The organism is Bifidobacterium sp. LH_491, assembly GCF_056356495.1.
The window spans coordinates 1557129-1614799 of the sequence record NZ_JBKEUI010000001.1; the positions used below are offsets into that span (position 1 = coordinate 1557129).

41 protein-coding genes and 2 tRNA genes (2 of these 43 cut by a window edge) are annotated in these 57671 nt (G+C 56.5%); 21 read left to right on the plus strand and 22 right to left on the minus strand.

The window, feature by feature from the left end; translation table 11 throughout:
- From dnaA to AC1AWK_RS06080, 7 genes are all read left to right on the plus strand, one after another.
- Nucleotides 1–266, plus strand: the 3' portion of a protein-coding gene (gene dnaA / locus AC1AWK_RS06050; RefSeq protein WP_476569660.1) for a chromosomal replication initiator protein DnaA. The gene continues 1318 nt to the left of window position 1, outside the view; only the last 266 of its 1584 coding nucleotides appear in the window; its start codon lies beyond the left edge, outside the window; it ends in the stop codon at nucleotides 264–266.
- Nucleotides 267–682: 416 nt separating this feature from the next.
- Nucleotides 683–1804 (plus strand): DNA polymerase III subunit beta, encoded by a 1122-nt coding sequence (dnaN, locus tag AC1AWK_RS06055; protein WP_476568983.1) that lies wholly within the window; start codon nucleotides 683–685, stop codon nucleotides 1802–1804.
- Nucleotides 1805–1813: 9 nt separating this feature from the next.
- Nucleotides 1814–3058, plus strand: coding sequence for a DNA replication/repair protein RecF (gene recF / locus AC1AWK_RS06060; protein ID WP_476568985.1), 1245 nt, complete (start codon nucleotides 1814–1816; stop codon nucleotides 3056–3058).
- Nucleotides 3045–3596 carry a DciA family protein gene (locus tag AC1AWK_RS06065; protein WP_476568987.1) on the plus strand — a complete coding sequence of 184 codons (552 nt, stop codon included), beginning with the start codon at nucleotides 3045–3047 and terminating at the stop codon, nucleotides 3594–3596. The genes recF and AC1AWK_RS06065 overlap by 14 nt, the downstream gene beginning before the upstream one ends.
- A 156-nt stretch (nucleotides 3597–3752) precedes the next feature.
- Entirely contained in the window at nucleotides 3753–5864 is a 2112-nt protein-coding gene (gene gyrB, locus AC1AWK_RS06070; protein WP_476568989.1) for a DNA topoisomerase (ATP-hydrolyzing) subunit B, read from the plus strand.
- A gap of 55 nt (nucleotides 5865–5919) precedes the next feature.
- Complete coding sequence (gyrA, locus tag AC1AWK_RS06075; RefSeq protein WP_476568991.1) at nucleotides 5920–8577, plus strand: DNA gyrase subunit A; 2658 nt, start codon at nucleotides 5920–5922, stop codon at nucleotides 8575–8577.
- A 74-nt stretch (nucleotides 8578–8651) separates the two neighbouring features.
- Nucleotides 8652–9200 carry a DUF3566 domain-containing protein gene (locus tag AC1AWK_RS06080; RefSeq protein ID WP_476568993.1) on the plus strand — a complete coding sequence of 183 codons (549 nt, stop codon included), beginning with the start codon at nucleotides 8652–8654 and terminating at the stop codon, nucleotides 9198–9200.
- 65 nt (nucleotides 9201–9265) lie between these two features.
- Here the strand turns inward: AC1AWK_RS06080 and AC1AWK_RS06085 are convergent, their stop codons facing one another.
- Both AC1AWK_RS06085 and gdhA read right to left on the minus strand, forming a co-directional pair.
- Nucleotides 9266–10213 carry a DMT family transporter gene (locus AC1AWK_RS06085; RefSeq protein ID WP_476568995.1) on the minus strand — a complete coding sequence of 316 codons (948 nt, stop codon included), beginning with the start codon at nucleotides 10211–10213 and terminating at the stop codon, nucleotides 9266–9268.
- 159 nt (nucleotides 10214–10372) lie between these two features.
- Nucleotides 10373–11719, minus strand: a complete 1347-nt coding sequence (gene gdhA / locus AC1AWK_RS06090; RefSeq protein ID WP_476568997.1) for an NADP-specific glutamate dehydrogenase — start codon at nucleotides 11717–11719, stop codon at nucleotides 10373–10375.
- A gap of 226 nt (nucleotides 11720–11945) precedes the next feature.
- Between gdhA and AC1AWK_RS06095 the strand changes: the two genes are divergently transcribed.
- On the plus strand, nucleotides 11946–17354 hold the full coding sequence (locus tag AC1AWK_RS06095; protein ID WP_476568999.1) for an endo-alpha-N-acetylgalactosaminidase family protein: 5409 nt from the start codon (nucleotides 11946–11948) through the stop codon (nucleotides 17352–17354).
- 189 nt (nucleotides 17355–17543) lie between these two features.
- Here AC1AWK_RS06095 and AC1AWK_RS06100 read toward each other — a convergent pair.
- Both AC1AWK_RS06100 and AC1AWK_RS06105 read right to left on the minus strand, forming a co-directional pair.
- A tRNA-Ala gene (locus AC1AWK_RS06100) sits at nucleotides 17544–17616 on the minus strand.
- Between the two features lie 56 nt (nucleotides 17617–17672).
- A tRNA-Ile gene (locus tag AC1AWK_RS06105) sits at nucleotides 17673–17746 on the minus strand.
- 116 nt (nucleotides 17747–17862) lie between these two features.
- Between AC1AWK_RS06105 and AC1AWK_RS06110 the strand changes: the two genes are divergently transcribed.
- Nucleotides 17863–18474: a M48 family metallopeptidase gene (locus AC1AWK_RS06110; protein WP_476569001.1), complete on the plus strand. Its 612-nt coding sequence runs from the start codon at nucleotides 17863–17865 to the stop codon at nucleotides 18472–18474.
- 135 nt (nucleotides 18475–18609) lie between these two features.
- On the opposite strand, the gene AC1AWK_RS06115 is transcribed toward AC1AWK_RS06110, so the two are convergent.
- On the minus strand, nucleotides 18610–19089 hold the full coding sequence (locus AC1AWK_RS06115) for a Dps family protein (RefSeq protein ID WP_476569662.1): 480 nt from the start codon (nucleotides 19087–19089) through the stop codon (nucleotides 18610–18612).
- A gap of 194 nt (nucleotides 19090–19283) precedes the next feature.
- Nucleotides 19284–20588 (minus strand): hemolysin family protein, encoded by a 1305-nt coding sequence (locus AC1AWK_RS06120; protein ID WP_476569003.1) that lies wholly within the window; start codon nucleotides 20586–20588, stop codon nucleotides 19284–19286.
- A gap of 265 nt (nucleotides 20589–20853) precedes the next feature.
- On the opposite strand from AC1AWK_RS06120, the gene ahpC reads away from it, so the two are divergent.
- The 3 genes from ahpC to AC1AWK_RS06135 are packed head-to-tail and all read left to right on the plus strand — an operon-like array spanning nucleotide 20854 to nucleotide 23314.
- Nucleotides 20854–21417, plus strand: a complete 564-nt coding sequence (ahpC, locus tag AC1AWK_RS06125) for an alkyl hydroperoxide reductase subunit C (RefSeq protein ID WP_476569005.1) — start codon at nucleotides 20854–20856, stop codon at nucleotides 21415–21417.
- A gap of 54 nt (nucleotides 21418–21471) precedes the next feature.
- Nucleotides 21472–21597 (plus strand): hypothetical protein, encoded by a 126-nt coding sequence (locus tag AC1AWK_RS06130; RefSeq protein WP_476569007.1) that lies wholly within the window; start codon nucleotides 21472–21474, stop codon nucleotides 21595–21597.
- The gene (locus AC1AWK_RS06135) at nucleotides 21557–23314 is read left to right on the plus strand and encodes an FAD-dependent oxidoreductase (protein ID WP_476569009.1); all 1758 of its coding nucleotides are present in this window, start codon (nucleotides 21557–21559) and stop codon (nucleotides 23312–23314) included. The genes AC1AWK_RS06130 and AC1AWK_RS06135 overlap by 41 nt, the downstream gene beginning before the upstream one ends.
- A gap of 227 nt (nucleotides 23315–23541) precedes the next feature.
- On the opposite strand, the gene AC1AWK_RS06140 is transcribed toward AC1AWK_RS06135, so the two are convergent.
- The 4 genes from AC1AWK_RS06140 to AC1AWK_RS06155 form a co-directional block, all read right to left on the minus strand.
- The gene (locus tag AC1AWK_RS06140) at nucleotides 23542–24150 is read right to left on the minus strand and encodes a carbonic anhydrase (protein ID WP_476569664.1); all 609 of its coding nucleotides are present in this window, start codon (nucleotides 24148–24150) and stop codon (nucleotides 23542–23544) included.
- 216 nt (nucleotides 24151–24366) lie between these two features.
- Nucleotides 24367–26244 (minus strand): ABC transporter ATP-binding protein, encoded by a 1878-nt coding sequence (locus tag AC1AWK_RS06145; RefSeq protein WP_476569011.1) that lies wholly within the window; start codon nucleotides 26242–26244, stop codon nucleotides 24367–24369.
- Complete coding sequence (locus AC1AWK_RS06150; RefSeq protein ID WP_476569013.1) at nucleotides 26241–28046, minus strand: ABC transporter ATP-binding protein; 1806 nt, start codon at nucleotides 28044–28046, stop codon at nucleotides 26241–26243. The genes AC1AWK_RS06145 and AC1AWK_RS06150 overlap by 4 nt, the downstream gene beginning before the upstream one ends.
- 267 nt (nucleotides 28047–28313) lie before the next feature.
- Nucleotides 28314–31058 (minus strand): phosphoenolpyruvate carboxylase, encoded by a 2745-nt coding sequence (locus AC1AWK_RS06155; protein WP_476569015.1) that lies wholly within the window; start codon nucleotides 31056–31058, stop codon nucleotides 28314–28316.
- 306 nt (nucleotides 31059–31364) lie between these two features.
- On the opposite strand from AC1AWK_RS06155, the gene AC1AWK_RS06160 reads away from it, so the two are divergent.
- Nucleotides 31365–32927, plus strand: a complete 1563-nt coding sequence (locus AC1AWK_RS06160; protein WP_476569666.1) for a threonine/serine exporter family protein — start codon at nucleotides 31365–31367, stop codon at nucleotides 32925–32927.
- A 184-nt stretch (nucleotides 32928–33111) separates the two neighbouring features.
- On the opposite strand, the gene trpS is transcribed toward AC1AWK_RS06160, so the two are convergent.
- A complete protein-coding gene (trpS, locus tag AC1AWK_RS06165) occupies nucleotides 33112–34212 on the minus strand; it encodes a tryptophan--tRNA ligase (RefSeq protein ID WP_476569017.1) in 1101 nt (366 codons plus the stop codon).
- Between the two features lie 136 nt (nucleotides 34213–34348).
- Here trpS and AC1AWK_RS06170 point away from each other — a divergent pair, with 136 nt between their 5' ends.
- The gene (locus AC1AWK_RS06170; RefSeq protein ID WP_476569019.1) at nucleotides 34349–34711 is read left to right on the plus strand and encodes a DUF3073 domain-containing protein; all 363 of its coding nucleotides are present in this window, start codon (nucleotides 34349–34351) and stop codon (nucleotides 34709–34711) included.
- Between the two features lie 138 nt (nucleotides 34712–34849).
- On the opposite strand, the gene AC1AWK_RS06175 is transcribed toward AC1AWK_RS06170, so the two are convergent.
- Nucleotides 34850–35263, minus strand: coding sequence for a sterol carrier family protein (locus AC1AWK_RS06175; protein ID WP_476569021.1), 414 nt, complete (start codon nucleotides 35261–35263; stop codon nucleotides 34850–34852).
- A 320-nt stretch (nucleotides 35264–35583) separates the two neighbouring features.
- Between AC1AWK_RS06175 and AC1AWK_RS06180 the strand changes: the two genes are divergently transcribed.
- Nucleotides 35584–38037: a glycogen/starch/alpha-glucan phosphorylase gene (locus tag AC1AWK_RS06180; RefSeq protein ID WP_476569023.1), complete on the plus strand. Its 2454-nt coding sequence runs from the start codon at nucleotides 35584–35586 to the stop codon at nucleotides 38035–38037.
- Between the two features lie 181 nt (nucleotides 38038–38218).
- Here AC1AWK_RS06180 and AC1AWK_RS06185 read toward each other — a convergent pair whose 3' ends face one another.
- A complete protein-coding gene (locus AC1AWK_RS06185) occupies nucleotides 38219–38434 on the minus strand; it encodes a hypothetical protein (protein ID WP_476569024.1) in 216 nt (71 codons plus the stop codon).
- A gap of 127 nt (nucleotides 38435–38561) precedes the next feature.
- Between AC1AWK_RS06185 and AC1AWK_RS06190 the strand changes: the two genes are divergently transcribed.
- Together AC1AWK_RS06190 and AC1AWK_RS06195 are read left to right on the plus strand one after the other, a co-directional pair.
- A complete protein-coding gene (locus AC1AWK_RS06190; protein ID WP_476569026.1) occupies nucleotides 38562–39356 on the plus strand; it encodes a rhomboid family intramembrane serine protease in 795 nt (264 codons plus the stop codon).
- 308 nt (nucleotides 39357–39664) lie between these two features.
- Nucleotides 39665–40918: a THUMP-like domain-containing protein gene (locus AC1AWK_RS06195; protein ID WP_476569028.1), complete on the plus strand. Its 1254-nt coding sequence runs from the start codon at nucleotides 39665–39667 to the stop codon at nucleotides 40916–40918.
- 172 nt (nucleotides 40919–41090) lie between these two features.
- Here the strand turns inward: AC1AWK_RS06195 and crgA are convergent, their stop codons facing one another.
- On the minus strand, nucleotides 41091–41564 hold the full coding sequence (crgA, locus tag AC1AWK_RS06200) for a cell division protein CrgA (RefSeq protein ID WP_476569668.1): 474 nt from the start codon (nucleotides 41562–41564) through the stop codon (nucleotides 41091–41093).
- Nucleotides 41565–41865: 301 nt separating this feature from the next.
- Here crgA and AC1AWK_RS06205 point away from each other — a divergent pair, with 301 nt between their 5' ends.
- Both AC1AWK_RS06205 and AC1AWK_RS06210 read left to right on the plus strand, forming a co-directional pair.
- Complete coding sequence (locus AC1AWK_RS06205; protein WP_476569029.1) at nucleotides 41866–42627, plus strand: DUF881 domain-containing protein; 762 nt, start codon at nucleotides 41866–41868, stop codon at nucleotides 42625–42627.
- Between the two features lie 107 nt (nucleotides 42628–42734).
- Nucleotides 42735–43829 (plus strand): class E sortase, encoded by a 1095-nt coding sequence (locus tag AC1AWK_RS06210; RefSeq protein WP_476569670.1) that lies wholly within the window; start codon nucleotides 42735–42737, stop codon nucleotides 43827–43829.
- A 308-nt stretch (nucleotides 43830–44137) separates the two neighbouring features.
- Here AC1AWK_RS06210 and pknB read toward each other — a convergent pair whose 3' ends face one another.
- From pknB to AC1AWK_RS06245, 7 genes are read right to left on the minus strand one after another with little or no spacing between them, the layout of a single operon-like run.
- A complete protein-coding gene (gene pknB, locus AC1AWK_RS06215) occupies nucleotides 44138–46255 on the minus strand; it encodes a Stk1 family PASTA domain-containing Ser/Thr kinase (protein ID WP_476569031.1) in 2118 nt (705 codons plus the stop codon).
- Nucleotides 46252–47304 (minus strand): serine/threonine-protein kinase, encoded by a 1053-nt coding sequence (locus AC1AWK_RS06220; RefSeq protein WP_476569032.1) that lies wholly within the window; start codon nucleotides 47302–47304, stop codon nucleotides 46252–46254. Before AC1AWK_RS06220 ends, pknB begins: the two co-directional genes overlap by 4 nt.
- Complete coding sequence (locus tag AC1AWK_RS06225) at nucleotides 47301–48761, minus strand: peptidoglycan D,D-transpeptidase FtsI family protein (protein WP_476569034.1); 1461 nt, start codon at nucleotides 48759–48761, stop codon at nucleotides 47301–47303. Before AC1AWK_RS06225 ends, AC1AWK_RS06220 begins: the two co-directional genes overlap by 4 nt.
- Nucleotides 48758–50323 (minus strand): FtsW/RodA/SpoVE family cell cycle protein, encoded by a 1566-nt coding sequence (locus AC1AWK_RS06230; protein WP_476569036.1) that lies wholly within the window; start codon nucleotides 50321–50323, stop codon nucleotides 48758–48760. The genes AC1AWK_RS06225 and AC1AWK_RS06230 overlap by 4 nt, the downstream gene beginning before the upstream one ends.
- Nucleotides 50320–52023, minus strand: a complete 1704-nt coding sequence (locus tag AC1AWK_RS06235; RefSeq protein WP_476569038.1) for a PP2C family protein-serine/threonine phosphatase — start codon at nucleotides 52021–52023, stop codon at nucleotides 50320–50322. The genes AC1AWK_RS06230 and AC1AWK_RS06235 overlap by 4 nt, the downstream gene beginning before the upstream one ends.
- A gap of 5 nt (nucleotides 52024–52028) precedes the next feature.
- On the minus strand, nucleotides 52029–52535 hold the full coding sequence (locus AC1AWK_RS06240; RefSeq protein WP_476569040.1) for an FHA domain-containing protein FhaB/FipA: 507 nt from the start codon (nucleotides 52533–52535) through the stop codon (nucleotides 52029–52031).
- 21 nt (nucleotides 52536–52556) lie between these two features.
- Nucleotides 52557–53258 (minus strand): FhaA domain-containing protein, encoded by a 702-nt coding sequence (locus tag AC1AWK_RS06245; protein ID WP_476569042.1) that lies wholly within the window; start codon nucleotides 53256–53258, stop codon nucleotides 52557–52559.
- Nucleotides 53259–53412: 154 nt separating this feature from the next.
- Here AC1AWK_RS06245 and AC1AWK_RS06250 point away from each other — a divergent pair, with 154 nt between their 5' ends.
- Nucleotides 53413–55737 (plus strand): S9 family peptidase, encoded by a 2325-nt coding sequence (locus AC1AWK_RS06250; protein WP_476569044.1) that lies wholly within the window; start codon nucleotides 53413–53415, stop codon nucleotides 55735–55737.
- A gap of 41 nt (nucleotides 55738–55778) precedes the next feature.
- Nucleotides 55779–56909: an alpha/beta fold hydrolase gene (locus AC1AWK_RS06255; RefSeq protein WP_476569045.1), complete on the plus strand. Its 1131-nt coding sequence runs from the start codon at nucleotides 55779–55781 to the stop codon at nucleotides 56907–56909.
- Here the strand turns inward: AC1AWK_RS06255 and AC1AWK_RS06260 are convergent.
- Nucleotides 56900–57671 carry the 3' portion of a 4-(cytidine 5'-diphospho)-2-C-methyl-D-erythritol kinase gene (locus AC1AWK_RS06260; RefSeq protein ID WP_476569047.1) on the minus strand. The gene runs 146 nt beyond the window's last position, so the window shows 772 of its 918 coding nt (coding positions 147–918); its start codon lies off the right edge, out of view; its stop codon occupies nucleotides 56900–56902. The two genes, AC1AWK_RS06255 and AC1AWK_RS06260, sit on opposite strands and share 10 nt — an antisense overlap.

A 57671-nucleotide genomic window follows, 5' to 3' on the forward strand; every position in this document is an offset into this window, starting at 1 on the left:
AGTATTTTCATTTGTCGTTTGACGATATCGTCGGGCGTTCTCGCCGGCAGAACGTGGTGCTCGCACGACAAATAGCCATGTATTTGGCACGTGAGACCACAAGCATGAGCTTGTTCGATATTGGTCAAGTTTTTGGTGGGAGAGATCACACAACAGTGATGCATGGTTGTACCCGTATTAGCGATGAAATGGGCGAACAACAAGAAATCTACGAGTACGTGATGGAATTGACTACTCGTTTGAAGCAGCACGCCAGCGAGCAATAGCTCAACACGACACGCGGATAAGTGCATATCTTCGAAGAAAGTTATCCACATAGTTATGCACAAATGTGCTTAACTACAGCGAATAACTCTGGTATAAGCCCCGATTTTTCGTGCACAACCTGTGGAATAATCCACTTTTCTTGTGGATAACAAAAACCGCAATCAAAGACGGTGGATAAACGCCTTACTTATCCACCGTCTATTCCGGAATATTCCCCAGTGCGTTATCCACTTCAACTCGCATGTTTACAACGCTTCTCACGCTTTTCCACATTATCCACCGCTCTTATTACTACTTTGATTCTCAAGTTATATTGAAATTTCATCATGAACATCATCACGGGCGAACGCCTGCGCGCAGCACGGAAATAAGCCAGCTAGAATGAAGCACAGGCACTTATGCGAAATGAGGAACTATGAAAGTCGAAATCAATTCCACGGCTTTGGCCGATGCTGTTGCGTGGACAACGCGCGTTATCGCCACTCGCCCGTCGAATCCAATTCTTACCGGTCTAAATTTGGAAGCTATTGATGGCACTTTGCAACTCAGTGCCTTCAACTATGAGATTTCCGCACGTCACCACATTGAAGCAGGTATTGACGAACCCGGCTCTATTTTGGTTCCGGGCAAATTGCTGGCTGACATTACGAAGTCGTTGCCTGCGGAGAAAACCTATCTATCGAGCAATGACACTACATTGACTATTACCTCGGGTAAGTCAACTTTTACCTTGCAGCTCATGCCTCAAGGTGAATACCCTGATCTTCCGGCTATGCCTGCAAAGCTAGGACAAGTCGACGCTTCCACATTCATTCAGGCTGTTTCGCAGGCTTGCGTGTCGGTATCACGAGACGAAGCCCGCTTGGTCCTTACCGGTGTTCGCGTGCAGGTTGAAGGCGACAAAATCGTCATGACCTCCACCGATCGTTATCGTTTGTCACGTGCCAGCTTCTCATGGTCGCCAGAACATCCCGACGCTTCCGTAACCACGCTGATCCGTGGAAGTCTGCTGCGCGATTTGGCCAGGTCGTTCGACGAACATCAGAACGTTATTGTGAATTACGATGTTGACAATGGCACAATGATGGGCTTTGAAAATGCTGGCCGTACCTCCACTTCGCAGCTGATTGATGGCGAATTCCCCTCGGTAGAGCGCCTGTTCGCCGACGAGTATCCCATTCACGCAGTATGTGACCGACAAGCTCTCATTGACGCCATCAAGCGTGTATCTTTGGTGTCGCGTGACGCCCCGATCCGCATGGTGTTCGAGGGCCAGGAAGTCACCTTGAGCGCTGGCGCGGTTGATGACGCTCAGGCTTCGGAAACCTTGGACATCGACAAGGATGGCGAAGATATCACCGTAGCGTTTAACCCCAATTATTTGATTGAAGGTTTGAGCGCGATCGCCGAACCGTTCGTGCGCATGAAGATGACCACCGCTGTCAAGCCGGTGGAATTCAACGGGCAACAGGAATCCGATGGCGACGAATCGATGGATTACCGCTATTTGCTTGTGCCCATGCGTTTCCCGAACTAATAGGTGTCCATGCGCGTTACTCGACTAGCGTTAGACCATTACCGTTCATGGGCGCATTGCATCGTGGACTTTGCCGACGGGGTAAATATCCTCGTCGGCGCCAATGGTCTGGGGAAAACCAATATCGTAGAGGCTTTAGAAGTGCTGTCCACCGGCAGCAGCCACCGCACGTCAAGCTCCTTGCCATTGATTCAGCGAGATTGTCATACGGCAACTATTAGGGCCAACGTGACATCGGATGACGGCGAGCAAACCACTACGTACGAAGTGAGCATTCGCGATCGCGGTGCCAATCGTGCACGTATCAATGGTGGCAATTCCTTGTATATGCGCGAGGTGGTGGGACAGGTTCCTTGTGTGACGTTCGCTCCTGAAGACCAACGTTTGGTCATGGGAGAGCCGGCATATCGGAGAGGTTTTCTTGATCAAACCGCCGCGTTGCTGGTGCCCGGATATGTGGCATTGATGCAGCAATTCACCCATATCGCCAAGCAGCGGGCTACGTTGCTCAAGCAACTGTCACAGCACGAGCATGGCATGCCGGTTGACGCCATGATGAGTGGTTTGGAAGTATGGACTGGACAGTTCGTGCAGGTCGGCATGGAATTAACCCGTTGCCGTTTAGATGTGATACGCCGTTTGGATAAGCCATTTCAAACGTGTTACCGTGATTTGGCCGGTGATACGCAGTGTGCGGGGCTACAGTATGAGCCATCGTTTGAGGAAGTCGTGCAGCGTGAGGATCCGGCACTTGAGATTAGCGCACATTTCCAGCGTTTATATGTGGGAGAAGTGTCCAGCGGCCGTAATCTGATTGGCCCGCACCGCGACGATATTCGTGTGCTGCTACGGGATATGGATGCGCGTGAATTTGCTTCCAATGGCGAGACGTGGACGCTGGCTTTGGCGCTGAAAATGGCGGTGTTTGAGCTTATTCATCGTGAGCGTGGTGTCATGCCGATGATGATATTGGATGATGTGTTCTCTCAGTTGGACGACAATCGGCGTCAGCAGATTCTTCATATGGCGTTGAACCAAGGACAAGTGCTGATTACTGCGGCGTCGGCGCACGATATTCCCGATATTGATGTGGCGGATTCGGCAATGCGGAACGCCCATATTATTGATGTTGCTCAATTCATCGATTGCAGTGGACACAATGATGTATTGGCATTGCCGGTAATGTCGCAAACGTTGTCCTCACCGGCATCGTCCGTTGAGGTGAAACAGGAACATCATCATGGCGAAGAATGAGCAGTCGAGAGAAACGGCGGCGCGGCAGGACGCTACACATCATATGAAACATAGTGCCGAACAACGCGGCAGGCATCGCGATATGCCGGTTTCTGCAATGTTGCATATGGATGAGCGCAAACTGCCGGAATTGCTATTTCGTCGCTTTGCCAAGCGAGGCATTATGCTTGGCGACCGTCAGTGTCGACAGGAACGTAGCTGGCAGAGCTTTGGCAAGCCTGGACGTGATCCGTTGACCGTGGGCGGTGTGATGAACACGTTGGCCGCCACGCGCGGCTGGACCACACAATTGAGTATTGCCGGACTGAGATATCGATGGGATACGGTGGTGGGAGCCGATATTGCTGCACATTCGTATGTCTCATCGTTTCGTGATGGAGTGATGGTGATTTGTGCCGATTCTCCGGCGTGGACCACCCAATTATCGTATATGAAACATCAACTTCAGCATGCAGTCGCAGAGCGTCTGCCAGATATTGAGGTCGTAGATATCGTGGTGACTGGCCCACAACATCAATATCGACGTTTTAAGCGATGAATGCAAAAATGCAATAATTGTATGCCGCGGGCATAGCGCCGCAAAGTCTTTGTAGCCTAGTAAGATATCGGATAGTATGGTTACGTGCCTGTAAGAGCCCTTTACGGGCTTTGTAGGGCATAATGCCCACGCAAATTACCTTCGTGCGCGGGCAAAATGCAGGAAGGAACATCTGTGTCAGACCTGGAAGCAGATTCGCTGAAGGATTCCGTCGAGAACCAGAACGATGACGTTGCCGCAGACCTCGACAATGCTCAATTGGACGATTCCCTGGCTCCCGAACATTACGACGCCAGTGATTTGAAAGTTCTTGAGGGCCTTGAGGCTGTGCGTATTCGCCCCGGCATGTACATTGGTTCGACCGGCCCTCGAGGCTTGCATCACTTGGTGTATGAGATCGTCGACAACTCCGTGGATGAGGCGTTGGCTGGTTTCGCTTCGCATATTGAAGTCACGATTTTGCCGGATAACGGCATTCGTGTGGTCGACGATGGTCGAGGAATCCCCGTTGACGAAGTGCCCGGTGAAGGGGTTTCCGGCGTGGAAACCGTCATGACCAAGCTGCATGCCGGCGGTAAGTTCGGTGGCGGTGGTTATGCGGTGTCCGGTGGTTTGCACGGTGTGGGTATATCCGTAGTGAACGCGTTGTCGACCCGAGTGGACATCGAAGTGCGTCGTCAGGGCTTCTACTGGACACAGACTTACATCAACCAGAAGCCTACCGCACGCTTGCAACAGGGTGCTCCTATGGGTGAAGACGAGTCGACAGGTACATCGGTGACGTTCTGGCCGGATGCGAAGATTTTTGAAACCACTATTTACGATTTTGAAACGTTGCGTTCGCGTTTCCAGCAGATGGCCTTCTTGAACAAGGGTCTGAAGATCTCGCTCACCGATTTGCGTCAGGTCGATCAGGCTGGCGACGAGGTGGCCGGAGACGGAGACAATGTAGTCGAGGAACTGCATCAAAGCGTGACGTACCAGTATGACAATGGCATCAAGGATTACGTCGATTACTTGGTCAAGTCCCGCAAAGCCACGCCGGTTGAACCGGACGTAATTGATTTCGAAGCGGAAGATCTGAAAATCGGCATTTCCGCCGAAATCGCCATGCAGTGGACCACGGCGTATTCCGAAGCCGTGCATACCTTCGCCAACACGATTTCGACCACCGAAGGCGGCACCCACGAAGAGGGCTTCCGTGCGGCGTTGACGTCGCTGGTGAATCGTTACGCCCGTGAGAAGAACATTCTTAAAGACAAGGACGATAACCTTTCCGGCGACGACGTGCGCGAAGGCTTGACCGCAGTGGTGTCGGTGAAGCTTACCACGCCGCAGTTCGAAGGCCAGACCAAGACGAAGCTGGGCAATTCCGAAGCCAAAGCATTCGTACAGCGTGTGATGACCGACCGATTGGGCGATTGGCTGGATTCGCATCCGAACGAAGCGAAGAACATCATCCAGAAGGCCATCGAAGCGTCCCGAGCCCGTATCGCCGCGAAGAAAGCGCGTGAAAACACCCGTCGCAAGTCGATTTTCGAAACCGCAGGCATGCCGGACAAGTTGAAGGACTGCCAGTCCAATGATCCGAGCGAGTGCGAACTGTTCATCGTCGAGGGTGATTCCGCAGGCGGCTCCGCCATTCAGGGTCGCAATCCGATTACGCAAGCGATTTTGCCGTTGCGTGGCAAGATTCTCAATACGGAGCGCGCCTCTATTGACCGCATGATGAAGTCCGACACCATTGAGTCGCTGATTACCGCTGTCGGCGGTGGTTACGGCGAGGACTTCGATATCAGCAAGGTGCGTTATCACAAGGTCATCATCATGGCCGATGCCGACGTGGACGGCGCGCATATCGCTACGCTGAACCTGACGCTGTTCTTCCGCTACATGAGGCCGATGATCACCGCCGGATATGTGTATGTCGCCATGCCTCCGCTGTATCGCCTGAAGTGGACGAAGGGCGCGCATGATTTCGTGTACACCGATGCCGAACGTGACCGTGTGCTCGCCGAAGGCAAGAAGTCTGGACGCCAGTTACCCAAGGGCGAAGGTATACAGCGTTACAAGGGTCTGGGCGAGATGTCCTACCAGGAGTTATGGGAAACCACCATGGATCCCGAGCACCGTATTTTGAAGCAGATTCATATCGAAGATGCGGCGCAGGCCGACGAAACGTTCTCCATGCTAATGGGCGATGAAGTGGAACCGCGGCGACTGTTCATCCAGCGCAATGCTCACGACGCCCGATTCATCGATGCCTGATCGACGGGCAGTAGGAACCCCACGTAACGCTCGATGACGAAAAAGGACTGAAACAGTGGTAGACGAAACAAGCAACAACGAAGAAACCCAGCTGCCGTCCGACGGTTCCATGGAACCGCTGAGCCCGCAGGAAACCGACAAGACGGATTACGGATTGCTTTCCGGACAGCGCATTCAGCCGATGGATCTGCAGCAGGAAATGCGCGAATCATACCTGGCATACGCATTGTCGGTTATTGTTGAGCGTGCGCTTCCCGATGTGCGCGACGGCATGAAGCCGGTGCATCGTCGCGTGGTGTATGCCATGCATGACGGTGGATATCGTCCTGACCGCGGATACAACAAGTGTTCCCGCGTGGTCGGTGACGTTATGGGTAAGTACCATCCTCACGGCGATGCCGCGATTTACGACACCTTAGTTCGTATGGCGCAGCCATGGTCAATGCGTTATCTGTTGGTCGACGGACAGGGTAACTTCGGCTCCCCCGGCGACGATCCCGCGGCAGCCATGCGATACACCGAATGCCGTATGGCCCAGCTGGCCACGGAGATGGTGCGCGACATTGACAAGGACACCGTCGATTTTGTGCCTAACTATGACAGCAAGACACAGGAACCTACGGTGCTTCCTGCCCGGTTCCCGAACTTGCTGGTGAACGGTTCTGCAGGTATCGCCGTTGGTATGGCCACCAATATTCCACCCCATAACATGCGTGAAGTGGCCGATGGCGTGCATTGGGCGCTTGATCATCCCGAAGCATCTCGTGAAGAGCTGCTCGAAGCGTTGATTCAACGCATTAAGGGACCTGATTTCCCCACTGGTGCCACCATCTTGGGCCATAAGGGCATCGAGCAGGCGTATCGCACGGGCCGTGGTCTGATCACCATGCGTGCGGTGGTGAACACCGAGGAAATCAAGGGCCGCATGTGCTTGGTGGTGACTGAGCTGCCGTATCAGGTCAATCCTGACCGTTTGGCCGCCTCCATTCGTGAAGCGGTGCGTGACGGCAAGATCCAGGGCATCGCGGATATGCGCGACGAAACCTCCGGTCGTACCGGTCAGCGTTTGGTGCTGGTGCTCAAACGCGACGCTGTGCCGAAGGTGGTGTTGAACAACCTGTATAAGCACTCGCAGCTACAGCAGACGTTCGGTGCGAACATGCTTGCATTGGTCGATGGCGTGCCGCGTACGTTGAGCCTGGATGCCTTCATCCGTCATTGGGTGCAGCATCAGCTGGAAGTCATTGAACGCCGTACCCGTTATCTCAAGCGTGAGGCCGAAGAACGCGACCATATTTTGCAGGGCTACCTCAAGGCCTTGGATATGATCGACGAGGTTATTGCCTTGATCCGCGGCTCCAAGGATGTGGAAACCGCGCGTACCGGCTTGATGGATCTGCTGGATGTGGACGAAGTGCAGGCCGATGCGATCCTGGCCATGCAGCTGCGTCGTCTGGCCGCGCTGGAACGGCAGAAGATTCTCGACGAGCACGAGGAACTCATGCGCCGCATCGCCGATTACGAGGACATTCTGGCCAAGCCGGAACGTCAGCGCAAGATCGTGGGTGATGAGCTCGATGAAATCGTGGCCAAGTACGGTGATGACCGTCGCACCAAGATTTTGCCGTATTCCGGCGAAATGAACGTCGAAGATCTTATCGCCGAAGAAAACGTCGTGGTGACCGTCACCCATTCCGGGTTCATCAAGCGCACCAAGGCCGATGAGTATCGTGCCCAGCACCGTGGCGGCAAAGGCATCAAGGGTGCGAAGCTGCGCGAGGATGATGTGGTCGACCACTTCTTCCTGACCTCGACGCACAATTGGCTGCTGTTCTTCACGAACAAGGGTCGCGTGTATCGCATCAAGGCCTATGAGCTCCCCGAGGGATCTCGTGATTCCAAGGGACAGCATGTGGCAAACCTGCTGCAGTTCGGGCCGGACGAGACGATTCAAACCGTGCTGTCCATTCATGACTACGAAGTCGCCAAGTATCTCGTGCTGGCCACACGTACCGGCAAGGTCAAGAAAACCGCACTGGCGGAATATGATTCGCCGCGACAGGGTGGTTTGATTGCCGTACGCCTTATGACCGACGATCGTACCGGTGAGACGGTTGACGAGCTGATCGGCGCCGCACTGTGCAACGCTGAGGATGACATTATCCTGGTGTCGAAGCAGGGCATGAGCCTGAAGTTCCGCGCCGACGATGGACAGTTGCGTCCGATGGGACGCCAGACCGCCGGTGTGCAGGGCATGAAATTCCGTGATGGCGACGAGTTGCTGGCCATGGACGTGGTGCCCGCTGACAGCGAGCAGGATCTGCTGGTCGTGACCAACGAAGGCTTCGCCAAGCGTACGGCGTTGAGCGAGTATCGTCTGCAGGGCCGCAACGGCTTCGGTATCAAGGCGTTGCAGCTGGCGGAAGGCCGTGGCATGTTGGTCGGTGCGCTCGTGGTGAACGAAGATGACCAGGTCATGGCGATTATGAAGTCCGGCAAGGTGATTCGTTCCGACGTGAGTGAGGTCAAGCGCACTGGCCGCACCACGCAAGGCGTGACCCTGGCCAAGCCCGACAAGAACGATGAGATCATTTCCATCGCCCGCAATGAGGAACGCGATGAGGAAGAAGCTGAGGCCGTATCCGCAGAAGGACAACCTTCTGGCGAAGCAGCGGTTCAAGCTTCCGAGACAAGTGTTGAATCAGCGCAATAATCCGGTTGGCATCGTCAAGGAACGCTGATAATCTCGACATTTAACGGGTATGGACGAAACACCAAGGAGTAATGATGAACGACAATCTAATGGATGGTGTTCAGCACGGTGTAGTGCCGCCGACGATCGATAATGGTCGCGCGGCACGCTCGGTGGCTGGTAATGCCACACATTCCTCCGCTGGTTTTGACACTGTGGTACGTGTTCCTGCCGATGATGCGGCGTCCCGTCAGGTACGCTCCGCTCGCCGTGGTACGCCGCGTGCTCGTCGCATGAGTCTGTCACTCATCCATTTGGATGTGTGGTCGGTGTCCAAGGTGACGTTCCTGCTGGCGGTTGCCGGCGGTATCATCCAGGTTGTTGCCGCAGCCTTGGTCTGGACGCTGCTGAATGTGGCCGGCGTATTCGACCGGATTACGCAAATCTTCTCCTCCACTGGTTTGGACACTGGAGGACTAGACCTGACCAACATCCTGTCCTTGGGGACTGTGGTGAGCGCCGTGACCATTTTCTCCATTGTGGAGGCGGTGTTGGTGACACTGTTGGTTGCCATTGTGACGTTGTTGTATAACGTGGTGAGCAATCTGGTAGGCGGCATTCATATGACCTTGGGCGACGACTAAACAATCCGACATGCGTGAGGGGGCGGCACATCCAACATGTGCCGCCCCCTCACGCATGAGTGTCGTTATTGTGATATCGCCGTTTTGCGCTGTGGCAAACGGAATTCGCTGAGAATAATAGACGCGAAAATCAATATAAAGCCAATTGCCATCATTGCCGTAACCTGTTCGCCGGTGATAAATACGGAGAACAGCACACCAAACAAGCTTTCGGTGCATAGAATCAGTGATCCTTGTGCGGAAGGCACACAAGCAAACGCCACGTTTTGGAATGACTGGCCAACAATGGTGGACAGCACAACCAAATATAGCAAACTCCATGTAACGGTCGGCGTGAACCAATTGGCTTGTGGCATCGGTTCAAACAACAAGGCGCCGCCAATGAACAACACTGCGGAAATGGCAAATTCGTAGAACGTCAACGTCATGGCGTCATACACTTTGGCCAACATGCCGCTGAGTGCAATATTGATGCCGAACAAGACACCGCCGGCCAAAGACACCAAATCGCCCGCATTGAATGCCAATGACGAACCACCATTGAGGGACACGAATCCAACGCCAACTAGACAGACCGTGGCAGCAACAAGATTTTGCGCCGTCGGACGTTTATGCAACATCACCCAAATCACAAATGGCACCACCACGCAGTACGTGGCGGTAAGGAAGGAATTGCGGCCCGGTGCGGTAAGTTCCAGACCTTTCATTTGCACCAAATATGCCGCCCAATAGGTGATGCCTAGGAGCAGGGCGGGAATGAGAATCTGCGACACCGGTATGCGGCGAATGCGGCGCATGGTAATCAAGCCCACGGCAATCGCTCCAAAGGTAAGGCGAATCGCCATCACCCACTGCAACGACATGGTGTCCATCGCCAAATCGGCAAACGTATATCCGCCACCCCACACGGCGGATGTGATTATCAGCATGATGTAACCCATCCATACCGGCACGCGAATATGGCCATTGGTGTGCCCTACAGGTTCTAGATGCTTCTTGCTTACAATACTCACAGATTGTATGGTAAGACCTTTTTGCGCATCATTCCACTTCGTGGTGAGTAAATATAGAAAAACCACCCGCATGTTTGTTGATGCGGGTGGCAAAAACCTAGTAAATGTTGGTTTTGTGATGTCGTAACGTAATAAAGTTTCCGACACGCGGCATAGTATCTACAGAATGCCTTGGGCGACCATCGCGTCGGCAACCTTGACAAAGCCAGCGGCGTTGGCGCCGAGCATCAGATCGCCCTCATGACCATATTCCTTGGCGGCGGCCAGCGAATTGGCGACGATGTTCTCCATGATGCTCTTCAGCTTGGCGTCGGTTTCTTCGAACGTCCACGAGAGACGATACGAGTTTTGGCTCATCTCCAAGCCGGAGACGGCGACTCCGCCGGCGTTCGCAGCCTTGGCTGGGCCATACAGCACGTTGTTGTTCTGATAGACGGCGATGGCTTCCGGTGTGGAAGGCATGTTCGCGCCTTCGCACACCACGGTGCAGCCATTGGCTACCAGCGTCTTGGCGCTGTTCTCGTCAATTTCGTTTTGCGTGGCGCATGGCAGCGCAATGTCACAGGGTACGGTCCATACGCCGGAGCAACCCTCGTGGTATTCAGAGCCGGGCACGCGATCCGCGTACTCCTTGATGCGGCCACGGTGGGAGAGCTTGATATCTTTGACGACATCGAGTTGAATACCGTTCGGGTCGTAAATGTAACCGTTGGAATCGGACGCCGTCACCACCTTGGCGCCCAGTTGCTGTGCCTTTTCCGTGGCAAAGATCGCCACGTTGCCCGAACCGGAAATCGCCACCGTCTTGCCTTCGAAGGAATCGTTGCGTAGGACGCGTAGTGCTTCGGCGGTGTAGTAGCAAAGGCCATAGCCGGTGGCCTCGGTGCGAGCCAGCGAACCGCCGAATTCCAAGCCCTTGCCGGTGAGCACACCGGAATACTCGTCGCGGATACGCTTGTACTGGCCGAACAAGTAGCCGATTTCACGGCCACCAACGTTGATATCGCCAGCCGGAACATCCGTAAACTGGCCGATGTGACGGCACAGTTCCGTCATGAAGGCCTGGCAGAAGCGCATGACCTCGGCGTCGGACTTGCCCTTCGGGTCGAAGTCGGATCCGCCCTTACCGCCACCCATTGGCAAGCTGGTGAGGGAGTTCTTCAGAATCTGCTCGAAGCCAAGGAACTTCACCACGCCTTCCGTGACGGTCGGGTGGAAACGCAGACCGCCCTTATATGGGCCGATGGCGGAGTTGAACTGGATGCGGTATCCGCGGTTTACCTGTACCTTACCGGCGTCGTCAGTCCAAGCGACACGGAATTTGACCACGCGTTCCGGTTCTACGATGCGTTCCAGTACGCCGTTGGCCTCATACTCAGGGTGCTTGTCGACAACGGGTTCGAGGGTTTCAAACACTTCGCGCACAGCCTGCAGGAATTCGGGCTGATCGCCGTCGCGCTCCTCGACTTGGGCATACACACGCTTGATATATTCATTGGTGAACATAATCGCTCCTTAAGCTCCAGTTCCAACAAACGCGTTCATTCTATGGGGCGTATGTTTCGACATCCCAAACAGTGTTCATTATTCGATATTTGGTGTGAGAATGTTGGTGTGTCTGATGGCTATTATTAGTTAAGAGTATTAATATTTTATTTGGGGTGATGCAATGGGGCTATCACATCCATTGTGGACTCTGTTCTCAACGTCGAGAGTTTAAGGAGTTATCTCTATGAGATATCAACGTGTGGCATCGGTAGCATTAGCTACGGCTTTGGCTCTTGCGCCATTAAGCGCGGGAAGCATGGTTTGGGCGATGCCGGTACTTGCTGACACAACACCAACAACACAGGCAGCGGATGCGGTGCCATATGTTGCCGTCAATGGCTGGATGCTGGACTCCACCTATGCCAAAGGCGGAGAAACGTTGGAAGCTGCGGACGGCTGGACGCATTTCAAAGCCGGCGCCAACAATGGCAACGGCACTGGAGACAACAATGCGCCTGCATTGGCGGTGTCCGATCAAAGCTTTGATTTTTCTCAAGCCGGATCCATGCATGTGGTGCTGAAGTCAGCACAGGAAAAAGCCAAAACCCGGTTCGGTTTCTACCTTGGCTATAAAGGTCCGGGTGACGGTCTATTCGTCGGATATGACGCTGGTGGCTGGTTCTACCAGCTGTATCAAGGGGGCGACGGCAAATATCAGTCCTACGGTGCGGCGATACCGACAGCCAACACACCCGCAAAAATCCTTATTTCCTGGACCGCCGACCATAAAGTGTCGCTGACTGTCGACGGACAACAAGTATTTTCGGGGATTGATTTTTCCAGTATTGCCGGCAACCTGTCCGATAAGATAGCCATGAAGGCCGGATATTGGAGTAATGACGGCGCTGCTACGGACGTGTATATTCGCAACTTTGGCGCCGGAGATTTCGCATCGTATCAAGTGACGGGCAAAGTGCAGGGCTCGGATGGCCCGGTGGCTGGGGCTCGAGTTCGTCTTGATGGAACCATGACGGCAACCTCACAAAATGACGGGTCGTTTACCTTTGATGACATCGAAGAAGGTACGCACACGCTGACAATTGCAGTGGACGGGTATGACACCGTCTCCCAGAATATTACGGTTTCTGGAGGGGCTCTCAATGTGGGTACTATCCAATTGAATGCCGTCGCGCCTGTGGCAACGGAAATACTGAAAACCGAACAAATGAAGGTTGCCGTCAAACAAAACTTTCCGTCGGTATTGCAATACACCATGACCGCGCTTGACAACAAAGTCATGTATGGTCAGAGCAACGATGTGCGCATGGTTGCCATCAACGACACCAATATTACATTGGGTGACGACGATGTGACGTTTGAAAAGAACAGCGACACGAAGGCCACGTACACACTGCATGTTGTCGATGCCGCTAAGAACATTGATGCCACCATTACCGTGGTCATCAGCGTGGAAAAGAACATACTGCACTTCAACGTGACCAAGATCGTGAATAACGCGGACAAGAGTGGCCAAGGCGAACAGGAACAGAACCCGATCCAAACCCTGTCGTTTCCCAACCAGTCCCTAATATCTGTGCGCAGCACACAAGACGGTGCTCAGTTCACCGGAGCGTTGATGTCGTCAGACACGAATAAGAATGGCGACACAAATATTAATGTCACGGAGCAAACCTCGTATGCCGATGCTGATTTCATGTATGGATTTGTGTCGGGAGGTTCGCTGAGTGCAGGATTGTGGAGCAACTCCGAACATAATGGCCGTGCGGTTGCCACACCTGCTGCGGGCGGCAGCCAAAATACGCGCGTATATGCGACCACCGAACAGGTGGGTACGTCTAACTCGCTGGGCTTGGCCAGCGCCCCCTGGTATTACCATCGTGTAGTCACCGATTCCAAGAAACGCACCTATGTTGTTAACGAGACGGCAATGCCGAAGATATCCGTGGCTATCGCCGGTGACGACAACGCGGACGGTAAGGTCAACTGGGAGGATGGCGCGATTGCCTATCGCGACATCATGAATAATCCCTACAAGTCCGCAGAAGTGCCCGAACTGGTTGCATATCGCATTGCCATGAACTTTGGCGGACAGGCACAAAATCCGTTCCTCACCACGTTGGACAACGTGAAGAAAGTTGCGTTGAACACGGATGGTTTGGGTCAATCTGTGTTGCTGAAGGGTTATGCGAACGAAGGTCATGATTCTGGTCACCCCGACTATGGAGACATCGGACAGCGCATTGGCGGCGCCAAGGATATGAACATACTGATGGAAGAAGGCAAGGCATATGGTGCCCGTTTTGGCGTACATGTCAATGCCAGCGAAATGTATCCGGAAGCGAAGGCTTTCAACGAAGACATGGTGCGTACCAACACGTCCGGCGGGCTTCGTTACGGATGGAATTGGCTGGATCAAGGCATTGCCATTGACGGTATCTATGACCTGGCCTCAGGGGCGCGTGCCCAGCGGTTCTCCGATCTGAAAAAGCAAGTCGGAGACAACCTTGACTTCATCTACTTGGACGTTTGGGGCAACCAGACGTCAGGTTCTGAAGATTCGTGGGAAACCCGCAAGATTTCGCAGACTATCAACGACAATGGCTGGCGTATGTCCAACGAATGGGGTTCTGCCAATGAGTACGACTCGACATTCCAGCATTGGGCTGCAGACCTTACTTATGGTGGGTCGACCTCCAAGGGCGAAAATTCCCAGGTGATGCGGTTTCTGCGCAACCATCAAAAGGACAGTTGGGTCGGTGATTATCCTTCATATGGCGGAGCTGCCAACGCTCCCCTGTTGGGTGGCTACAACATGAAGGATTTTGAAGGCTGGCAAGGTCGCAACGATTATGCCGCGTACATCACCAACCTGTATCGTCACGACGTATCGACGAAGTTCCTGCAGCATTTCAAGGTCACCAACTGGGTGAATAGCCCGTTGGATGCAACTTCTGTACAGGATGCCACCCTGAACAACGGCAATGAGCAGATCACCTTGAAGGACGACAATGGCAATGTCGTAATCGTCTCTCGGGGTTCCAACGACACGTCGAACGCTGCATACCGTCAACGGACCATCACCTTCAACGGTGTGGAAGTTTCCCATGGCGCGGTTACCGCAGGTGACAGCACCATTGAGGGCGACGAATCCTACTTGCTGCCGTGGCTGTGGAATGCACAAACCGGCAAGATGCTCGATGCTTCCCAACAGAAGCTGTACCACTGGAACACCAATGGAGGCACGACCACGTGGACACTGCCCCAGCAATGGCAAGGATTGTCTTCTGTGAAGGTGTACCAGCTCACCGACCAAGGCAAGACCAATGAACGTACGGTTGCCGTGTCAAACGGTCAGATCGCGCTGGAAGCCGAGGCGGAAACTCCGTATGTCATTTACCAAGGTGAGCAAAGCCAAATTGCCGTGCAGTGGAGCCAGGGCATGCATGTCGTGGACGCCGGATTCAACGGCGGCCAGAATACCCTCACCACCAATTGGCAGGTGTCCGGCAAGGGCACTGCTGCGGTGGAAGGATCCAACAATCCCATGCTGCAACTCACTGGCAACGTTTCGGTCAGCCAGAAAATGAACGATTTGAAGGCGGGGCAGCGATACGCCGTGTATGTTGGCGTAGACAATCGAACGGCCGGCAACGCTTCGTTGAAGATAACCGTGGACGGCAAGGTGGTCGCCACCAACACCACGGGTACCAGCATCGCCAAGAATTACGTCAAGGCATATGGTCACAACACCAACAGCAACACGGAACATGGCAGCAGCTACTTCCAAAATATGTATGTATGGTTTGTGGCACCCACTGACGGTGACGCGACGGTGACGATGGCGCTGCAAAGCAAGGATCAAGACCATGCATATTTCGACGACGTTCGCATCGTGGAAAACAACTACGACGGTCTTGCATCGCAAAACGACGGTACGCTGCAGAAACTCACCAACGACTTTGAAAACAACGCGCAAGGCCTGTGGCCGTTTGTGGTGTCCGGGTCGGAAGGTGTTGAAGACAATCGTGTGCATCTTTCCGAACTGCACGCTCCCTACACGCAAGCAGGCTGGGACGTCAAGAAGATGGACGATGTGCTCGACGGTAAGTGGTCAGTGAAAATCAACGGCCTTGTGCAGAAGAACACGCTGGTGATGCAGACGATTCCGCAGAACGTGTGTTTCAAGCCAGGTGAAACCTACCGAGTGTCGTTCAACTACCAAAGCGGCTCGGACGGCATTTATGCAGTGGCTGTTGGACAAGGCCAATTTTCCAATGGTTCAGTCAAGCTAAGAAACCTGCCGAAGGCCTTGGGCGCTGACGGGCACGAGGAATTTGAAATTACCGGCGGTATTGACGGAGATTCGTGGTTTGGCATATATTCCACGAGCACTGCTCCCGATTTGCAAGGTACCACCGGCAGCGCTGCGGCGTTTGGCGGTTACCAAGACTTCGTATTGGATAACCTGACCATTGAACATGTGGAGTCTACCACGCGCACCAAGGCCGAAGTACAAGCCAAGTTCAATGAAATCAGCGCGAAGTATGATGCGGCGAATTTCAGCGAAGACGCGTGGCTGAAATTCCAGAACATGCTGGTAGGCATTAAGGTGCTCATCAACAAGGATGGTGCCACAGAACAGGATTACACCAGCGCATATAACCTGCTGATGGCCTTGGACGACTACATGTCTACCGCGCCTGGCTCTGAAGCTTCCGACCGGTACGATGTGGCGAACGACGCCTATACGGTGAGCGCTGGCAGTGCCCAGTCCGGCAACGCCACCGAAGGCGAAGCTAGCTACGCCCAGGACGGCAAGGACAACACGTGGTGGCATACGCAGTATGGCGCCGATTCCGTGTCTACTGGCAAGGCCTGGTATCAGTTCGATCTCAAGCAGCCTACAACCATCAATGGGTTGCGATATCTGCCGCGCAACATCGGCATGAATGGTCGCATCAAGGATTATGAGATTACGCTGACTACCTCCGACGGTACGACACGCACGGTGAGCGCTGGATCCCGTGATGTCCGCGCACAATCCACCATTACCGGAACCTTCTCAACCAATGCCGTATGGCAGAAGACGAGCTTCGATCCGGTGAACAATGTGATATCAGTGCGATTGACCGTAAAGAGTTCCGCAGGTTCCACCGACGGCGAAGCCAACCATTATGCGTCTGCGGCGGAGTTGCGTCTGACTACGAACCGTGACGTTGTACCGGTGGAGCCGACTGTGGATAGGGATTCCTTGCAGGAAGCCATAGCGCAGGCGGAAAGCTTGCGTGCGGGCGATTACACGGCCGACAGCTGGGCGCGTTTGCAAACCGCACTGGCCGCAGCTCGCGCCGTACAGGCCGATACCAATGCGGATGCCTATACGGTTGCCCTGACCACCGCAAACCTCACCAGCGCCATTCAATCGTTGGTGCCGAACACCACCTCGGGGAACGGGCCAACCGAAGGTGTCGGAAACATTGATACGGCCCAGCCTGGGCCTAGCGAGCCTGGCAAGGGCACGCCAAACGGGAAGCCTAGCGACACCGGTTCCTCCGTGGGTACGGTTGTCCTAACCGCCGGACTACTGCTTGCGGCCGGCATTGCTGTTGTGGTGAGCCGTCGTCGCAGTTAGTGCGATATCGGTGATTCTGCCCCTACTTGTGTAGGGATGAGTCATGGGCTTGAATAAGTGGGCGGAGCATCCACGTGGATGCGCCGCCCACTTGTGTTTCATATATTGTGTTCGCCGTCAAATGTATGAATGAGAGAATGTGAGAATAATAAAGCCCTTGAAATCTCCAAGATTTCAAGGGCTTGGTTGTGGAGCTAGCCGGGTTCGAACCGGCGACCCTCTGCTTGCAAAGCAGATGCGCTACCAGCTGCGCCATAGCCCCGCATCATCTTATTGATGATAGAAAAAAAGAGCGGCACAAGCCGCTTGTTTTTCCTGTGGGCCCGGGAGGACTTGAACCTCCGACCTCATCCTTATCAGGGATGCGCTCTAACCACCTGAGCTACGGGCCCAATCTTGCACGCTTAAAAGCGCACGAATAGATAGAATACCAGTGCTCGTGGATAAGTCAATCTGAATGTTCGGCGTGTCGCGTCATCTTTGGTGGCGGCGTGCCACAATGGTGGCTATGTTGTGTTCCCGTGCCGCCCGTAGCGCCGCTGAGCCGTATGTGATTGTTGTGGATGGCGAAACCGTCTGTGTGGTGCGCAAGCCTATCAAAAACCTCTATGTACGCCTGCTGCCGCCGGATGGGCGTATCCAGGTTTCCGCGCCTGTGCGGACCGGCGAACGCCGTATTGTGGCTGTGGTGCGCGACCATGCGGCATGGATTGCGCGGCAGCGATCCAAGATGCGTCGGATGAGAGAGTTCGGCGAACGGCAGGTTGATCGCGGGTTGATTGAATGGGACGAATCGACTCAGCGTAAGGCCCGTGCAGCCATCGAAGCGCAGCTGCCGGAATTGCTTGAACGTTGGGAGCCTCGCATAGGCAAGCGTCCCACGCGCATCGCCATACGACTGATGACCACGAGGTGGGGTTCGTGTACACCGGCAACCGGGCGGATTCGTCTGAATCTACGACTCGGTCTTATGGATCCGCGCTTTTTGGAATACGTGTTGGTGCATGAACTCATGCATCTCTGGGTTAGCGGACATGGCGACGAATTTCGCCGGCGGATGGATGTCGCATTGCCGCAGTGGAGGCGGTTGAGGCGCGAGCTGAACGCGAGCGGAGGCTGATGCTGATGCTGTGGAGCGATTGCGGAGTCTTCGGAGCGATGGGTATGACGCAGTTGCAGTAACGCGCAGGGGCGTTGGTATGCGGAAATGATGCTCCGAATACCAACGCCCCTATCAACGTGTATGCCAAGTGCGTTAGGCCATATGGCTACGCATGAACCACTGGAACTTTTCCATCTCCTGCGTGTGGTCCTGCAGAATATTTGAGCTAACCAGATCCAGGCCATCGAGTTCGGCAATAGCATTGCGCGTATCGGCAATCATCACGTCGTAATACTCGATGAGTGCCTGCAAATACTGCTGGGTGGACTGGCGCCCTTCCAAATCGAGCGTCTTCCAGGACCGGTTGCGCAGCACGGCATCCGGGCGGCCGTCAGGGCTGCCACCCATGGTGGCGATGCGCTCGGCAATTTCGTCCGCCTGGGCAAGCAGGGCATCCACCTGAGGGTCAAGCATTTCGTGAACGGCGATAAAATTAGGGCCGGTCACATTCCAATGCGCGTGCTTCAACACCAAAGCGGCTTCCTGTGCCTGGCTGAGACGGTTTTGCAAAATAGCAATGGCCTTCTCGGATGCGGCTTCGTCCAGTCCCGGGACGGTAAACATCAACGTCATGACACCACCAAACCTTTCGTAAACATGTGGTATTTTCAATTTTAGAGGTGAAATCACCATTGCGCTGATAGATACCCATATTTTTTGTGATATAGGCGACGTTTGCGTGCATGGTTTACCGAGATGGCGGTTTGGTAGCGCTACTTCTGTAGCATGGGGCCGCGTCGATGTCGCCGCATGCCTGTCTGGACCGCCTATGCTTGTTCGCCGTCGCGCTTACGTACTTCGATGGTCTCAATCCGTCGTCCGTCTACTTGCATAATGGACATGTCGTAGCCGTCGTCGGAGTGGAGGATGTCGCCCACCTCTCCCATTTTCCCGGTGTGCGCGAGGAAATATCCGGCAACGGTTTCATATGGCCCGTCCTCGAGTTCAATACCGGTGACGTCGGCAAAGTCTTCGATGGTCATGCCGCCATCCACGGTGGCCACGCCGTTGACAAACGTGCGTTGCGGCTCCTGAGCGGTTGGTGAATCGTCGGGCAGGTCGTATTCGTCGCGAATGTCCCCCACCAGTTCTTCGGTCATGTCTTCTAAGGTGACAATGCCATCCGTACCGCCATATTCATCGATGACCACGGCAAGATGGATGCCGCGTTTGCGTAGCAGTGCAAGGCTGGGTAGCAACTTGGAGGTGCCGGGCAAGGATATGCCTTCGCGGGTGACATCGCTGACCAGCTTCGCATCCGGATCGCGCACATCAAGCAAATCGCGCACATGCACAAATCCCAACACGTCGTCAAAATCTTTGCCGGTTACGGGGTACCGCGAATATGGCATTTCGCGCACGTAGGCGGCGGCGTCTTCGATGGTTTGGTCACCGTCAAGGAACACCACGTCGGCACGGGGGCGCATGACTTCGGCCACGATGGTTTCTGATGCGTCGAACACGTCATCCAAAATAGTGCGTTCATCCTTGCTTAGCGACGTGTTGCTGTTGACCAGTACACGCAGCTCCTCATCGGATACTTCGCTTTCCGTCTCGTTGGGATCGAAGCCCAGCAGTCGCACGATGCCGTTCGTATTTTTGCCGATAAGCCAAATGATCGGCTTGCAGATTTTGGCGAAGGCATCGATGGCGGGGACCACCGCTCGTGAGATTTGCTCAGCTTTCTGCATGGCGATGCGCTTGGGTACCATCTCGGAGATGACGATGGAGCAGTAGGAAATTACCAGTGTGAGTACTACGGTGGTCAGCGGTGACGCCACATGTGCAGGCACTCCCCAGCGTTCGACAACCGGAACAATAAAAGGGGAAATCGAGGATTCTCCAAAGGAAGCGGAAAGGAAACCGGAGAGCGTCACGCCGATTTGCACAGTCGAGAGAAACGTGTTGGGGTCGCGGGCGATTTTGGCCACGCGTGCGCCGCGGGCATCCTCCATTTCCATTTGGTCGATTTGCGAACTGCGCAGGCTGACCAGTGCCAATTCGGTGCCAGCAAATATCGATCCGAGCAAGAGAAATATGAAAATGAGAAGGATGTTCAAACCAAGTGACATAGCTCCACACTACGGCACATGATGGGTGTCGCGCACGGTTTTGTTCCAGTGTTTTGTAAGAGAACTGTTGAATCCATCCATATATAGATGTCAGATTGACTTTTTTCATCAACTCCGTGAAGCAACTGTGTATAAGTGAGGAACACCACAGTTCGGCTACTTGTGTTGATATAAGTACGCGGATACGCTCAAATCATGGCTGTGTTCCAAACTGTGAGCCAGCCACCAGGACGATGCGGCCCAGCAACATGAAAGGAATCCAATTATGACGATGTTGCAGCATGAAATTACCGATTTCACCACTACAGCGTACGTGGACGGCGAGTTCAAAGAAGTCTCTAAGTCCGACCTTATCGGCAAGTGGTCCGTGTTCTTCTTCTACCCGGCTGACTTCACCTTCGTGTGTCCCACCGAGCTCGAGGACCTCGCGGAATCCTATGCGAAGTTCCAAGAGATTGGCTGCGAGATCTACTCCGTGTCTTGCGATACGCACTTCGTGCACAAGGCTTGGCATGATGCCAACGAGAAGATCGCCAAGATCACCTATCCGATGCTGGCCGATCCGACCGCCACGCTGGCCAAGGATCTCGACACCTACAACGAGGAAGCCGGTCTGGCCGAGCGCGGCACCTTCATCCTCAACCCCGAAGGCAAGGTTGTGGCTTACGAAGTGATCTCCTCCAACGTTGGCCGTAACGCCGACGAGCTGCTGCGCCGCGTGCAGGCTTCGCAGTTCGTGTACGAGCACGGCGACCAGGTCTGCCCCGCCAAGTGGCAGCCGGGCGAGGAGACCATCGAGCCGAGCCTCGACCTGGTTGGTCAGCTCTGATCATTGCTTACGCACATGGGTACGGTTGGCGAACGTTGACCGTACCCATGTCCTATGAGCACACTGTTTTCACTCATTACCATCATTGCGTATAACGCGCATCAATTCCCCATATTGCGGGGACGACTCGGCGTCGATGATGACGGCGGACGCAGCAAGGAGCATATTCGTGGATACTAAGAATCTCTATGATGCCGTGGTGATTGGCGCCGGCCCTGCAGGACTTACCGCCGGTCTGTACCTGGCTCGCGCGCGTTATCGCGTGCTTATTGTGGAAAAGGGCGATATCGGCGGCCAAATCACCATCACCGAAGAAGTGGTGAACTATCCCGGCGTAGGCAAGACGTCCGGCAAGGCGCTTACCGCAACCATGCGCCAGCAGGCCTTGGGCTTCGGCGCTGAATTCATGAGCGCGGAAGTGACCGGTCTTGATTTGGACGGCGACGTGAAAACCGTGCATACCACGCGTGGGGACTTACAAACCTTCGGCATCATCCTCGCCACTGGCGCCAACCCGCGCAAGCTGGGCTTTGAAGGTGAGGAAGAGTTTGCCGGACGCGGCGTTGCCTACTGCGCTACCTGCGACGGCGAGTTCTTCACCGGCAAGGAAGTGGTGGTCATCGGCGGCGGTTTTGCGGCTGCGGAGGAATCCGTGTTCCTCACCAAGTACGCCACCAAGGTCACCATGCTGATTCGCGAGGAAGATTTCACCTGTGACAAGTCTGTGGCCGATGAGGCGCGTAACCACCCGAAGATCGAAGTGCATTACGGGGTTGAGGTCGACAAGGTTGTCGGCGGGCAAGGTGGACTGCAGCAAGCAGTGATTCACGATGTGGAAACCGGCGACCAGCGTACGTGGGCACCTGCGGACGGTGGCACCTTCGGCCTGTTCGTATTTGCCGGTTACGTACCCGCCACCGGTTTGGTGCGTGGCTTGGTGGAATTGGACCGCCAAGGTTACGTGGTCACCCACGATTATTTGGAAACGTCCGTGCCGGGCGTCTACGCGGCTGGTGATTTGCGCGTCAAGAACCTGCGCCAGGTCGTGACCGCCACGGCCGATGGCGCCACTGCCGCCGTGGAAATGGAACGCTACGCTTCGGCCATGAGCGAGAAAACCGGCCTAGTGCCTCCTCGCCCGGGTTCTGAAGGCGGCACCAAGCCTGCTGCCGCACCCGCATCCCAAGAGACGACGGCACCGGCGAAAGCCACCACTACCGACGGCATGTTCTCCGAAGACATTCAACGTCAACTGGCCATGGTGTTCGGCAAGATGGCCCGTCCGGTGACATTGCGTCTGGAATTGGACGATACCGCGGTGTCCCGTGAGTTGGAAGGCTTCATTGGTGAAATGGTGAAGTTGAGCGATGGCAAGTTGGTGAGCGAAATCGCCGCTGCCGGTGACCAGGACGGCGACGGCCGCGCCACCTTCGGTGTGGACGATGCCCTGCCGTTGGCACGCCCATGCGTGCGCGTGTGCGCCGCCGACGACAATGGCGACGTGGTGCCGACCGGCTTGGCGTTCCACGGTGTGCCGAGCGGCCACGAGTTCAACTCCTTCGTACTGGGCTTGTACAATGCGGCAGGCCCCGGCCAGCCGCTGGATGAGGCCACAAAGAATGCCATCGCCGCCATCGACAAGCCGGTAGACGTGATGCTGATGGTATCACTGACCTGCACGATGTGCCCCGAAACCGTGTTGTCCGCGCAGCGTATTGCTGCCGACAATCCGAACGTTACCGCGGAAGCCTATGATATTTCGCACTTCCCCGAGCTCAAGGATCACTATGGTGTCATGAGCGTGCCCTGCATCGTCATCAACCACGCCGACGGCACGAAGAAGGTGGAATTCGGCAAGAAGAACATCGCTAACATGATTGACCTAATCACCCAGTAGGCGAAGTGACGGGTTTACTGTCTTACACTCGCCGTAAGCCCGATAACTCAATCATGCGTGTGCCCCGGTTTTCCAACGAAAGCCGGGGCACACGCATAAGGTGGCCGCATGCGCATCCGCAAGGGTCTGTCAGCTAACAGGGTTTCCGGTTAGAGCAGTTGGACAGATAGCCTGGTTAAGAAGATTAGAGAGTTGAAAGGCTGGGGAAGGGTTGGAGGGTTGAGCGGTCAGAACGACAGCACTTCCACCTTGCCGGACGACAGCTGGTACCGTGCGCCGACAATCATTGCACGCTCCTGCGCCAATGCCTCCTGCACGACGGAGGACTCCGTGACCAACGCTTCGATGGTGCGTGCGATATGTACGCGTTCGATATCGTCGGTGTCCTCCACCTCGGCCTGACCGGCCTGCCATACCGACATGCCGACGCTGCGCAGCACCACGGAATCGGCGGATTGTAGATACTCCTCCACGCTTTCGGCGCTACCGTCGCCACACGACATGCTGTCGCATAGCTTCTGAACTTCTTGGCAGGCCAACGCCACCGCGCCGCACCCCTCGTGTCCCATCACCACAATAAGGCTTACGCCCAGCGTGTTAACCGCATATTCCACGGAGGCAATCACCGCTTCGTCAATCATATGACCGGCAGTGCGCACGGTGAACATGTCCCCCAGACCTTGGTCGAAGATGATTTCCGGAGGTACCCGCGAATCACCACAGCTCAACACCACGGCATCGGGATGCTGACCATCCACCAAGGATTCGCGCGTTGCCGCATCCTGCCATGGGTGTTCCGGCTTGCCCTCGGCAAAGCGCCTATTGCCGGCGAGCATGCGGCTCCATGTGGCACTAGCCGTTGATTCGCGGACTATTCCGGCATCAGCGTTCGCTGTGTCGATATCGTTGGCGTTCTCGAACATGGATGCGGACATGTCAGTCATATCAACCTTCTTTGCTTGGTGGCGGTAGACAACTCGGTGGCAGGCGCCGTGGTGCATCAACCACTACGGGCGACGATACTCCAATCGCGATCGATGTGCCACCGACAATCACGCGAACTGCGAGTTATACAGGCGCGCATAAGCGCCTTCGGCCTCCAGAAGTTGCCGGTGCGTGCCCTGCTCGATGATATTGCCATGATCCATGACCAGAATCAGGTCGGCATCGACGATAGTGGACAGACGGTGCGCGATGACGAAGCTGGTGCGACCCTGCATAACGCTGTCCATGGCTTTGCCGATGGCATGTTCGGTATGGGTATCCACCGAGCTGGTTGCCTCGTCAAGAATCAGGATTTCCGGATTGCACAGCATGACACGGGCGATGGTCAACAATTGACGTTGGCCTTGGCTGATGTTTTCCGCGCCTTCGGTTAATCGAGTGTCGTACCCGTCGGGCATGGTGCGCACGAAGTAATCGACATGTGCCATCTTGGCTGCCTGAATGATTTCTTCGCGAGTGGCGTCGGGGCGCCCGTAGGCGATGTTCTCCGCAATGGTACCGTCGAATAGCCAAGCGTCCTGCAGCACCATGCCGAAATGGCTGCGCAACTGCGCTCGGGATATCGTCCTTGTGTCCACGCCGTCAAGACGAATATGGCCGCCGTCAATCTCGTAGAATCGCATGAGCAGGTTAATCAGGGTGGTTTTGCCAGCGCCGGTGCTACCAACAATGGCGGTGCGATGACCCGGCTGAGCGGTAAAACACACATCGCGCATTAAGGGTTGCTGCGGATCGTATCCAAAGGCGACGTGCTCGAAATCTACCTGCCCGCGCAACGGTTCGGTCATAGTGGCGGGCGTTGCGGGATCCGGCTCGATTTCCTTCTCGTCCAGCATGTCGAACACGCGCTCCACCGATGCCAACGCCGATTGCAGGCTGTTAATGGTGAATGCCATTTGCGTCAACGGTTCAGAAGCTTGATTGATGTATTGGAACAGAGCTTGGAATGTGCCGATGGTCAGATTGCCGGCCACTAGGAAAAATCCACCGAGCACGGCGATGAACACTTGTCCGAAGCGCACGATGCAACGAATCGCGGGATTGATGGCATTGGTGATGAAGTCCGCGCGGCGCGTGGCATCGGCCAAATCTTGTGTCGCCTGATGAATGCGTGTGCTGCTGGCCTGCTCCTGATTGAAGGCGCGGATGATGCTGCGTCCGGAATACGCCTCTTCGACATGCCCCGTTAGGATGCTGACGTTTCGTTGGCGTTCGGCTGCCAAAACGAGGGTTTTGCGTGCCACAAGTTTGGTGGCAATGAGGGAGATCGCCGCGAATGCGAGGAAAATCATTGTCAGCCAGATGTTGATAACGGCCATCATGATCACCGCTCCGGTAACGTTGCCGATGGCAGTGAGCAGGCGCAGCAAGCCAGTTTGCAGTACTTCGCTGGTCTTGTCCAAATCGTTGGTGACACGGCTGATGATACGGCCTGGCTGGTGCGCATCATAATACTTCAACGGCAGCACGGTGAGTTTGCTGGCCACTTGATTGCGCAGCTTGAGGTTCAACCGTTCGGCGAAGCTGGCCATGGTGAAGGTCTGCGCCGAATAGAACCCCCACTGCACGGTGTAGAGCGCGAGCAGGCCCAATGTTTGGATGCCGCCGTCCCACCAGGTGATGGTGAAGGTGGCGCCGTCACGGAACGCATGTTGGATTTTCGCCCATAGCAAGTCCAGCAACCAGGCGGTGTACATGGGGCCGGACAGCGTGACAATGACATACAACACGATGGAGACGCTCACTACGGCGATACGCCAGTGCTGTTCGCGAGAGGCTTGCCACATGCGTCGTATCGTGGCCTTGAGGTCGCGGGGAACCTCCAACTCGTCGTCTTCGTTGGGGGCGAGATTAGCTTGGATGATGGGATCGTCAGGAGTGTCCGTGGCCGATCCGTCGAGATTGTCGATGGTGGTATCGCTCATCGGGCGTCCTCCTTTGTCGATGGGGTATCGTCAATGCGCATTTGGGATTGTGCAATGCTGCGGTAGGTGTCGCAGGTTGTCATGAGATAGTCGTGGGTGCCGCGGCCTTGCAAATGCCCGTCCTCCAGCACCAATATTTGGTCGGCGTGCACAATCGTGCTGACGCGCTGTGCGATGATCAGCATGGCTGCATCCGTTAACTCACGGGACAGCGACTTGCGCAACGCGGCGTCCGTGGCGAAGTCCAATGCGGAAAAACTATCGTCGAAAATGTACAGGTCGGCGGTTTTGGTAAGTGCGCGGGCGATGGCAAGACGCTGTCGCTGGCCGCCTGAGAAATTCGTGCCGCCTTGTGCCACTTTGGTGTTCAGGCCAAGCGGCAATTCGCGGACGAAACCCGCTTGGGCGACATCCAGCGCATGCCAGAGTTCCTCGTCGGTGGCGTGGGGATTGCCGTAGCGCAAATTGTCGGCGATGGTTCCCGAAAACAGCCAGGCCTTTTGCGGCACATAGGCGATATGGTCGCGTAGGTCGTGCTGGCGCATGACGGTCACATCCTCGCCGTGCAGGAGGATATGTCCCTCGCTGGCATCCAGCAGCCGCAGCATCAGGCGTGCGATGGTGGATTTGCCCGAGCCTGTCGGGCCGATAATAGCCGTGGTCTGCCTGCGCCGGCAGGAGAACGTCAAGTTATGCAGGGTATCTTCCTGGGCGTCGGCGAAACGGAACGACATATGGTCGAAGCAGGCGATTTTCTCCGGAAGTCCATCTGTGGTTATTGTGACGGTGCTGGAGCTTGTGGTATCGCTTGTGTCGGTATCGATGTGGCCATCGTCAGAGACCTGCGTGTCGCGGATCGTGGGCACATAGTCCACGACTTCGCGGGCTCGTCCCAGGCAGATAATCGCACGTGGCACCATCAGCGCCACGAACTGCGCCATCATAATGTAGAACAAAATCAGAATCGAATACTCGATAAGCGCCGTGATATCGCCGATTTGCATGGCATGCTCGCCCACGCGGTCGCCGCCCGCCCAAATAACCAGCACAATGGCGATATTCATGAGGAAAAAGGTGAAACTATCCAAACCGGCAAACAGATAGTTGACACGAATGGCATTGTCGGCATAGTCGGAAAATGCGGTGCTCATCCGCTTGATTTCATGCCGGTCGCGTCCGAAAGCGCGGATGACGCGCACGCCGGTAATGGTTTCGCGTAGGACGACGTTCATGCGGTCGATGAAACTTTGCAGCTTTTCAAAAATGCCGGCTGCTTTCCATACGATGATGACGGCGAGTATCACCACGATAATCACGGTAATGAGCATCAGCCAGCCCATTTCCACATCAAGTGCAAAGGACAGGCCGACGCCCATCACGCACATAATGGGCACGGGTAGCAGGATCTGCAAGCCCAGCATGATGGCCTGTTGAATGACATTGATGTCATTGAGCGTGCGCGTAATCATTGACCCCGTACCGAAGTTTTTGAAATCGCCGTCGGAGAACGCCAGCGAGGCGTCATAAATGGCGTTGCGGATATCCCGTCCGATGTTCGCACACAGTTTGGCGCACAGGTAGCTTCCCACCAGAGAACCCAGGCCAGAGACGATAGTGACGGCCAGCATGATGCCGCCGATGCCGATGATGTGCTCGATGCCGCCGTCCGTGGCTCCGATATTAATCATCTGTGCCAGAATCGTAGGGATAAAGAGTGCTCCCGCCACGTCAAGCAATAAGGCGGTGACCGTGGCTGCGGTAAGAGCCTTGTAGGGGCGGAAGAAGCGGAGCAGAAAAGCCATGTGCCAGAGTTCCTTCTGTGCGTTGCGCCGAAGCCGTGTTGCGTAGCGCAGTGGATGGAGCGTTGTGCGGGTGCTGGGTGGTCAGTACAGCGTATACGTCAACGATCGTATCGTACGATATGACGATTTCGAGCGGTTTGCAGGGTGTGTTCCGTGGTACGAAACAAGAAATATGGTTGGGGGATCCCGCGGCACCTACTACGGCGAACGCCCGCACCATCCACAAGGGGCGGTGCGGGCGTTCGCGCAACATGGTGTGGTGGTCGATCAGCCCGTGTTCTGCAGACCTGCAGCCACGCCAGACACGGTGCACAGAATCAGGTAGATGAACCCAGCTTGCTGGCTTTGGCTCAACTCTTCCTTATCTACCTTGCGACGCAGTGACTTCAAGGCCAATACTTGGGTGAGCGAGAGGGCATCCACATACGGTGAACGAATCCGTACAGCCTGCCCCAACACATGGCGATGCTGCAGTGGCCACTCATCGCCCACGATACGCAGCACCCACTTGCGGGTCAGTTCCATCTCGTCGAGCACTTTGGCGCTCAAATCATCGCGATCGCCCAACGACAGATACATCTTGGCGATGCGCTCATCCGTTTTGGCAATGGACATTTCGATATTGTCGATGAACGTGCTGAACAATGGCCATTCGCGGTACGCCTCGCGCAGGGTCTCCAGATCGCCGAACTGTTCGCATGCCGTGCCCAAGCCATACCAGGCGGCAAGGTTGATGCGGGCCTGCGCCCAGGAGAACACCCACGGAATCGTACGCAAATCGTCCAGTGACTTGGCTCCCAGACCACGCTTGGCGGGACGCGAGCCAATCGGCAGCAAGCCAATCTCGCTCAACGGTGTGACTGTAGAGAACCACGGCGCGAAATCTTCAGAATTGAGCAAGTCCAAGAAGCGTTCATGCGCCGCCTCGTCGAGCTTTGCCGCCATGTCCGCGTACTTGTGCGTCATGTCCGTATTCGTCTTTTCCATGCTGGGCGACGATTGCAGCAGCGTGGCCGCAGCCACGGATTCGACGTGGCGGATGGCCAGCACCGGATTGCCGTAGCGGGCGAAAATCACCTCGCCCTGTTCGGTGAGCTTGAATCGGCAGTTCACCGAACCGACGGGCTGCGCAAGCACGGCACGGTTCGCCGGGCCGCCGCCGCGTCCCACCGCGCCGCCGCGGCCGTGGAACAGCGTCAGGTCGATGTCGTGGCTCTGCGCCCACTGGGCGATGCGCTCCTGCGCGGAGTGCAATGCCAGCGTGGCGGATGTCGGGCCGGCATCCTTTGAGGAATCCGAATATCCGAGCATCACTTCCATTTTGCCGCCGGTCGCCTTGAGGCGGGCCTGCACTTCGGGAATCTTGATGATGTCTTCCAGCACATCCACCGAATGCTGCAGATCCTCCAGCTGCTCGAACAACGGAATCACGTCGATAACCGGCACGTCCTTGGGGTCGGAGAAGGCCAGACGGTTCAGCTCGAACACGTCGCGCACATTCTGTGCCGACTTGGTGAAAGAGATGATGTAACGTCGCGCGGCTTTGACGCCATTGCGCTTTTGGATGGCACCCAATGCGCGGAAGGTGTCGAGCACCTCATGGGTCATCGGCTGCAATTGGCCGCGTTCGCCATGCAAACCATGCTCACGGATGTCCTCCAAGGCGCGGCTATGTACGACCGAATGTTGGCGGAACTCCATTTCCACCATATGGAAACCGAAGGTTTGCGCCTGCCAGATCAGATCCTGCAACGAGCCGTAAGCCGCGCGACGCGCACCGCCTGCGGCGAGGGAACGCTGCACGATTTTGAGGTCGTCAATGAAATCCTCGCAGCTGCGATACATAAGATCGGCGTCGCGTTCGATGGTGTAATGCAGGCGGTCGGCCATCACTAGCACCACCGCGCGATGCGGTTCCTTGGCGGAAATCAGCTGTGCCTTGTCGGTCAGCCGTTCGCTCATCTCCTTTTGGCGGTTCCACAGGCTCATCAGCTCTTCGCTGGCGGGTGTGGTGTCCGATTCCATGGTGAGGTTGCGGCCCACATTACGTGTCGATTCTTCCAGCGCGGCCAAGACATGGTCGCTGAACTTGCGGGCCACTAGACGGCTGACTTTGGCGGTGACGTTGGGGTTGCCGTCGCGATCCGAGCCGATCCAACTGCCGGGTTGGAAGAATGGTGGACACTGCGGCTCTTCCAACCCGGCCTTGTCCCCCAGAATCCAATCGTCAAAACGGCGATAAATCATTGGTACGGTATGGAACAGCGTATTGTCGAAAATATCAAGAATGGTGTTGGCTTCCTCCACGGGAGTCGGCTTTTGCAGCGCGATGGGCGAGGTGCGGAACAAGGCGTCGATTTCGCTGTACAGACGGCGGTAGTTTTCCTTTTTGTCCGAGCCGCCAAGCAGGTGGTTGGCGCTGAGCAACTGTGCGATACGGCGGATTTTACCTTCGACTGCCTTGCGTCGTGCTTCCGTCGGGTGTGCGGTGAACACAGGGTGGAATTCGAGTTTTTCCAGTAATTCCTTGGCTTTTGCTGGTCCCATTTCCGCAATGAGCTGATGGTAGGCGCCGGTCATTTTATTCACTGGATCAGTGGGCTGCTTGTCGTCCACTTCCGATTCTCGCTGATGTAGCACGGCCACGCGATAGTTTTCCTCGGACAGATTGGCGAGGTGGAAATAGGTGGTGAATGCGCGGGCCAGCAATTGCGCGTCATGCAGGCTCATATTGTCGATGATATCCACGGCTTTGTTTAGGCCGCTGTCATCATCATCGGCGGTGCCGGCGAAGTGTTCGTCGCTGGCTTGCACCGCGTATCCCAGAAGGGTATCGAATGTGCTGAGTAGCTCCGCATCAAATTCCCCAAGTACTTCGCGTAGGATCTGCAGACACAGATCCATGTCTTGCTTCAGGCCTTCGGGTAAATCGCGTTCCTCCGTGGCACTGGTCGGTACGGTGACCGCCATGAATGCCTCGGTGGGAGTGAGCTGTTGATCATGTATTGTCATCAGACCTCCTTGCGTCAAACGTCAGGTTGTTCGGTCTGTCGGTCATCCACGGCTCCTCCGTGGTTGTGTTGGCCAACCGTTGCGAACCCAGAGCCCTAGTTCGACTTGTTTCGCGCCCCATTGTAGTCCGCGGGGTCGCCCCGCGTGTTACGGGACGATCCGCATGTCGGACGGCTACGCCCTGCGCTAATACTATGTAGTGTGATCGAGCATCATGAGGGACATCAGTCGGAGTCTCACGAGACTCCCCAAGAACACAGCGTAAGCGCCGTACGGCAGTATCATACCCATTCGATTCCTTTGGATATGGAAGATATCGAACGTGACTGGAACAAGCCGGTTACCGAGGCCGGCATTGCCGCCAAGGCGAGCGTTATCGTGCGGGTAGGCATGCTGGATTTGGGGGCCGGTACGGGAAGTTTCCGTGTGCGGGAAATGATGCATCGCATCGCTTACCCGCTGGGTGTGCACGTTCGTGCCGATGTGAACCTCACCGATATCGAAGCGGCCTGCACTGATGGCAAAGACCGCATCACCGAGGTCATTGACCTGCCGACTACCGGTGTGAACACCGAACGTATTTGGCTGCTGGAACATTTTGCGGATTGGTTCAATGTCAATCTTGGCAAGGGGTCGATGTATCACGCGCAATCCGAAGTGTCTGAAGAGCTGGTCGAGCATTTGGACGATCCGCAGGCCCGGTCCTCGATGATGCACGCCGTTCATCAGAACCATACGACACATCATCACGACAGCCATCGCGACCACACCCGTAACCATGTTCGTCTCCACGACCAGATGCCCACCGGAGCATATGCCGACCATTTCGACGGCAAATGCTCCATGGCAGCGAAAGCGGGATTGGATGAGATTCAGCAAGGCGGCGTTACTGTCCGCCAGGCGCATGAGCGTTTGGATCTGATCGAGCATCGCAAGCCCTTGTATGCTCCGTGGCTGTCTGGATTGGCGGCGGCTTTCGCCTGCGCCGCGTTCGTGTTCCTCCTCGGCGGCGGCCCGTATGACATGATCGGTGCGTTTGTGGGAGCCGGGTTGGGTCAGTTCCTGCGCCGAAGGTTGTTCGCACATCACCTTAACCAATTCTTCGTGACTTTTGTCTGTGTGGCGTTGGCGGGGTTTGCGTGCACGGGAACGCTACGACTTATCGGCTTATTCGACCCTGTGGCCTTGCAGCACGATACTGCGTACATCGGTGCCATGCTCTTTGTCATTCCAGGTTTTCCGCTGATTACCGGCGGGTTGGATATCGCCAAGATTGATTTCCCGTCAGGCATTCAGCGATTGTGCTACACGTTGGCCATTATTCTGATGGCAACATTGGGCGGTTGGATGGTGGCATCCATCGTTCACCTGCATCCGCAAGGCTTTGAGCCGTTGGGACTAGATCCGTGGTTGAACGCGGTATTGCGCATGATTGCCGCGTTTGTTGGCGTATGGGGATTCTCCATCTTGTTCAATTCCCCGCAACGCATGTGTTTCGTGGCCGGCGTGATTGGCGCGATTACCGATACTCTGCGTCTGACCTTGGTTGATTTCGGCGTTCCCGTGGAAGCCGGAGCTTTTATTGGCGCGCTGCTGGCCGGTTTGCTGGCATCGTTGTGGCGCATGTTGGTGCGCAAGGGCGCGCTGCCTTCGCATCTAGGGTATCCGCGTATTTGCTTGACTGTTCCAGCTATTGTCATCATGGTGCCTGGTTTGTATATGTATCAGGCGATGTTCCATTTGGCAGAATTCAATACACAGATGGCGTTGGACTGGGCATTCCGTGCGTTCATGGTGATTATCTGTTTGCCGATCGGATTGGCGATGGCGCGGGTGATTACCGATAAGTCCTGGCGGTATGACATCTAGGCGGAACGGCCTTCAGCGGTACGGCTTTTTCGGCGGTACGGTGTGTGGCGAAATATTCTCACTGGTACGGTCTGCGTCGGCACAGCTTCTCACAAAACGGCCGCCTTGCCGGGTTTCGGCAAGGCGGCCGCCTCATATGCAGGACTGCAATCAGTCTTCCAATTGGCCCTGCGTCAGTACTTCATCAGTACTTCATGCCCATGGCGCTGCGCACCTCATCCAGCGTCTCTTCGGCAATGGCGTTCGCGCGACGGTTGCCTTCATGCAGAATGTCGCGGATAGTGTCCATATCCTTGGCCAGCTCGGCGCGACGCTCGCGATGCGGTGCCAGGAACGTGTTCACCGATTCGATGACGTAGGCTTTCAGCGCACCCGCGCCGGCGTCGCCGATTTCTTCGGCGATATCCTGCGGATTACGTCCGGTGGCCAACCCTGCGGTGGTCAGCAGCGCCGAAACCTGCGGGCGGTTCGTCGGATCGAACGTGATGCGGCGTTCGGAATCGGTAGGGCTCTTCTTAATCAACTTGGCTGTTTCCTCGGCCGTGGCTCCCAACATAATGGAGTTGCCGTAGGATTTGCTCATCTTACGGCCGTCCAGTCCGGGAATTTCCGGTGCTTCCGACAGAATCGCCGCCGGCTCCGGGAACACATGGTTTTTCTTGGCGTAACGCTCGTTGAATCGGCGGGCGATGGTGCGCGTAATCTCCACGTGCGGCAGATTGTCCTTGCCGATCGGCACGACATTCGCCTTGCAGAACAGGATGTCACAAGCCTGGTGCACTGGATAGGTGAGCAGCAAGCCAGTCAGAGCGTGTCCGCTGGATTCCATTTCCGACTTTACGGTGGGGTTGCGGTGGAGCTCAGCCTCGGTCACCAACGATAGGAACGGCAGCATCAGCTGGTTTGCCGCCGGCACTGCCGAATGGGTGAAGATCATGGTTTTCGTCGGGTCGATGCCGGCCGCCAAATAGTCGAGCACCAGGTTGAGCACGTTGTCTTCCATATGCTCGGTGGTGTCGCGGTCGGTGATGACCTGATAGTCGGCGATGATGATATTGGTGTTCACGCCGCGTTCCTGCATGGCGACACGCTCGCGGATGGAACCGAAGTAGTGGCCCAGATGCAAACGTCCGGTGGGTCGGTCGCCGGTAAGCATGGTGAATTTCTGCGGATTTTCGATAAGTTTCTCCAGCGTGGCATCGGAGCGTTTCTTCGCTGCCAGAAAACTGGCGCTCATCTCATTGCCGGCCGCGGTGAGTTGCTGTTCAGTGGCTTCTTCGGTCATGATATGCGTCCTTGTCGTGCCGTAAATAATGGTTTTTATCGTAAAAGTGTGAGCAGACAACGAAACATCACAGAATAAGTGGTACGCTCGTATGTTGATGGATTGATAGCACACCAGCATATACTCAGGGGGTCAGATGGGCCGCGGACGTCAGAAAGCCAAACAGCAGAAAATAGCCCGAAAGCTCAAGTACCTGACCACCGATACCGATTACGATGAGCTGGCCAAGGAATTAAGTTCCCAGGAGCCGGGGTCGGGTTCGGTTGATCCGTTTGCTGATTTGCCGGAATATGAAGATCCGGATTATCAGGATGAGGTCGGTGAGCAGGACGCTTCTTCGACTGATGACATGGACGATGATTTGGACGAGTACGCTAAGTGGGCTGCCGAAGCGGCGGCCAAGGCGACTAGCGGGGAGTTCCCCGCCGCCAAACAGGCTGTACCGCATAAGCCAATCCCCATGCCGATGCCGAGCGCATTGAAGTCGAAGAAGGATTGAGCGCATTGCGATTGGGCGGTCTCCCACCATGTGATGATGGGCGACCGCCCATTGTCATAAGTGAAGGCGCTGGCCATGCTTACGCGTGCAGCATGACGCGTGTCGGCAGTGCTGGGTGTGGTGTCTCCGTGTGGGTGACTATGCGATTAGGGGCAGCCATGCACTCAAATCGTCGCGCTCCCCTACCGCCGTAATGTGGCCTGCATCGTATTCCTCGTGCCAAGTGGTGATACCGGTGGCCAGGCGCAGCCATACGTCCGGCTCCAGTTCGATGACGTCGGGCGGCGTGAGGTTATGCGGGTCGGAGGCTGGCCCGTCGAGGATTTTGATGGCGCCCCATGGGGCGACGCGCACTTCGACGCCTTCGCCGGGTACGGTACGTTCCAGCAGGAACAGTGCGTAGCGTACCGCCATGGCCCAGGTGGGGCGCGGCAGATTCGGGTTGATGCTGAACTCGGGCTCGCCATTGGCTGCCAATTCGTGTGCCGCGGCGTTCCAGTCCAGGAACGCCTGACGCGCTTGGCTGATATCACGGTCTTTCAATACGGGCATACAGGTATTGTCTCGCCGTTGCGCGACCGGATCAGTATGTCGTGTTGTGTCGCGTACTGTCTCATAATATTCATCTCAGGATGCATACGTTTTGTTATACGTGTGCGACGAGGTCATAATACTGATGAAGTATTGGTGAACAAAGGTTGACTCTATGCCGGCAGTTGATGGTTCTTTGTCGGAAAATCGCGTATGATTAATACCAGAATGAAAACGTATGCAATGCGTTTTCTGGCGTATAGCCATGAGCCTTGCGCGCAGCCGCGCTTGAACGGGCATAATGAACTATAGGCCCATTATTGCGACCAAGGGAGCGAACTATGAATCCAACCACCGCGCCGAAATCATCGGTTACCACCGCGCAATTCGCTGACGAAATTCGCGAGCATCTGCAGTACACGCAGGGTGTGACGCCGCAGCAGGCCACCGCCGCCGATGTGTATGTGGCGGCCGCCACCGCCGTGCGCCGTCATCTCATGGATGCCTGGATGCGCACGCAGCAGGACATGGTGTCCGGCAACACCAAGGCCGTGGGCTATTTGAGCGCCGAATTTTTGATGGGCAAGCAGCTGAGCAATGCGTTGCTCAATGCCGGTCTGACCGAACAGTTCCGTGAGGCCGTCGCCGCATTGGGCTTCGATCCGCAGGCGATTATCGATGCGGAAACCGAGCCAGGTCTGGGCAACGGCGGTTTGGGCCGCCTCGCCGCCTGCTTCATCGATTCGCTGGCATCGCTGGGTGTGCCGGCTTTCGGGTACGGCATCCAGTATCGCTATGGTATCTTCAAGCAGGAGTTTGACGCCGACGGCAAGCAGGTGGAGCGTCCTGACTACTGGCTCACCGACGAGGAACCGTGGGGTCATGTTGACTATCAGCGTGCGCAGCGCGTGAACTTCGGCGGCAGCGTCGTGGAACGTGACGGCAAGCGTGTATGGCAGCCGGATTGGGCGGTGCGCGCCGTGCCGGTCGACTACATGGTGCCCGGGTATCAGTCCGGCCGTGTGAACACGCTGCGACTGTGGACGGCCCGCAGTTACGACGAGTTCGATTTGCTCACCTTCAACAAGTCGGAGTATCTCGATGCGGTCAAGCCGCAGGTCGAGGCAGAAACCATCACCAAGATTCTGTATCCGGAGGATTCCACGCCGCAAGGCAAGCGTTTGCGTCTGCAGCAGCAGTATTTCTTCGTGGCGGCATCGATTCATGATGCGATCCGCGTGTTCTATCCGGGGCAGGAACAGCCCGATTTGACGACATTCCCCAAGAAGATCTGCTTCCAGCTCAACGACACGCATCCGGTGATCGGCATCCCCGAACTCATGCGCGTGCTGATGGACGAGTATGGCTACGATTGGCAGACGGCTTGGGATATTACGACCAAGACGTTCAACTACACGTGCCACACGTTGCTGCCGGAAGCGTTGGAAGTGTGGCCGGCCGATCTGATCGCCGAACTGCTGCCCCGCCATTGGGAGATCATTCAGCAGATCGACAAGCATTTTGTCGCCGAGCTGCAATCCAAGACCGACGATGCGGAGAAGATTGAGCGCATGCGTATCGTGACGGATGGCGAGCATCCGCAGGTGCGCATGGCCTATTTGGCGGTGGCCGGCGGCTCCTATGTCAACGGTGTGGCCGAGCTGCATTCGCAGTTGCTCAAGGACGTGACCTTACGCGATTTCTCGGATCTGTATGGCGACAAGTTCACCAATGTGACCAATGGCGTGACGCCTCGTCGTTTCGTCAAGCTCGCCAACCCGCGCTTGAGTGATTTGATCACCGAAGGATTGGGTTCCGATGCCTGGCTGTCCGATTTGGAGCAGCTGCAAGGGTTGGTGCCGTTGGCTCAGGATGATGAGTTCGTGCGTAAGTTCGCCGAGGTCAAGCAGGCCAACAAGCGTGATTTCGTGGCGTTTGCCGAGCATAAGTATGGCGTGAGCATCAGTTCCGACACCATGGTCAACACCATGGTGAAGCGTCTGCACGAATACAAGCGTCAGAGTCTGAAGATTCTTGCGGTTATCGCCACGTACGCCGACATCAAGGCCGGCAAGGTGAATGTGGACGAGATGCTGCCGCGCACCGTCGTGTTCGGCGCGAAGGCCGCTCCGGGCTACTATCTGGCGAAGATGACGATTCAGCTTATCAACAATGTGGCTCGCGTGGTGAACAACGACCCGGATGTGCAGGGCAAGCTGGCTGTGCATTTCCTGCCGAACTACAACATCGAGATGGCCGAGCATCTGATTCCCGCCACCGATCTGGATGAGCAGATCTCCCAGGCCGGCAAGGAAGCGTCGGGCACCGGCAATATGAAGTTCGCCCTGAACGGAGCACTGACGGTCGGTACGTTGGACGGCGCGAATGTGGAGATTCGTGAGCGCGTGGGTGCGGATAACTTCTTCCTCTTCGGTATGACGGTGGAGGAAGTGGACGCCCTGTACGCCAATGGCTACGATGCCGCGTCGTATTACGAGGCCGATCCGCGCCTGAAGAGCGCCATCGATATGGTGGCCGGTGGCACGTTCTCGAACGGCGACCGCAATACGTACGCGCCGCTGGTCGCCGACTGGCTGACCAAGGATTGGTTCATGACCTTGGCGGACTTCACCGCGTACTGCGCGATTCAGTCCGATATCGAGGCGCTGTATCGTCAGCCGCTGGAATGGAACCGTCGTGCGTTGCTGAACGTGGCCAACTCGGGATACTTCAGCTCCGACCGGTCCATCGAGGATTATCTGGAGCGCATCTGGCACACCGGCCCGATGGCGTGAGTGCGCTGACGGCATAGGCCGGTATCACGCACGGTACCGGCGAAGTCGTGCGCAACGGGCGGTTATGCGGACAATGGCATAGCCGCCCGTTTGCTATGCGCATATGCATAAGGGTCGATGCCACAACGGCATCGACCCTCGTCATACGTAGTGTGATTGACTGCCCAAGCAGTCTGGATAATCAGTCTTCGTCGGCCTCTTCGTCTTCGTCGTCCGACTCTTCGTCATCCTTGGCGAAACCCAGGTCAACAGGTGACGAACTGTTCTCCCAAGGCTCCTCCCACGGATCATAATCCGGGTTGTGCTGCTTGTACACATACAGACCGATGACACCGGCGAGCAATGCGCCGAAGAGCAGGGCGAAGAACTTCCAACCGTTAGAAGATTTGTGCTCCATGACGGCTCCTTATCTCGATTAGTCGAAGTGTATTGGCCTGACCATTCAGGCCAATGCCTATGACACCATCATAGTGCTTTGATTGTAACGATTGAGTGGAAAGTAGGGCGGTTGGTACAGTGGCGGTATGGCTTATGGACATTTTTCTCTGTTCCCGAACACTCCTTCGTGGAAGTCGATGTTGTCTTCTCGCGCAATACGCTACTACTGGCGTGACGGCGGACCGGTGATCACCGCTGGCATCGTGGTGGTTTGTGTGGCGCTGTGGCTGGTGGAATTGCTGCTTGCGCTGCTTGTTCCCTCTGCGCTGAATATTGTGGTGGCGTATGGGGCGTTTAGTCCGATGTTTGTGGTGTCGCATCCGTGGACGTTGATTACCTCCATGTTCCTGCATCAGCCCACGTCCATCCTGCATATTTTGTTCAATATGCTCACGCTATGGGCGTTGGGTCCGATGCTCGAGCGCATGATGGGCCATTGGCCGTTCCTGGCGTTGTATCTGATTTCCGGACTTGGTGGCGACGCAGGCATGATGGTGTGGGCGGTGGTGAGCCCGCAGGGCGCGGGCTGGTTTGGTTCGGCATATGGCGCTTCCGGTGCCTTGTTCGGCTTGTTTGCTGCCGAACTCGTGGTGTCTCGCCGGGTGGGCATGGATATGCGTCCGATGCTAGTTTGGCTGGTGATTAACTGCTTGATGCCGGTCGTGATGCCGAACATCGCATGGCAGGCGCATGTGGGCGGTTTCGTTGTGGGCGCTGCATTTACGGGACTGTTGGTGTCGGGAGTGCATGCGTTGCGTGGCAAGAGTTTGGCCTATCGTTCTGTGGTGTATGGCGTGACTGTGGTGGTCGTGTTGGCGGTGGTTATGACGGTGTGCTGGATGAATAATCCCTTGAGGGACTTGGCCTTGTTGGGGCTGTAATCTGCATCGGATAGTGCCGGTTCGTGAAGAATCACACCCATGTAGTTTTCCACAAATGTGGAAAGCCGTGTGGATAAGTCGGGGATAGTATGCGGATAAGTGGCCGATAACTTGCTAAGTTATCCACAGAGTTATCCACAAATGTTGATATTTCAACGGTGTGTTGCTGTGGAGAATGTGGAGGATAAATTATCCACAATTGTGGGGGGACTTATCCTCCATCGTGGATAACTCATGCAACACGGATACTTTTCTTCACAAAACGTCAACTATTACATTGCTGGAGCATACCTTTTACAATGACAACCATGAGCATCAATGCCGCAACGTGGGATTTCATTCGCGTACATCGCGCCGAGCCGGCGCATGACGTTGCGCTCCACGCCAAAACATCCGACAACGTGGATATGCGCCAAGCATTGGACTGCATTGCCGGATGGCAGATCGCACGCGCCAAAATTCCCGATTGGGCTCAGCGTGACACCATCATGTACCCGCCGCATCTGTCGATGGAACAATGTTCCTCGCAACACACCGCCCTACACAAGGCGGCGCTGGCGGGAACAATCCTGACGCTCATTGACAGTGACGAACCACGCCGGTTGGTAGACCTTACCGGCGGTTTCGGCGTGGACTGCTTCTTCATGGCGCCGAACTTCGACGATGTCGTTTATGTGGAGCGCAACGAAACATTATGCGAGATAGCCGAACATAACGTCACCGTGTTGCGCTTGCCACAGGTTACGGTAGTGCACGGCGAAGCCGAAGACTATCTGGACTCCATGCAACAGGCCAGCCTCATCGCCATCGACCCGGCACGGCGCGACGCCAACGGCAGCCGTACCTACGCCATCGCCGACTGCACGCCGGATGTGCTGGCGTTGAAGGAGCAGCTGTTTGCCCATGCGCCGCACGTACTGGTCAAACTCTCGCCCATGCTTGATTGGCGAGCCACGGTGGAGGAATTCCACGGAGCCGTGCGCGAAGTCCACATCGTGGCGGTAGGCAACGAATGCAAGGAATTGTTGCTGTGGCTGGATCGGCAATATCCCGGATTGCAACGTGTGGTGTGCATCAACGACGATAATCAGGTCGCATACACGCCTCAGGAGGCCCAACAAGCGACGCTTGGTGCGGCAACACGGGCATATCCCACGCTGGAGGAGATCGCCGCAAGCCAATACTGCTACGAATGGAATGTGTCGTTGATGAAAGCAGGCTGTTTTCCACTGCTGGCAAGCCGATACGGCGTGCGCGACATCGCGGCCAATAGCCATATCAGCATTGCAGATACGCTTATTGCGAACGCTCCAGCTCGTATATTTGCGATACGCGCTGTGGCTCGCCTAGGTAAAAAAGAGATCAAACGAGCTCTGAATGGTATTGTGCAAGCAAACGTATCCGTGCGGAATTTCCCGCTAAGCGCGGCTCAGTTGCGAGCCAAACTCCGGGTCAAAGACGGCGGCAACACCATGATTATCGGCACGACTTTGCACGATGGCAGCCATGTCATCATAGTCACTGAACGCATCGATGCGGCGTCAGTGCCAACAGCGGCCTGACGTCTCTGGTGGGTTGATCAAGAAGCATGTGGGTGACGACCTGCAGTGGTGGTCTGGCGGTCGGTTGATGGCACCAGTTGATTGGCGTCGAATACGCCGACGGGCCGGCGCCAAGGCCGACCCGTCAGGAACCACATCGCAGTGCGATGCACCATCTCATGCGCGGGAATGTTTAATGCCACGCCATCGTCATCAGGAAGCCAATCAGCAGGAACGCCACGGCAATGGCCAGATTCCAGGCACCAATACCCGGAATCGGGTAATTGCCGGTAATGTAGTACACCACAGCCCAAATCAAGCCAATAACCATGAGGATGCAGAACAGCGGCACCAGCCAGCGCGGGTTGGACTTGGTGTCCTTGATGGTCTCCTCCACGCGCTTGGTGTTCTCCGCCTGACGCTGCATCATGCGGCGCATCTGCGGGGTAAGCGCGGACTTATCGGCGGTGGCGTTGAGGATATCGTTGATACGATCCATCGGCAGATTCAGATCGTCCTCGTCGTCCTCGGTATCTTCATCTTCGGTGGCCGTATCGGTGGTATCTTCGGCGGCGACTTCGGCATCGCCGTCAGCTTCGAACTTGGTATCGACTTCGTTCTCGGTTTCGGCGGTTTCGTCGGTATCCTGCGACTCGGCGTCGGCCACATAGGCGGTTGTCTCGGTGTTTCCCGAAGCAGCGGTTTCCTCGGCGTCTACCTCGGTGTTTTCCTCGGCAACCTGCGTTTCCGCGGCGGAATCAGTCGTCACTTCGCCCGCAATATCGGTCGTCGTGTCCATATTTTCAGTGGCTTCCACCGTGGTCTGGGCCACGGCATCGTCGCCTTGCGCGTTGGTTTCGTGCAGTTCTTGGTCAGCCATCAGCAAGTCTCCATTTCCATAGGCTAAAAGTCATAATAGTGGCTACACTCGAATACTGGCGGTCATTACCGAAAAACGTGGAGGAACCATGTCGCGACATACGGGCAAACACGGCGCACGACGCTCATGGCTGGGTAGCGTCAGCGTGCTCGTAGTGTTGGCGTTAAGCGGTTTTCTCCTAGCCACCAATCTGCGCGTCAACCGCACCGCCGTCGTCACCTCCGACACCGCCGATTTGGTGGAACAACGTGTCGCGCACGTGAATCGGCTGCGCAAAGACGTATCTGAATTAAGTTCACAAATCAACACGTTTGGTGAAATCGCCGCTGGAACATCCTCGAATACCAACGACCAAGTGGACAACGCCGGAAGTGGTACGCTGCTGCCCGCTATCGAAGGGCCGGGCATCACCATCACCTTGGATGATTCGCCGTTGTGGGAAAACATGGTCGATAGTTCTGGATCCTCCGCGAATATCAACGATTACGTGGTGCATCAGCAAGACATCGAAGCCGTAGTTAACGCATTGTGGGCAGGTGGGGCGGAAGCCATGATGATTCAAGACCAGCGTGTGCTATCCAATTCGGCAATGATATGTGCCGGCAACGTACTGCTGTTGCAAGGAAAAAAATATTCGCCACCGTATACCATCTCCGCCATCGGCCCTATAGACAGCATGCAGAAAGCCCTGAACGACTCCGAATCGGTGCGCATTTACCGACAATACGTGAGCGCATTCGGCCTTGGATGGGATATCGACACGAAAGACAATATACGTTTCCCCGAAACGCCAGCGCTGCTGCAACCGTTGCGGTATGCGACCGTCAAGAAAGGTGACAGTGAACAATGAGCCAATCCAATGAGCGCGATGAGCTCACTGACAACACGACCGGATATGTACTTTCCGACTTTGCGGAAGAGCCGGACGAGTTGGACGGTGGCTATGAAACGCGAGCCATGCGTCGCCAGCGCATGCACAACAGCAACAAACGCAGCGCGTTGTGGACGGTACTGGGACTAGTGGCGGAGCTACTGTTCACCTGCGCCGCCATCTGCGCCCTGTACGTCGTCTGGCAGATGTGGTGGACCGGCGTGCAGGCCGAGCATGTGCAGCAGCAGACGCGACAATCTGTGCAGTGGAGCGACCCTGGTAAGCAAGAGACAGTGAACATCGCGCAGGCCCAGGCCGGCGACCCGCCTGTACAACCGGAAACCGCGAGTACCGACGAACTTATCGCGCAAATTTACGTGCCGCGATTCGGCGACCAGTGGGTACGCAATATCGTGCAAGGCGCGGAATTGCAGCAAATCAACGAACATGGTTTGGGGCATTATCCCGAAACGCAGATGCCGGGTGAGTTGGGTAACTTCGCCATCGCCGGACACCGGAACGGCTACGGCCAGCCCCTGGCGAATGTGGACAAGCTACAGCCAGGCGACTCCATCATCATCCGCACTAAGGATTACTGGTATGTGTACGAGTACACCAGTTACAAGATCGTGCTGCCCAGCCAAGGTGAGGTGCTTGACCCTAATCCTGAGAATCCCGGCGCTACGCCCACCAAGCGCATGATTACGTTGACGACCTGCGAGCCGAAGTATACGACGGCGACACATCGTTGGATTAGCTTCGGTGAACTGAAATACTGGGCAAAGGTTTCGGATGGCGTGCCTGAGGAACTGGCCACCAAGGACACCTCCGGCAAGGTGAAGTTTGTCAACAACGAGACGACGTCCATTGTGAGTAGGCTGGACTCCTTGGTTCCCGTGATCTTGTGGGCACTGCTGGCATACGTGGTGATTTTCCTGGCAGCTGCGGTGGCGTGGCGTTGGCCGGTGCTGCGTCAGATTCGTTCTGGTGAGCGCAAGCGTCCGGAAATCAGTGTGTACGGATGGCTGATGCGCCATCAACCGGGTGTCATGGTGATTCGCCTCGTGCTGATGCTGATTTTGCTGTTGGTGATTGCGGCTGCCTTGTTCGAGTGGGGTTTCCCATGGGCGGCGTCGCATATTCCGATGCTGCAGGCTATGTCCAACTATGTGACGGTGTGATGTTCGTAGGCACGCTGCCGTTCATACGGTGACAGGGGGCGCGGTTCACAAGAGCCGCGCCTTTTTGTATGTGTGTATGCAGGTGTACGTCCTATCGTGTGTATCGTGGGCGAATGATTCGTCTGGCGGTGTCGGGGAGCGTGGCGCCGGTTCGTGCCTGGTTATGTGCTGCGAGGTGAATGCCGTTGTGACAATGCCTCTGTGAGCATGTGGTGCTGACCAGTCACGCCGCAATGCAGCACTGGGGGCTCGCATATACCAAAAAGAGGGCTGGCATCATACCAGCCCTCCTAATACACGTAGTATTGTTACGGATTGGTGGTGGAACCGCTGCCGCCACCCGTGGAGCCACCCGAATTATCCGATCCACCGCTGCCGCCACCCGTGGAGCCGCCAGTGGAGCCGCCGGTCGACCCGCCGTTCGAGCCACTTCCGGTGCTTGGAACTTGGGTGGTAATCGTAATGGTCGATCCCTTATCGATGGTCTGACCGGCCGAGGAGACTTCAACAACTGTGGCGTTACTGCTGGAGCTACCGGAGATCTGTACCACGAAGCCCAATGCTTCGAGCTGCTGCTGTGCGGAAGCCAGCGTAGCGCCCTTCAAATTGCTCGGCACAGTAACCTGTTCCTTGCCGCTGGAGATGTAGATGGTAATCGAACCACGCTGCTCAATCGGCGTGCCGGAACCGGGATCAACGCGCGTCACCGAATCCTTGGCAACGGTATCGGAGGTTTCCGTCAGCACTGTGGTATTGAACTTACGATCCTGCAATAGCTTGAGCACGGCGTCCTTGGGCTGGCCGACAAGATTGTCCGGCACGGTGGTCATACCTGTGGAAACGTACAGCAAGATGGTCGAACCCTTGGAAGAATACGCGCCGGAAGCCGGATCGGTGTGCGTGACATGATCCTTCTCCACATCATCGCTATTTTCCGACTGCACGTTGGTGGACACGTCGAACCCGGCCTTCTCCAACAGTTTGCGGGCTTCCTCCTGCGTCTTGCCCTTGACGTCCGGCACGCGAATCGACTGCGGGCCGGTGGAGAACCAAATCGACACCTTGGAACCCTGTTCCGCTTTGCTGCCACCCTTGGGGCTCTGCTTGGTGAACGTACCCTCCGGCTCGCCGGAGCTGGTGTCCTGGCGAACCACAGGCACCAAACCGGCCTTTTCGATAACGCTTTCCGCCTGGGCCTGCGTCATCGAACTGGTGATGGTCGGCACCACCACCGTATCGTTGTTAGGACTTGGCTTCAGCATCAGCCACAGGCCGATAACGAACGCCAACACCACCAGTGAGCCGATAATCGAGCCAATGATAATCTGCTTGCGACGTTTTTCTTTGGCGGCTTCCGCGCGCTGCTCGGCACGGGTCTTCAACGCCGTGTCGCCTTGACCGGGAACAACCTGGTCAAACTGTCCGGTCAGTGGATTAAACGCCTGCGTAGCCGCCGCTTGCGTGGGATTCATGGCCACGGTGGCGGCATCCTGCTCCGCTTGACGACGTGCCTTCATATTCGTCAAATCGGTCAGCGGATTGAACGCGGCGGCAACCGGCACGCCTCCGTTCATAAACGTCAACAAGTCGTTCTTGAACTCGGCGGCCGTAGCATAACGATTCTGGCGATCCTTGGCCATAGCCTTGGCGCAAATCGAGTCCCACATCGGTGGCAAGCCGGGCACCACCGTGCTCGGCGGAGTCGCCACCTCGGAGACATGCTGGTAGGCGATGGCTACCGCTGAATCGCCGGTGAACGGCGGTCGGCCGGTCAGCATCTCATACAGCACGCAACCGGCGGAATACAAGTCGGAGCGCATATCTACGGTTTCGCCGCGAGCCTGTTCAGGAGATAAATACTGCGCCGTGCCGACCACACCCTGCGACTGGGTCATGGTGGCGGCGGAATCATCGAGCGCACGCGCAATGCCGAAATCCATGACCTTGACGACACCCTGCTCGCTAATCATGATGTTGCCGGGCTTGATGTCACGGTGAATCACGCCCATGCGATGCGAATATTCCAGTGCATTGAGCACACCCAGCATCACCTGTTCGGCGTCACGCTGGCTCAGCGCACCATTGGCACGCAGAATATCGCGCAGTGTCTGTCCCTTGACATATTCCATAACGAGATACGGCAGCCGTTCGACCTGGCCGTTCTCGCCGACAACTTCCTCTTCGCCCGAATCATAGATATTGACGATATTCGGGTTGTTCATTTGTGCAACGGAGTGGGCCTCACGGCGGAACCGCGACAGGAAAATCTCGTCGTTCGCCAATTCCGCACGCATGATTTTCACCGCCACCATGCGACCCAGACGGGCATCGGTGGCGACATGGACCTCCGCCATGCCGCCGCGTCCGATGAGTTGCCCCAATTGGTATCGGCCATTAGCCAAAGAATTCGGCATCGTGGTACTCATTGTTGCTCCTTTTCCCTGTGATCAAGCTCAGCGGCGTCGAAAATCTCGACGGAATAATCGCCGTTCAGATTGGCGTGATGAGTCTTGTGTACCGCGGGTGCGGTATGTGCCATGGTGTTGGCGGCGTGCAGCATGTGGAACCCGGCATGGGGTGCGCTCATCACGCGGCGAGGAATACGATGTCCCGGCGTGACGGTGGTCACTTCCGACAAAGCGGTCTGCTGATCGAGCAGACGCCGTTCGATGCGCGCCAGCGTGCGAGATACCACTAAAGCATCCGCCGGGCGGTCAAGCGGGTCCTTGGCCAACATCGACATGACGAATTCGCGCAATTGCACGTCAACCGAATCCGGCAACGGTGGTACGGGATTATTGACGTGCGCGGCGGCGATATCCACCGGAGTGGCCCCTGTAAAGGGGCGATGCCCGCACAATCCCTCATAGGCGACCACGCCCAGCGAATAGATATCGGACTGTGGGGAGGCCTGCTGGCCTTGTGCCTGTTCGGGAGAAATATATTGCGCTGTGCCTACCACCATGCCGTCTTGCGTGATTTGCTCCTGGTTGGTGGAGTAGGAAACGCCGAAATCGGTGATTTTCACCTCGCCGGTAGAGGACACCATAATGTTCGCGGGCTTGACGTCACGATGAATCACACCATGCGAGTGTGCAACAAACAATCCGCGTGCGGTTTGAATGAGAATCGGCAGGAGTTCGATGGGATCAACCGTTCCCTTGGCGCGGTAGACATCGGCCAATGAATCACTGGGCACATATTCCATAATAAGGAAGCCGATGCCGTCATGCTCGTAGTATTCAAACAGTGCCGCAATATTCGGATGCGCCAAATTCGCCGAGTTGTGCGCCTCAGTGCGTAGGCGGCGTAATTTGGCCTCTACATTGCTGACATCGCCGCGGAGGGCCTTGATGGCAACGGGACGACCAAGTTGTATGTCGTAGCCTTTCCACACCTCGCCCATGCCACCTTGCGCGAGTCGGCTATCCAACCGATATCGTCGGTGGATGAGCTGTCCTTCGATGAGTCTCATTGGCGCAGGGCCTCCTCCAACAAAGCTTTCATAATCGGCCCGGCCACCGCCGCGCCATACGTATTTACATTGTGCACCACGACCGAGATAGCGATCTTTGGGTTATCGGCGGGAGCGAAGCCTATCACCCAAGCATCGTTAGCTTCGTTACTTGCTCCGATTTGTGCGGTGCCTGTTTTTGCGGCTACGCTGACGCCGGAAATCTGCAGATTCGTGGCATCTTTGGTGACCACTGCCTGCATCATCTGCGTAAGCTTGTCCGCCGTATCCTTGCTGAATGCTTCGGACATGAGCGTGGGCTGTGTCTGCGCCACCTCGGTGAGGTCGCTGCTGCGCACACGATCGACTAGCGTGGGGTACATCAATCGTCCACCGTTGGCGATGGCGGAGGCCACCATTGCATTTTGCAGCGGAGTGGACAGTGTATCACCTTGACCGATGGAGGCCAAGGCCAGTTTGTCTGCGCTTTGTCCGGTGGGGAATTGTGAAGCGACAGCGCGCATAGCGGAACTGCCCGTGCCGTCAATGGTAATGGGGGCGTCGTATCCGAGCTTCTTGGCCTGTTCGCTGATGGCCTCGTCGCCAAGAGTGACGCCAAGTTGGGCGAAAGCCGTATTCGACGAGTATGCGATGGCGTTTTCCAACGAAATCTGATTGTCGGTGCCGTCACCGGCCGGTTCGGCGTTGGTCAGATTAGTTGACGTACCCGGCAGCGTGTAGGAAGCGCCGGCAGGAATCATGGTGTCCGGCTGGTAATTGCCAGATTCGCAAGCGGCGGCAGCCACCACCATCTTGAATGTTGAGCCGGGTGGAAACAGCTGTGACGTGGCGCGGTCCAACATAGGATTGGACGCGTCATTTACCAAGGATTGATAGGCTTCGTTCGCTTTGGCGGTGTCATGCGTGGCAAGTTGGCTGGGATCGTAGCTTGGCGTGCTCACCATTGCTAGAATACGGCCCGTGCTGGGTTCCATGGCCACAACCGAACCCTCATTGTTGCCCAAGAGACTGTATGCCAGTTGTTGCAGTTTGGGATTGATGGATGTTTCGATAGAAGCGCCTTTGGTGGTTGAGCCAGTAAGCAGCGACTTCATACGCTGCCAGAACAGTGCGTCGGATTCGCCGCTGAGCAGTGCGTTGCTGGAGGCTTCCAGCCCGCGATCGGCTTTCTGCACCACAGAAAAATAGCCGGTTATCGGCGCATACACAGCACCGTCATGGTAGGTGCGTTGGTAGCCGAATGCATCATTGGTGGGTGTGGATTCAGCGATGATGCTGCCATCAGATGCGAGGATCGCCCCGCGTGCCGATCCCAGTTCGTGATACAAGGCGCGGGTATTACGCGAATCATTATTCAATTCATTGGCGCGAATAGCGGTGAATACTGTGCTCGACAGTCCCAAAATAACAAACAGCACTACTACGGCGGTAAAAAGCTGGCGTAAATATCGATTCATTGCGCACCTCCCGATAAGGGGGCGTTTTGTGTGCCGACATCATGAGTGTCGGTGTTGCCGGCATCGGCCTGATGCTCGGCGTCGAAGCTGCCGGTAGAAGGATCGTTGCCGTCGATGGAGTCGTGTGTGACGTCGGCTTCGGTAGCGCGCGCATCGGCTGAACTCGAAGCAGTACGAGCAGCGGCATCCTGCCGGTGCAGTAGCTCGCGCTCGCGTAACGCAGCTAGGGCCTCATGCTGGAACGTGGCGGATTGGGTTTCGGGCTCGGGTTTATTGGCTGCATTGGAAATCACCAACAGCAGTGCCGCCAGCAGATAATTGGCGATAAGTGACGAACCACCTGCCGCCATATAGGGCATGGTCAAACCGGTGAGTGGAATTACGAGCGTAATGCCACCCACCACGGTAAACACTTGGAACGCCATCGTGAACACCAAGCCGGAAGCCAGCAATTTGCCGAATCCATCCTTGATTTTCATCGCGGTAATCAACCCGGAAGCAATGATGATTACGTAGCACAACAACACGGCCATCAAGCCGACCAACCCCAGCTCCTCGCCTACCGAAGCGTAAATGAAATCGGAGTTTGCCAAAGGTGTCAACGCCGGATGTCCCTGGCCCAAACCTGTACCCAACATGCCGCCCGAAGCCATACCGAACAAGCCCTTGACCAGCTGTTCGGAACCGCCGGGATACCGGTTATAAATAGCGTTATCAAAAGGATGCAGCCACACATCCACGCGGTACCATACATGGGAGAATACCTTCGCCGCGACCACACATCCGGCGGCGAACGCGATGCCGCCGATGGCCAGCCAACTGCCGCGCCCAGTGGACACATAGAGCATCGAAATGAACATGGCGAAGAACATCAACGATGTGCCCAAATCATGCTGAAGTACCAGTACTCCCATCGAAGCCACCCAGACGATGATAATGGGGCCAAGGTCTTGGATTCGGGGAAGTTGCAAGCCAAGGAACTTTTTACCACCTACCGCCAGCTGGTCGCGGTGATCGAACAAATAAGCAGCGAAGAAGAACGCGAGAAACAGCTTGGCGAATTCACCCGGCTGCAATGTGCCCAAACCGGCGATGCCAATCCAAATGCGTGCGCCGCCGATTTCGCGGCCTAAACCAGGAATCATGGGTGAGAGCAGCAGGGCCAAACCGACCACCATGCTCACATAGGAGAACCGTCGCAGCACGCGATAATCGCGCAATGCCACAATCAGTGCACCGGAAAGTACCAATGCCAAGGCCAACCACAATAACTGACGCAATCCTACGGCCGTGCCGTTTTCCTGATCGATGCGGGCAATCAGCACCGTGCCGATGGTGGTAAGCACGATCAAGCATGGCACAATCACTTGGCTGGCATATGGCTGGAAGCGCAAAGTCAGCGCCCACACCGCGAAGAACAATACCGCATCGATGCCGAGCATGATGGCATATTGCGAAGGGAAACCGCCCGTGGTACGGGCAAACATTTGGAAGAACGCCAAGGCGCTTAGCAACATGGCGAACACCATCATGGAGGCTTGTCGAACGCGAGTGGCGATCATGCGTCACCGCCCGAAGGTTGCGTGGCCGCGGCATCGGCAGCAACGGTGTCGTTGGCAGCGCTGTTATTGGTATTGCCTGTAGTATCAGAGGTATTGCCTTCGGCATCTGCGCCGGTGTCACTGGGGTTGTTCGTGGTATTGGCGGCATCGCCAGCTGCTCCGATACGTTGGTCTGCCGACTGATCGCCACCATCCTGTGTGTTTTGCTTCAGCTGGTGCATTTCCTTGGTGATCAGTGCTACGTGCTGCACCGCTTCATCATAGCTGTGCACGGTAATGCCTTCGCGCAGCTGGTCGCGCCATGATTGCGGCAACTGCGCCACCTTCAGCGAGGTGGCGTGAACCGGTCGTGACAGTTGCAAGCCAAACACGTCCGTGGGCACCCCTTGATAAATGGCCACGGTATTGCCGTCAATGCCCACATAATATTGTTCCTGGCTCCAACGGTACGCGCCCCAGCCAGCGACCGCGCCCGCCAGCAACGCCACCACCGTGCAACAGACGATGACTACGCGAAGCCATCGACGCTTGGTGCGTGAGGCCTTGCGGCGCTCCATATGCTCATGGCGAATTGCCTTGGCCACGTCAGGATCGTTGGGGTCGGCGCTCAGACGCCCATCCGGCTTAGTGACCACAGGAATTTCTCCGGTATCCATATTGATGCGGTCGCCGGTTTCCTCGCGCACTACTGAAGGCTGCGCCACGCGCTGCGGTTCGTCATCGCCATCGGCAAGATTGCCGCGATCGGCCGCCGATTCCTCATCATGAGTCTCATGTACATCTTGCGCCAAGGCGGCGGCGCGCTGTGCCGGGGAGCTTTTCCCGGCGGACAATGCCGGTGCCGCGGCCACTGGTTCGTTAACGATATCGGCGATGGGCTCAAGGCTGGCACTGGCGGCTCCACCTACCAGCGGAGTTTGATGCGGCAGATCAAAGGCATCGATATCCAAGGCGAGTGTCGCGTCCGCAATTACCGCGGTGACATTATCGGTGCTGCCGGCGTTGAGCGACATCGCTACCAGCCGTTGGGCGCATTCCTGCTGGTCGGTCAGCATCGACATCGTGTGTTCGATGGTGGAATCCTCCAGCACGCCGCATAAGCCGTCGGAGCACAGTAGCCAGCGATCTGCTGGGCGTGCCGCGCAAATCGCAATGTCAGGTTGTGGGTCAATGTCAAAGTCGCCCAGCACGCGCATAACCACATTGCGTTGAGGGTGGTTACGAGCTTCCGACTCGGTGATACGGCCGGTGTTGATCAGATGCTGCACATAGCTGTGGTCCTGTGTCATGCGCGTCAGGCGACCATCGCGCAGCAAGTAGGCACGAGAGTCACCGATATGCGCCACCACCCAGTATCCGCCTACCAGGGCGACGGCGGTAACGGTCGTACCCATACCCGCAAGCCGACGTTCGCGTTTTGCCTTGCCGACGATGGCATCGTGCGCGGCCATAACCGAGGTTTCCATCATGGATGCCACAGTTTGCACGTCACCGTTATGATCGTCGTGTTCGATATGCGCCAGCGAACGGATGGCGATGGTCGATGCGGTGTCGCCGCCCGCGTGGCCGCCCATGCCATCGCAAATCGCGGCAAGATGTTCGCCCGCAAAGGAAGAGTCCTGATTGTTGCTCCGCACCGTGCCAACATCAGACACGGTGGTGGAATATAAAAATAGCGGTTGCGTTGTGGTGGTATCCATAGGCGTCACCTCAATTCAAAGGTGGTGGCGCCAATACGCACCGGTACCTTTGCCGGCAATACGGTGGGAGCAGTGATGCGCTGTTGGTTAACCACAGTTCCGTTGGTGCTTCCTAGGTCTTCGATCGCCCACTGCATCGTGGACGGGTCGGCGTAGACGCGGGCATGATGGGAGGACACGAATTCGTCGTCCAAAACTACGGTATTCATGGCGGCGCGGCCCAACGTGATGGGATTGGTGCCAAGAGGCACAGATGTGCCGGCCAAAGGACCGTCGATGACTACGAGCAGGCTTGGGGCGTCAACATGCTGTCGGGGTGCCGAAGGCATGACGGTGGGTGCGGGTGCGGGTTTACGCGCCCGCCGTTCCTGTTTGCGGTGAGCGCGGGACTTGCGGGGACTGAAGGTCTCAATGTCCTTGCGCAACGAACGCACCGCCAGCCATACGAATACCCACAGCAGGATGAGGAACCCGTACTTGAGTATTGCGAAAGTCAGCTCGGTAAAATGCATGGCAGTGAATGGCTCCGACGATTATTCCTGATCTTGCGACGAAGCCCAGTACAGGATGCGCGTGCGGCCGATGGTGATGGTGTTGCCGTCAAGCAGCGTTGCCGCCGGAACTTGATGGCCTTCCACATACGTGCCATTTGTCGAGCCGAGATCGCGGGCGATAACGCCATTGTCGGCAATGTCGATTTCCAAATGGTTGCGCGAAATGCCGGGATCGTCGATGACGATATCACAGCCGGAACCGCGGCCAATAACCGTCTTGTCTTTGGTCAGCAGATACTGGCTGCCATTGATTTCCAACATGGGGCAGTCTTGGTTTTGGTTGTCCGTCGTGACCGGCACGGCATTGCCTTGCACGGATTCGGAGCTGAGGTTGAAACTACCCTTGGCGAGATTCAAGTCTTCTTCAAAAATGACGACTACCGGGCCGACAAAGGCATAGTGCTGGCTTTTGGCGTACTGGGTGAGGTTATCTGCCAGTTCGTTCGCCAAGGCTTCCGAGCCCCACTGCTCAATACGGTCAAAGTCTGCGGTGCTTAGCTTGAAACGATATTCGTTCGGCGCCACCGTGCGATCGCGCCCGACCGGCATGGCTTCGGCATCAATCTCGCGTTCCAAGGCGCTGGAAAGATCCACCGGCTGCAGATCTTTGGAGCCGAATTTGGCAAATACGCCGTTGACGGCACCTTCCACGCTCTTCTCAAAACGGTCAAGAACGCTCATCGTGACCCCTTTCTATCCTCCACTATCCTACGCGTGGGGGTGGTTCTGGCCTAGATATGTCGAAAATACTTGCAAAAACTTCCAAAGAGTGGACAGTGCTACGGATGCGGACGACTCCATGAAGCATGTCGACGAGGATGGTAGCGTGTCATGTATGGATACAACGACTGTCGCTCAGGCTATTGCCGATTTTCCCCGTACCAACGCCCGCACACTGCGTTTTTCCGGTGGCGCACCGCGTTCCGCCCGAGTTATCGCTGATGGCTCAACCGCGTTATTCTTGCGTTCCGCCGGCGCGGACGACACGGTGACATCGCTGTGGCGCAGCATGTGGCGCGACGGTGTGCGCACGGAAACGCTTATTGCCGATCCCCGAACGTTGCTGGCCGACATGGACCCTGATGATGTGCCGGAGGAAGAGAAAGCGCGCCGCGAGCGTGCTCGTGAGAGTGCGCAAGGCATTGTCAGCTATAGTGTGGATGCGCAGGGCAAGCGCGTGGTCTTCGCGTTGAACGGGCGTCTGTTCGTTAGCGTGTTAGGGGGACATGATGGGGCCGGCGCTCAGACGCGGGAGCTGGCCCGCAGCAACCCCCAGGCGGCGGCACTGAATCCGCGCATCAGCCCCGATGGTATGTTGGTGGCCTATTCCACCGGTTCCGAGGTGCATGTGCTTGCCATCGGTGACGACGTGCAGCAGGACGAGGATTGGCCCGTCATCGGCATCGACGAGGAAGAATGCTCCTACCCGGATCAGTCCGTTGGCTTGGCGGAGTTCGCCGCTGGTGAGGAAATGGACCGTTACGACGGTTTCTGGTGGTCGCCCGATTCGCGCGCGCTGCTGGTGCAGTCCACCGATGAGGAGCGCGAACCGTTGTGGTACATCAGCGATCCGGCCGATCCCACCAAGCCGGCTGCGGGGCGCCGTTACGCACAAGCACTCACGCGCAATGCGCTGGTGTCGTTGGCGTATGTGGACTTTACGGTGGAGCCGCAGAGCGTGCCGGGACAGCCGCGTGTGCAAACATGCAATGTCGCCGATATTGATTGGGATCACGAGACCTACGAATATTTGGCGGCGGTGTCCTGGAGCAAAGGCCATGACCCGCTGATTCTCGTGCAGAATCGCACGCAAACCCGCGATCAAGTGCTGCGCGTGATGCTGTCGCAAACCGGTTTCCAGGCTGGAGTGGACAGCGAAGGCGTTATCGGCGAGCCGGTGGCCACGGTAGCCGTGCAGGAACACGCCAACGAGCAGTGGCTTGATCTGGTGAGTGGCACTCCGGCTTACACGCCTTCCGGGCGCGTGGTGTGTGCGCTCAACGATATGGAGGCGGACGCCAACAGGCTCACCGTGGATGGCGTGGCCTTCACCGACCCTGCATGGCAGATTCATGACGTGCTTGATATCACCGACACGGATGTGCTGGCTATCGCTTCGAGCGATCCACGCAGCATGGACGTGGTGCGTTTCCCCTTGGACGGCGGTGAAGCGAGCGTGCTGAACCCTGAACCGGGATTGTGGGCGGCCAGTCGTGGTGGGCAAGGCATTACCCTCACCGGCCGAACCATGACCCGGGCGCGCTCCGTTATGCTGCACCTCTCCCCAGATGAAACGCAAGCGTTTGCGGTGCAGGGCATTCAGCCAGCAGTCACTGAAGCCAACACGGTGGTCAATTACGGTGCCGATCCCGGTTTCGAGCCGAACACGCAATTCGTTACCATCCCCGGCGAACACCAGTTGCTCGCCGCCATCACCCGTCCGTCGGCAGGCAGCCCGTACGCCAACGCCGACAAGCTGCCCGTACTACTCAAGCCATACGGCGGTCCCGGCGCGCAGGAAGTGATGTTTGCGCAAGCCTATCACCGCGAGTCGCAATGGTGGGCCGACCAAGGTTTCATCGTCGTAACCGCCGATGGGCGTGGCACTCCCGGACGTGGCCCCCGTTGGGATCGCGCCATCCACCTGTGCATGAAAGAGGTGACCCTCGCCGACCAAGTGGAAGCCGTGCGCGGATTGGCTGAAGTCGCTCCCGATGCCGACACCAGTCGTGTCGCCATGATCGGTTGGTCGTATGGCGGTTTTCTCTCGGCGCTCGCCGTGCTGAAGGCCCCCGATGTGGTGCACGCTGCTTGTGCTGGTGCTCCCCCGACGGACTGGACATTGTACGATACCCACTACACCGAGCGCTATTTGGGGCTGGACCCCGAGACGTACCGTCGTAACAGCATTATCGAGGATGCGCCGAAGCTGCGCCGCCCGCTTATGCTGATTCACGGATTCGCCGACGACAATGTCACTATCGCGCATTCGCTGCGATTGAGTCAGGCGCTGATGGCTGCCGGACGCGCTCATACGTTCCTGCCGCTAACTGGCATTACTCACATGACCAACGACGAGACGGTTGCCGAAAACCTGCTGATCTTACAGCGCGACTTCCTGTATGACGCGCTACAGATGGAACAAGCGCAGCGCAGGTAGGTCGCCCTTGGCGGCGGGCGTATCGACGGATAGGAGACGCTATGCAGTTTGCATTACTTGAGGAAGAGCACTATGAGCGGCAGATGTCGCAAGTGGTGCTGCCGGCGTTGGCTGCGTGTCGCCGCGAGGGATGGCTTCCGTTCGTTGACGCCGACGCACATACCGTCCATGACGCAGCTGTGTCCGGGGTCGACGACCTTCACGGCACTATCGACGCTGGCGATACTGCCGGTTCAGGTGACGGCGGGCAGGGTCTGCACTACGTGTGCTATGACGCGCACATGTTCGATGCCTTGCAAATTCCGGGTGCAAGCGCCGTGTTTCGTGGTGCGGTGGTCATCTCACATGGCTTTACCGAATTTGCCGTGAAATACAGCGAATTGGCATGGTATTTCCTCCTCGCCGGATATTCGGTATGCGTGCTGGAGCATCACGGACATGGCTATTCGCCGCGCGGCGTGGACAACCCCAGCTTGGTATGGGTGGACGACTGGCATCGGTATGTGCAGGACTTGGCGCGATTCGCCGATGCGGTGGGGCGTGAATATGCACGGGATCAACGTTTGTATTTGTTTGGACATTCCATGGGCGGCGGCATTGCGGCGGCAGTGTTGGAGTCCTATCCGGCGCTGTTTGACAAGGCGGTACTCTCCTCCCCTATGATTGCCCCGGCCACCGGCATGCCTAATTGGTTGGCGCTCACGTTGGCGCGGGTGATGTGTGCAGTGGGGCTGAGCCGTTGGAAAGTGTTTGGGCAAGCCGAGTTCGCCCCGGAATTGGACATGAGCGACTACCGGCAGGCCAGTGAGCCGCGGGTACGTTGGTATCATGCTCGACGTTGCGATGACCAGCATCATCAAACATTTACGGCGACGTTCGGCTGGGTGCGCGAAGCTTTGCGGTTGTCTCGCGCAGTGCTGCGTCGTTCGGCGTGCGAGCGGATCGAAACGCCGACGCTGTTGGCGCAGGCTGGCGTGGATGTGTGGGTGCTGAACAGCGCGCAGCATCAGTTCGTGTCGCGGGTACGTGACGGTGGATGCGCCATCGAATTGGTACGGTTCGACTCGTCCCTGCACGAGATTTTCAGTATGCCGAACCCTGTGTTAGCCGATTATTTGAACCGGATTTTCCTATTTTTGGATCCACACAGCGAGGCCAATATTCAGGCGTAGGTGCGGCTGATACGCGGGCGTGCCGGGGCTTGCGCGGCGATGATCCAGTCGACGGCTGCGTGTCGTTGCCACGATTCGCGCACACAGCGGGCGATATCCGGCGTCGGTGTGAATGCGATGACGGACGGGCCGGAACCAGATACCAACGCATGTGTGGCACCCGCTTGCAAGGCGTTTTCGATGGCGTCGCCGCTGCGCGGATGCAAGGTGATGGCTGCCCGCTGCAAATCATTGACATCATGCGGGGCGCCGCCGATATCGTCGAACATGGCATACACTTCCGGCGTGCGTAGCTCAGCTTGGTACGCGCCGACCAGCAGTCCACCATGCCAACCTTCATCACGCAATCGCCTGACGGTGTCGTCGGTTTCCTCCAGCAGCGTCACTGCCTCGCCGTAGCCGCCGCCATGTGCGTAGCCGCCGGTGAGGCAGAATGGCATGTCGGAGCCCAAAGCCGCTGCAATATGTTGCAGCTTGGGTAGTTCCCAATGCAATCCCCAAAGTTCATTTAGTGCGAGGATGACGCCCGCTGCGTCAGACGAACCGCCGCCGAGTCCGGCACCCACAGGAATATGCTTCTCGATGTGCAGTCGTACGTCTGGCTCGTGTCCGGCGGCTTGTGCCATGGCGAACAAGGCCAATACCGCATGGTTCTGTCGCAAATCGGCATCAGACGAGGCAAGGTCACCCAAATGTGCGCCAGTAAGTTCTACCGAGAATCCGCTGCCGTCGTGTTTGCGCTCGGTGGTGATGATGTCGCAT

What these genes read in the sequence shown, in the direction of transcription:
- dnaN (WP_476568983.1), top strand. Translation starts at nt 683, where the DNA reads ATGAAAGTCGAAATCAATTCCACGGCTTTGGCCGATGCTGTTGCGTGG.
- recF (WP_476568985.1), top strand. Translation starts at nt 1,814, where the DNA reads ATGCGCGTTACTCGACTAGCGTTAGACCATTACCGTTCATGGGCGCAT.
- AC1AWK_RS06065 (WP_476568987.1), top strand. Translation starts at nt 3,045, where the DNA reads ATGGCGAAGAATGAGCAGTCGAGAGAAACGGCGGCGCGGCAGGACGCT.
- gyrB (WP_476568989.1), top strand. Translation starts at nt 3,753, where the DNA reads ATGCAGGAAGGAACATCTGTGTCAGACCTGGAAGCAGATTCGCTGAAG.
- AC1AWK_RS06080 (WP_476568993.1), top strand. Translation starts at nt 8,652, where the DNA reads ATGAACGACAATCTAATGGATGGTGTTCAGCACGGTGTAGTGCCGCCG.
- gdhA (WP_476568997.1), bottom strand. Translation starts at nt 11,719, where the DNA reads ATGTTCACCAATGAATATATCAAGCGTGTGTATGCCCAAGTCGAGGAG.
- AC1AWK_RS06095 (WP_476568999.1), top strand. Translation starts at nt 11,946, where the DNA reads ATGAGATATCAACGTGTGGCATCGGTAGCATTAGCTACGGCTTTGGCT.
- AC1AWK_RS06110 (WP_476569001.1), top strand. Translation starts at nt 17,863, where the DNA reads ATGTTGTGTTCCCGTGCCGCCCGTAGCGCCGCTGAGCCGTATGTGATT.
- AC1AWK_RS06115 (WP_476569662.1), bottom strand. Translation starts at nt 19,089, where the DNA reads ATGACGTTGATGTTTACCGTCCCGGGACTGGACGAAGCCGCATCCGAG.
- AC1AWK_RS06120 (WP_476569003.1), bottom strand. Translation starts at nt 20,588, where the DNA reads ATGTCACTTGGTTTGAACATCCTTCTCATTTTCATATTTCTCTTGCTC.
- ahpC (WP_476569005.1), top strand. Translation starts at nt 20,854, where the DNA reads ATGACGATGTTGCAGCATGAAATTACCGATTTCACCACTACAGCGTAC.
- AC1AWK_RS06130 (WP_476569007.1), top strand. Translation starts at nt 21,472, where the DNA reads ATGAGCACACTGTTTTCACTCATTACCATCATTGCGTATAACGCGCAT.
- AC1AWK_RS06135 (WP_476569009.1), top strand. Translation starts at nt 21,557, where the DNA reads ATGACGGCGGACGCAGCAAGGAGCATATTCGTGGATACTAAGAATCTC.
- AC1AWK_RS06140 (WP_476569664.1), bottom strand. Translation starts at nt 24,150, where the DNA reads ATGCTCGCCGGCAATAGGCGCTTTGCCGAGGGCAAGCCGGAACACCCA.
- AC1AWK_RS06145 (WP_476569011.1), bottom strand. Translation starts at nt 26,244, where the DNA reads ATGAGCGATACCACCATCGACAATCTCGACGGATCGGCCACGGACACT.
- AC1AWK_RS06150 (WP_476569013.1), bottom strand. Translation starts at nt 28,046, where the DNA reads ATGGCTTTTCTGCTCCGCTTCTTCCGCCCCTACAAGGCTCTTACCGCA.
- AC1AWK_RS06155 (WP_476569015.1), bottom strand. Translation starts at nt 31,058, where the DNA reads ATGACAATACATGATCAACAGCTCACTCCCACCGAGGCATTCATGGCG.
- AC1AWK_RS06160 (WP_476569666.1), top strand. Translation starts at nt 31,365, where the DNA reads ATGGAAGATATCGAACGTGACTGGAACAAGCCGGTTACCGAGGCCGGC.
- trpS (WP_476569017.1), bottom strand. Translation starts at nt 34,212, where the DNA reads ATGACCGAAGAAGCCACTGAACAGCAACTCACCGCGGCCGGCAATGAG.
- AC1AWK_RS06170 (WP_476569019.1), top strand. Translation starts at nt 34,349, where the DNA reads ATGGGCCGCGGACGTCAGAAAGCCAAACAGCAGAAAATAGCCCGAAAG.
- AC1AWK_RS06175 (WP_476569021.1), bottom strand. Translation starts at nt 35,263, where the DNA reads ATGCCCGTATTGAAAGACCGTGATATCAGCCAAGCGCGTCAGGCGTTC.
- AC1AWK_RS06180 (WP_476569023.1), top strand. Translation starts at nt 35,584, where the DNA reads ATGAATCCAACCACCGCGCCGAAATCATCGGTTACCACCGCGCAATTC.
- AC1AWK_RS06185 (WP_476569024.1), bottom strand. Translation starts at nt 38,434, where the DNA reads ATGGAGCACAAATCTTCTAACGGTTGGAAGTTCTTCGCCCTGCTCTTC.
- AC1AWK_RS06190 (WP_476569026.1), top strand. Translation starts at nt 38,562, where the DNA reads ATGGCTTATGGACATTTTTCTCTGTTCCCGAACACTCCTTCGTGGAAG.
- AC1AWK_RS06195 (WP_476569028.1), top strand. Translation starts at nt 39,665, where the DNA reads ATGAGCATCAATGCCGCAACGTGGGATTTCATTCGCGTACATCGCGCC.
- AC1AWK_RS06205 (WP_476569029.1), top strand. Translation starts at nt 41,866, where the DNA reads ATGTCGCGACATACGGGCAAACACGGCGCACGACGCTCATGGCTGGGT.
- AC1AWK_RS06210 (WP_476569670.1), top strand. Translation starts at nt 42,735, where the DNA reads ATGCGTCGCCAGCGCATGCACAACAGCAACAAACGCAGCGCGTTGTGG.
- pknB (WP_476569031.1), bottom strand. Translation starts at nt 46,255, where the DNA reads ATGAGTACCACGATGCCGAATTCTTTGGCTAATGGCCGATACCAATTG.
- AC1AWK_RS06220 (WP_476569032.1), bottom strand. Translation starts at nt 47,304, where the DNA reads ATGAGACTCATCGAAGGACAGCTCATCCACCGACGATATCGGTTGGAT.
- AC1AWK_RS06225 (WP_476569034.1), bottom strand. Translation starts at nt 48,761, where the DNA reads ATGAATCGATATTTACGCCAGCTTTTTACCGCCGTAGTAGTGCTGTTT.
- AC1AWK_RS06230 (WP_476569036.1), bottom strand. Translation starts at nt 50,323, where the DNA reads ATGATCGCCACTCGCGTTCGACAAGCCTCCATGATGGTGTTCGCCATG.
- AC1AWK_RS06235 (WP_476569038.1), bottom strand. Translation starts at nt 52,023, where the DNA reads ATGGATACCACCACAACGCAACCGCTATTTTTATATTCCACCACCGTG.
- AC1AWK_RS06240 (WP_476569040.1), bottom strand. Translation starts at nt 52,535, where the DNA reads ATGCATTTTACCGAGCTGACTTTCGCAATACTCAAGTACGGGTTCCTC.
- AC1AWK_RS06245 (WP_476569042.1), bottom strand. Translation starts at nt 53,258, where the DNA reads ATGAGCGTTCTTGACCGTTTTGAGAAGAGCGTGGAAGGTGCCGTCAAC.
- AC1AWK_RS06250 (WP_476569044.1), top strand. Translation starts at nt 53,413, where the DNA reads ATGGATACAACGACTGTCGCTCAGGCTATTGCCGATTTTCCCCGTACC.
- AC1AWK_RS06255 (WP_476569045.1), top strand. Translation starts at nt 55,779, where the DNA reads ATGCAGTTTGCATTACTTGAGGAAGAGCACTATGAGCGGCAGATGTCG.